We start from the raw sequence: 49,630 nt of genomic DNA, 5'->3' as shown, positions 1-49,630 counted from the left end.
CGCCAAAGTTCTCGCTGAAAGCATGGATATACCTGTGGAATTTGTCTGGTCTGACAAAGCGGCGATTTTTCTCGTTACAGAACATTTATTAAAAAATGAATGCGACGTCGTCATCGGCGTTGATACAGATGACCCACGTGTTGCAACCAGCCAACCTTATTACAAATCTGGCTACGTGTTTGTTTACCGTGCAGATAAAAACCTCGATATCACCGATTGGGACAGCGCGGACATTCAAAAACTAAATCGCTTTGTTGTTGTTCCAGGTAGCCCTTCAGAAGTCATGCTTCGTGAAATCGGTAAATATGAAGGCAACTTCAACTATACAAAATCATTATCTGGATTTAAATCTCCCCGCAATAAATACATCCGTTTGGAACCGTCCAAACTAATTGGTGAGGTCACCTCAGGGAATGGAGATATCGCTCATCTTTGGGCGCCAGAAGTGGCTCGGTATGTTCGTGATTCAAGTACACCATTAGAAATGGTTGTTGCACCTGAATTTGGCAAGCTTAAAAACGGCGAAGGCATCGCACAACATTACGATCAATCCGTTGCCGTACGCGAGGATGACAAAGCTTTACTCAATGCCATTAATAAAGGTCTGGCTGATGCGGCACCTGAGATTAATGCCATCCTCAAAAAAGAAGGGATCCCGCTGCTTTGATGCTTTGTCATGCAGACTCTTTTAATTCAACAGGATAACTCAAACACTATGATTAAAAATGTAAAGACTTTAACAAGTAAAACAGCTTGTCTACTGGGTTTATCGATGCTCACAGCTGTCAGCCTGACGCCTGTGACTGCTGAAGCTCAGGTGCAATTCAGAAATGCGACAACGGGTGTACTGATTGACTTTTCTTTCGGTAAGAAAGGTGAAGAAACTGAAGCTGTAAAACACTTTATGGAAACAGCAGAAAACCTTTATAACCAGGATGAAGAGGCTATCAAAGTCGGTGAAGACCTGTTTATGACCGCATGTTCCGGTTGTCATGGTCATCATGCTGAAGGAAAGCTGGGACCCGCTTTAGGTGATGCTTACTGGACCTACCCGGCAGGTCGCTACGACAAAGGTTTCTTTGAAATCATTTATGACGGTGCCCGCGCCATGATGGGGCCTCAACGTAATAACCTCAGCATTGATGAAATTCTGCATGTTATGGCCTACGTTCGCAGCATTTATTGGGATGAACCGGAAAAAGCATTATGGCTACCCGAAGAGGAACGTAAAGACCTGGTACCTGCAGAAATGCCTGCAGAGTTCAAAGAGGCTTTAGAAAACTTTAATAAAACACATTAATAAAACGTTTGTTTTAGCTGTGTTTAAAGACAGATTTTAAAGATTAGTGATTGATAGCTTGGCCTCAGCCAGCTCAGGGCATCCTGGCTATCAAACATTATGTTGTCAAAACCAAAAGGAGAGAAATATGAAGAAAATTAAAACATTAGCCGTAACTGGCGCGACAGCATTATTGTTAACCTTCGGCATGTCAGCAATGGCTTACGATGGAACAAAATGTGAAGCATCAGGTGACTGCTGGGAAGCAAAACCAGGGTTCCCTGAAAAAATCAAAGGATCTAAATACGATCCCAAACATAGCCAAGCAGAGCTGGATAAGCAAACCAGCGCGATGGAAGCTATGGAAGCACGTAATGCTAAACGTGTAGAAAATTTCAAAAAAACGGGTAAGTGGTCTTACTAAACCCAAGCTGAGGCCAGTCGATAAGACTGGCCTCTTTTTGTTTTCATTACTGACCACGTTCGTCAGTTCAGGCAATAAAAATCATGAGCAATGTCGCTGTAAATTCAGATAATCTTCTTCACGATTGGCATCAAAAAGCAGCCACTCTCCAACAAAATATTAACCAGACCATATTAGGTCAGGAACACATCATTGAATTGATGGTGGTGGCCATTTTTTGTCGTGGTCATATATTGCTGGAAGGTGATGTTGGTGTCGGTAAAACCACACTACTCCGGGCTGCCGCCGAGAGTCTGGGCGGAGATTTTGAACGTATAGAAGGCACCATTGACTTGATGCCTCATGATTTGGTGTATTACACCCATATCGCCAATGATGGTAAACCAGCGGTCAATGAAGGTCCCTTGCTTAAGCATGGTCAGGACTTATCCATATTCTTTTTTAATGAAATTAACCGCGCCAGACCCCAAGTACACTCGTTATTACTCCGCGTTATGGCTGAACGAAGTGTCAGTGCATTTAATAAAACGTTTCATTTTCCTCATTTACAAGTGTTTGCCGATCGTAACCGTATCGAAAAGGATGAAACCTTTGAATTGCCTGCGGCAGCCCGTGATCGCTTTATGATGGAACTTCACATCAAGCAACCCAAAGCCGAAGACCAACTTAAAGAATTGATGTTTAATACTCGCTACTACGATGCCGATAAATTGGTCGACAGTGCGGACAAAGCTGTTTTACCGTTTAATCAATTAAACGAAATTGCCGTAATGATCCAAGATCAAATCCATGTCAGTGAAACAATTCAGAATTATGGCTTTCATTTATGCCAAGCCCTTCGAAGACCGCAAGATTATGATATTAAAATCAGTGATATCGATACTGAAAAGTTAGTTTTAGGTGGCATGGGACCACGAGGCATAAGCTATCTCGCGAGAAGTGCCCGTGCCCATGCATGGTTGAAGCAGCGCCATACGGTCACGCCTGAAGACTTTCACGCTGTCATACGTGCCATCAGTAAGCACCGAATTTTTATTAATCCCGTCTACAACTACAACGGTGAAGCAATTATTGAAGAATTGATCAACGGTGTTTTAAATACCATCCCATCCCCATGATTCAGCAAGACATTCAACATCTGGTTTTTGATTATAAAACGCCATTTTTGCTCAATGCATTACGCGAAAGTGAACATAAAAGTAAACGTCAGGGGCCTGGGAGTGATTTCTACAAAAAATCTGCTTTTTTAGCAGATCCAAACCCTGCCCGTATTGACCTCTCCGCCAGCGTTACCGATCCGTTTGAGTCAATTTATGTGAAAACCTTTCGTCAACGCAGCAAGCTTGATGTGCTGACGTTGGTTGACGGCTCGGACTCAATGGCCATTTCTGGAAAAGCCGATTTAGTCGATCTGACTGAAAAAAGTATTGCGGCCTCAGTTGCAGTAAGAAATGATAATTATCGAAGCTATTTATTGACGTCATCAATACTGTCTGTAACCGATCCGGATTTACTAACGCAGCATTATGCTGCAGCACAACATCCTGACCAATACCACAATACGGCGCAAGCATTTTCCGATATTGAATGCTTATTACCCACTCGCCGTTCATTAATATTTTTACTGTCTGATTTTCATTGGAGTAACGAAAAACTCAATCAGATTTTAAATACCTTATCCGGTCACTACTTGGTTCCAGTTGTCATCTGGCGATCAACCGAATATGAAAACTTTCCTCTGTGGCGATTTGTGCAAATCCGCGATGCAGAAACGGATGAAAATCGTCTGATTTTTGTTACGCCTAAGCAAAAAAGACTTATCGAATCGACTTTTGCTGATCGGAGAATATTTCTGAACAATCACTTTCAACGTCACAATTGCAGAGCATTTTGGATGATTGATCAATTTTCAGCACAACAATTGAGTGAGTTTTTCCATGGTCGTTAATTCACTGTTAAAACACAAAATGCAAAAAATAGGTGGTGGAGTATTGTGGTTACTTGTTCTCATCATCAGTCCGGTTCAAGCAGAGGAAGTACGCAGCGGTATTGTTGAGCAATCGCTGGGTCGGGATTTTGGGATTTTAGTGGGGGATATCATCGAACACTATTATGTGGTGCAAGTGCCCGCAGCTTACAGCTTGACGCCTGCCTCACTTCCGCCCAGTGGAGAAATGGATTATTGGCTACAGCTGCTTAATAGTGAGTATGAGCTGATCGCTGAAAATAATCAGTTTCGGCACTATCGATTACATTTCACCTTTCAAACTTTTTATGCTCCATTAGATGTCAGAGCATTAACCATTCCGGCATTAACCGTACGGTTTATTGCAGATGATAAAGCAGAGCAAATTACCCTCCCTGCCTGGCATTTCACCATGTCACCACTAAAAGAAATTGCGCCTCGTGGGGTGGCCAGTGATTCCAATCAAAATGCTTTTATGAAAGCGGATTTGCGTCCAAAGACTATTCCCATTTCCGGCCTGCAACAGCAAGTCTGGATACTATCACTAACACTGTTGGGGCTGCTATTGATATGGATGAGTCTTAAAGGTTATTTCTTTGCCTTTACCCGTTCACCTTTCCAACAGGCTTTTCATCAAGTTAAACGTCTGCGTAAACATCACTATGAACCATCCGCTTTTTACCAGGCGCTACAAGCCGTACATCTCGCGTTCAATCGCTTAGCCAAGCAAGCATTATTTGCCCATCAGGTAGATACATTTGTTTTACAACACGCCGAATTGAAACCCTACCAACAGAAGATTGATGACTTTTACCAATTATCTACCGAAGTACTCTATTCCGAACAGAAAGCAGGCTCGCTGAATGATTTTGATCAATTACTACAACTTTGCAGGCAATTAGCCGGCGTAGAAAAGCTGGCTTTGAAGAAGTCATGAACATTGCATTTGCCCAACCATGGGCACTTATTTTATTACTGTTGGCAGTGCTGCCTTTTTTTACGGGCATTTTTCGAAAGCGGGTATCCAGCTGGAATCGTCTGCTTCCAGCCTCGGATGCAACCCGATGGATCAACCGGATCATCAAACTTTTGGGTGCTCTGGCATTTACCAGCATGGCATTGGGTCTGGCCGGGATGTATCAAACTGAAAAAACCTTTACTCGTACAGGTACCGGGGCACACATTGTATTTGTGTTGGATAGAAGTGCCAGTATGAATGAAACCTTTGGCGGCAAGGTCCCGGATAAGGACACGCCGGCCAAAAGTCAGGTGGCTCGCCGATTATTAGCAAAATTTGTTGATGAACGTCCACATGATTTATTTGGTGTAGTTGGTTTTAGTACACAGCCTTTCTTTATCAGCCCGTTAACCGAACATAAATCTGCGACACAAGCCGCGATAAACAGTTTGACCAGTCCCGGTCTGGCTTTTACTAATGTTGCCAAAGGGTTAGGTATGGGGCTGAGCTATTTTCAAGACCAGCCACATACGGGATCACGCGTTATCGTCCTGGTTTCCGATGGTGCCGCCACGCTGGACCATCGAGCTCAACGGGTATTAAGAGAATGGTTTGAACGCTACCAGGTAAGTTTATACTGGTTTTTCCTTCGTACTGAAAATGGCCTGGGTATCACCTCTGAGCCAGATTCACCACAGGACGATAATCCCCGCGTGATGCCTGAGCGATATCTTGATCAATTTTTTCGTACATTACCCATCCCCTACCACGCTTATGAAGTGGACACGCCAGAATCGCTCGAAGTCGCTATTAATCAATTAGATGATTTGGAAAGCCTGCCACTGGTCTATAACGAACTGATTCCTCGCAATGATTTGACCTGTATATGTTTTTTGACCGCACTGTTTGCTGTTCTGATTTTAGTCGGCATCAAAGCACTGGAGGCGAAATGATTTATCTGAATCGAAATAAACTTATATATATCGTAAGTTTTCTGACACTGATGGTGATGGGTGGTCTGGTTTATAGTCTTTACACTCTGGCTCAGTATCAGCAAATAAATCAGCAAATTACCAAGCTTAGTCAGGGAGAAATGCTTGATCCGACCGAACTGAATATGCAATCGCCCGAAGTTCGTATTGCCTATGCCCACTTGCAACGTAAACTTAACTTATTTGATGAGGCCGTGGAAACTTATAGCGGGACTGAGCGACTGGCTGATAAATCCCAGTTGGTCCATATTCATTATAATTTGGGCAATCTGTATTTAATTCAAGCCATCGATTTAGCTGAAAATCTGTCTGTAGATCGAGCTGTTGCCATGGCGGATGTGGCAAAAGATTTCTACCGAAATGCATTAAAAAATCAGCCATCATTTTGGGAAGCAAAATACAATTTAGAAGCCGCTCAGCGTTTATCTCGGGATCTGCCTTTGGGTGACGTCACAATCAGCGAAGAGTCCCAGGATGCGAGTACCGAATTATGGTCTGCTATGCCCGGCTTCCCTATCGGTCTACCGTAAGGTGCTGAGCGAATGAAATCTCCTTGGTTAATTATCAGTACCGCATTATTACTGCTATTGTCTGTTTTAATGCCCCATCTGCCATTTCCCAGTAAAAAATATGATTATTTTTTTATGATCGATATCACCCGCAGTATGAATGTGGAAGATTATCAGAACCAGAACGGTGACCCGATAAGTCGGCTGGAAAAGGTAAAAGCTGACGCATTAAGTGCTGTACAAAAATTACCTTGTGGCTCCCGTGTCGGATTGGGCGTGTTTACTGAACGTATGCCGACATTGCTCTTTACCCCTATGGAAGTCTGTGCAGACTATCCTGAAATTCGTGAAAGTATTAAACGGATTGATTGGCGAATGGCCTGGGTAGCAGACAGTAATATCATTCAAGCTTTAGCAAATACGCTTGAGTTAATGCATACAGTGGAGCTGAACGATACGACTTTAGTGTTTTTTACCGATGGTCAAGAAGCTCCACCGATAAATGCCCGCTATGCACCGGATCTGGCTGAATTACAGACTTCTGAGGACAATCAGCCACCACCCATCAAGGGTTTGCTCGTGGGTACCGGGGATCATGCGTTGAGCCGAATCCCCAAATATGATGAAGAAGGTGTTCAAATCGGTTTTTATACTGCCGAGGATGTGCCTCAGGGCACAACATTTGGGCTACCAGAAGATCCGAGCAAAATTGAAGGCTATGTTCCGAGAAATGCCCCATGGGGAAACCAAAGTCGAGCAGGAAATGAACACCTTTCCAATGTGAAAGAGGAATATTTAAAGTCACTGGCTGAGCCAGCAAAGCTTCACTATCATCACCTGCAATCTGCCAGCGAGTTATACAACGCTTTGACGCATGATGACTTTTCCCAACGGCATATTCGGCAAACAGATTTAAGCTTTATCCCTGCAGCGTTAGCAATGTTTTGTTTATTTTTAGCTTACTTGCCAGAAAGCCTGGTTTTACGCAAAAAAGGGGTTGTTAAAAGTAACCCCGTGCAAGCTCCCCATTAATACCATTAAAGAACCTAAGCCACTTATAACCACGTCTAATAAACGATTAATCCGTCGACGAATTAAAAATCTTGTTATTATTTACAAGCAAATTTAAGACGGAACCAATGCACGTCACTCCTCACAGATTTAGTTTATTATTGCTGCTCATGATGCTCGGCAACCTGTTTGCTCAAGTTAATGCGGCTACGGCGGAGTCCGTTACGTTACAGCTTAAATGGCGGCATCAATTTCAATTCGCTGGTTACTATGCCGCCCTCCAACAAGGTTATTATCAACAGGAGGGTCTGCAAGTCACACTGCGTGAGCGTCAGCCCGGCATCAGTGTGATTGATGAGGTTACCAGTGGGCGTGCAGAGTATGGTATTGGCGGAATTGGCTTATTGGCAGAATATGCCGATGGCAGTCCTATACGAGCCTTAGCGGCTATTTTTCAACATGATGCTTTGGTTCTGGTGAGTAAAGCACAGTCAGGCATTGTCAGTCCCTACGAAATGGTCGGCAAACGAATCATGTTTGATGATTCAGCAGGCAACGATGCCTTGTTCCAGGCTTTATTTGCTGATGCTGGTATCTCATCCACCGACTATGAACTCGTCCCTCAAGATCAGCAAATTGATAGTTTGCTAAATGATCGCGTCGATGTCATGTCAATCTATCGTACCGATCAACTTTTCAAATTGAATCAGCTTGGTGTGGCGGTTAACATTATTAACCCACAAAGCTATGGCTTTGATTTTTATGGTGATATTTTATTCACCAGTGATCGAGAACTACGCAATCATTCTGGTCGAGCTGAACGCTTTCGGCGTGCAACCTTAAAGGGTTGGCGCTACGCACTGGATAATCCAGATAAAATCATAGACTTGATCATAAACCAATATGGCAGCCAGGCCAGTCGGGAACAATTGCAACATGAAGCCAGGGAAATCCAAAAGCTGGTATTGCCCGATTTAATCCCATTGGGCCAGCTGGATCCCGCTCGTCTTCGTCGCAGTGCACAGATATATGAAAGGTTCAATATTGCACCAGCCCTCTCAGAATCACAGTTAGAGGGATTTATCTATCAGTCCAATACATCACTGCGACTGACCCCGGATGAACAACTATGGTTAGCAGAAAATCCGATTATCAAATTAGGGATCGACCGCGAGTTTGCCCCTTATGAATGGATTGATAGTGATGGTAATTATCAAGGGCTGGCGGCTGAATATATCCAACTACTGAAATCCCGGCTGGGCGTTGAGTTTGAAATCATCACCGACAAACCCTGGCATGAAATTATGGCTATGGCACAACGGGGTCAGTTGGATATGTTGTCCTGTCTGAATATGAGTCCGGAGCGCTCTGAGTATTTACTCTTCAGCCAACCCTACATTACTAATCCCGTAGTCATCGTTAATGCCAACCGGTATGGTTATATCGGTAGCCTGGATAAGCTTAAAGGCAAAACTGTCGCGGTGGAGAAAAACTATCATATCCAGGAGAGCCTGACCCAGAACTACCCTGAAATAACGCTCCTGCTGACCGACACCACCACAGAAGCATTAAAAAAAGTAGCAACTGATGAAGCCGATGCCTATATCGGTGATGTCGCTTACACCAACTATGCAATTAAACAAGCCAATCTGATCAATCTGCAGTTTTCCGGACAAACCCAGCAATATAATGCCTACAGAATGGGTATCAATCCCGTACATCCTCAGTTGCAATCCATCATTAACAAAGTGCTGAATACCGTTTCGGTCGAAGAACAACGTCGAATTGAACAAACCTGGATGGGGCTGAGTATTGAAAAAGGGATTTCCACAACAACGGTCATCATTATTACCTTGAGCATATTGCTCATTATTCTGATATTTGCTTTCTGGATCTACAGGCTTAAGCAGTCCGGCCAGGCTTTAGCTCGTAACGAATCCAAACTGCGCAGTATTGTGAATGCTTCGCCAATCCCGCATGTTCTATCAGATGGAAAAAGCAAAATATTTTATTTAAATCAGGCTTTTACTGATAATTTTGGTTTGACATTAGCAGACGTTCCCAATCTGTCACTTTGGTTTGAGACGGCCTATCCGGATCCAGACTACCGGCGGCAAATCAAAAAGAAATGGGATGATTTTGTGGTCGAGGCTTTACAGCAGCCACTTCCTTATCGAGGCGAAGCGGTTGAAGTCAAAATTATGACCAACTCACAACAGGCCAAACAAGTATTAATTTCCAGTACGGTAATCAATGATGGTCAATCAAACGTATTTATCACCATTTTTTATGACATCAGTGAACGCAAGCTGGCCGAAGAAAAATCGAAACTATCCGGTCGAGTATTTCATCAGGCACACGAAGGCATTCTGATTACCCATCCAGATGGCCGAATTGTTGATGTCAATCCAGCGTTTTGTGAAATTACCGGCTACAGTCGTGAAGAGGTTATTAATCAACGACCCTCGATTCTGAAATCTGGTAAACATAGCGATGCATTTTATCGAGAGATCTGGCAGCAGCTGGTTGATAATGGCTATTGGCAAGGTGAAATCTGGAACCGTCGTAAAAATGGTGAATTATTTGCTGAGCTGCTGACTATTTCCACATTATCCGATGAGCAAGGCGACACCTTGCATTATTTGGGTTTGTTCTCCGACATTACTGAAATCAAAGAACAACAGCAGGCACTGGAGATGATGGCGCATTACGACATGCTCACCCAGCTACCGAACCGAACTTTATTTGCCGATCGTTTCCAGCAAGCTATTGCACACAGTGTCCGCCAAAATAGTCTGTTGGGGGTCATTTTTCTGGATCTGGATGGCTTCAAGCCGATTAACGACACCTATGGCCATGAAACAGGTGACCAGGTGCTTATCGAAGTCGCTCAGCGGATAAAAGCCTGTATCCGGCCGGATGACACCGCTTCACGACTTGGGGGAGATGAGTTTGCTATTTTGCTTAATGACATCAGCTCCCTAGCACACTGCGAACGGTTGGTCAGTAGACTACTGCGCACTATACAACTGCCTTATCGTATTGATGGTGATACGATTCAATTAGGTGCCAGCATGGGTGTCACGTTATATCCACTGGATCACGCTGATGCCGATACCTTGCTGCGTCATGCAGATCAGGCGATGTATCAGGCGAAACAAACTGGCCGTAATCGTTATGCTATTTTTGATGCCGTTCATGATAAGCAGATTTTGCTCCAGCAAAGTCAGCTAGATACCTTACAACAGGCTTTTACCAATAATCAGTTTTGTCTATTTTATCAGCCAAAAATTAATATGCGTAACGGTCGCCTTTATGGAGCAGAAGCCCTGTTACGCTGGGCTCATCCACAGCAAGGTATCCTGGAACCAGCCGCATTTATGGGTTCTATGGCCGGAAGCGAACTGGAAATCCGCATTGGCAACTGGGTCATCGACCAAACCCTGAAACAATTACAAAAACTGCATTCTCAAGGTAAAAACCTCGAGATCAGCGTAAATATTTCCGCCTATCATTTGCAGTGGTCAGGCTTCTTTGAAAATCTTGATCGACTGTTGTCTAAATATCCTGATTTAGCCGCTGAATATTTGCAGCTCGAAGTGCTTGAGAGCAGTGTGTTAACTGATATTCATAATATTTCTGCCATTATCAGTAATTGTCGTGATGGCCTTGGTGTTCGCATTGCCTTGGATGATTTTGGCACTGGCTATTCTTCTTTGAGTCATCTACGTCATCTCCCCGTTGATGTCATTAAAATTGATCAAAGTTTTGTTCGGGACATCATGGATGATGCAAATGACTTCACCATTGTCGAAGGAGTGATTGGTTTAAGTCATGCATTTCAACATCAAGTCATTGCCGAGGGCGTCGAAAGCGTTGAACATGGCCTGATGCTGATGACGATTGGCTGCGATATGGCACAGGGTTATATTATCGCCCAGCCGATGCCAACCGACGAATTTATACATTGGATGGAGAACTATCAGCCCGAGGCTCGATGGCTCAAACATGCCCGCAATACTCTCACCCCCCAACAACGTCTTTTGGCACTAATGCAAATGCAGGGCAAGCAGTGGTTACAGCGGGTCATTGATAATCTGCACAGCAGTCCTACCCAAATCAGCAGCTGGCCATTGATGAATCCTAAGCGTAGTCATTTCACGCATTGGTTGGAACAAGGCAAACAGGAAGAATTATTTAATTCGCTTTGGCTGGATCGGCTCAAGCTCGCTTACTACGAACTGTTCCACGCGGCGGCGAGTTTGCGTAATCAATTTGAAGAAAATGAAATCGAGCTCGCCCGTAAAGGTATCACCGATCTACAAAAACTATACGCTGAGGTTGAACAACTGCTTGCCGCACCCTTATGACCAACCTATATTCAGAATGTCGTCGCATAGCCACTCTTTCAGAGAATAGCGCCACATTGGGAGCCAAAACAAATAAACAGGCATGCTCTCGGGGTTAGGAAACACAATCCATACGTTTAGCTTGGGCGATTAATTCTGTCACCGAGTTTTGCTGTTCATTCTTGCATCGGCTAAAAAACATTCGTTGTGTTCCTAATAAATAAGTGTTTTCGACAAATCGACATGAATTTGATGAGCTCGCTTTATCCCAACCTGCTAAACGTTGTGGCTGTTGCTCATAATTATCCAGTTGAAATAACACGACCTCTGCAGGCCGTTGTTCGATTTTGCTTAAATGCACTTGATAACCGTCTTCACAGTTCAATTTTTCCAGGGAATACTGCTGATACAGCTGTTGCAGGTTTTGGATAAGGCTGTGGGTTTTCATCCGCTGCAGTGTCGGCTCGACAAAAATCAGAAACAGCGCCAACATCATCACCATCAGCGCCGACCAGATAAACGATATTCGCGCCCATGCAGGCCAATTGAGAAAAACAAAAAGAACACCGGCACAAGATAAACAAAGGCCTGTATAGAAAAATACTGGCACAAGCCATTTTGCGTAGTCCGAAGGACTGCCGATCAGTCCCGCCAGGTAACCGTAAAATAACAAACTGCAAAGCAGCAATGCACCAAGAATACTGATCGAGCCCCGGACCAATAATGAGGTCATGTTAAAAAGACCGGGCGTTAAAAAACACCCGGGTCGGCAGCACTGTTATCATTTTTCTTTGAGCAGATCACGAATCTCCGTTAATAAGATTTCTTCTTTACTGGGTGCTGGAGGAGCAGAGGGAGCAGCTTCTTCTTTAGCTTTCATTGAGTTCATGGCTTTAATCGCCATAAATATCGCAAACGCAATAATCACAAAATCGACAATTGACTGAATAAACTGTCCATAAGCAATAACGACAGCTGGGGCATCGCCGACTGCTTCTTTTAATACAATCACTAAATCTTTGAAATCGGCACCGCCCAGTAATAAACCCAGCGGCGGCATAATCACATCAGAAACAAATGACGAAACGATCTTGCCAAATGCCGCACCAATGATGATACCAACCGCCATATCAACGACATTCCCGCGCATCGCAAACTTCTTGAACTCTTGTACCATGCTCATATTTTCTCTCCTTTTCGGCCTTTATTAACGTCCTGAACAAAACAGTTTTTACGGCTTTTATATCAGCAGTTTAGAATATATGACATAAAAAATATTCTTTGGGAAATTAGCGGACAATACCCGTGAGTATTTTTCTCAAGAAACTTTTTCCCGCTGACCGACAACTCTATAAGGTTTTTTATGGCAACTGGCTTTTTTCAAAAACGCATTGAAGAAATTATCAACAATGTTATGGGCTCTGACGATACCGCCTCGTTATCAGCTGAACAGTTGGACCAGCTTTCTTCACAATTGGCGCTGTACTTCTCAACCGTCTTACTTACCCTGGCGGGAGTCTTACTCGCAGGATTATTTGTTCTCTGGATGGTCAGAAGACGCTCAGCCCCTGCCTCTACCGCAAATAAGGAATTGGAACGTCAACGTTTATTACAGGAGTTTGAAAGTCAATTTCTGGCAATTAACCAACAACCGGCCCTCTGGTTAACCAATCACGCGACATTTGATGCCAAAGTGGTATACGAATTCTCGCTGGCATTGAGCTCAGAAATTCGCTGGACTTCACCTCAAGAGGTTGAGATTTCGTGGCATATGGGTGATCGAATGGTCACCATAACCGATCAGCAAGACATGCTGACAGCCAACCTACTGGATGAAATTCTGTTCTGGTTCCGCCGGCTGGACCGCGCTGTCTCAAGCGAACTTATTAAAGTCGAGGACATCTACAGTTTATGGCGTCAAATCTTGCCATTCGCTATCGATAACCGGTTTAGCTTTATGGCGGCTTACTTTGCTGAAGACAAGCGAGGTGATCTGGAGGATATTGAAGCAATTCGTCAGGTTTTAATCGGAGTAATTCGTTACTGTCAGCAACATAAACATACTCAACCATTGAGTTATATCAATGGTCGGTTGGATTCATTGTTTTTCGATGAACTTCCAAAAGGTATGAAAACCGGGCTCGAAGCAGCAAAACAAAATCCTCTTAGCCGTAAAGAACCTGTGGTGATGGATGAAGTTCCCGTTATTGTTCAGGAGACCAAGCCTGAACGTAAGGAACCGCTAGTTATCAATCCTGAAAAGGTCGTTGAAAAGCCAAAAAACCAGACGCGGAGAGAGCCTACCGTCAGTTTTGATAATATGGATGTAGAGAGGAAAAAACCGGAGTAATATTAATGCCTTGCGAGAGCAGACAACCACCTTGATGATAAAAAGCTGATCTTGGCAGACCAGTTAAGTGGGAGAGAATGTAATGAAATATTATTCAAATATCTTTTACATTTTATTCATGCTTTGCAGCGGATACTCACAACTCAGTCTGGCAGATTCAGCGGCGGAGTTACAGGTTATTGCTGATGGCCGCTTGCCTTTTGCTGAAGTCGACCAGCATCAATGGCTCAACCATCCAGGCATTGTGCAAGCATCCGACGAGGCCAGAGAATACTGGCGTAAGCGTAATACCGTTTATGATGATGCTTTTCGGATTATGGCCAGTGCTGAGGGGGCTTTCACAGCTCCTGACCGTCACCAGGTTGCCGTTTTGTACTTACTCAGCAGATGGCCTCGTTGCTGCAGCAATATGGGTCTTGCCATTCTCGAAGCGGATAAGCTCATCCGTAATATTGTGTTTGCCGGTAGTACGCATCATTTAGTTTCTGTTGCTGATCTGAATGATGACGGGCTGGATGAGTTAGCCCTGGTCAGCAGTTTTGGAATGGGAGGTAGTAATGAAACCAGTGTAGGGATTGTTTCGTTATCTGAACAGTCCACGGTTCTGCTCGGCAGATTTCCTCTCATTCAGGATGACTGTGCCACAGCCAGTGAACACAGTGAGCGTCATTCGTTTCGTATCAGTTATCCTAAAAATGCCGCTAATAGATTTGCTGTAGCACACTATCGAAGCGGCTGTGAGGAAATGGCGAAGAACGAGCTCGTTTCTGTCGACAGTATGATAATGGAGGCGGTTGATGTGAGCGAAGAGTATCTTGATTTGCCGATTAATTAGTTTGCACTACTCTCTGACGTTCGCTCCTTTGCATACATTGGCCAATACCGCGACTGCCAAATCAATTTGGAAAGTCGGTTCTTTATGTTCTTTTAGAAAGTACTGTTGTACCCGGTAGGCTTCCTGCTCTTTTTCAATACGTTGTTCACAACTCATTTCAGTTGGCACTAGTTCACCATTTATATCCTGAAGATAATGCACCATCTCATGAATAATAAAGCCCCTGGCCCCCTGATCCTGTCGAAGATCCATACGTTCATCATAATAAATGATATGTGTGTCAGTATCGTAGTAGGCGACTGCAGTACAGAATTGATCATCACATAACGTCTTTACCAGTTGCTGATGACTCACAGCTTCAACTACCGGCAACTCATCAGGCTTTTCATAGCCTGTCAGTGTTACCGCCCATAAAAACAGACCATTGATCAGTTCATGCATACACTCTCCTAAAAAGATAAAATCGCTTTTAGCTTAATCCGTTAAAGTGATTGAAACAGTTCCTGCATTGCTTGCTCATGGCTTAATTGTTGCTGTCTTAATGTGCTGTAATTTGCACACAATTCCCCGTAAACATACTGTCCACTGACCTGTTTAAAGTAATCGGCAAAACTCTCTAATAGCTGATCTTCGTCTACCTCAATCTGCATTTCCTGCAATTGTCGTGTTGTTTGAACGGTGCGGTTGGCAATAACGCGAGGCTGCTCATGAACATGTGGCTTAATATCGGAAAGCAGCCGTTGATAATACTCTGCTCCACGCGCTGTATCGGCATTGGATTTGGCTAGATAGAGCTTTAACAACCACTGCTCTGGTGGAGTTGGGTCAGCAACTGACAACATTTCAACCGGTTTAGCAGCCGGCATGCCTTGCTGTAATTTTTGTGGAACTGGCTTGATGATGGCATAGGATGATTGTTCATCGAATTCCTGTGATTGTGGCATTTCATCCTCTTCGTAGCCTGCAATGAAAGTAATGAAAAGGCAGACAAAAAATATAGACAGAACATACTTAAGGGTTGAAGTGCCCGATATATCCATTTGTTTGCTCCACTGTTAAATGGTCTTGAAGCCAATGTCATATCCCTTGTCTAAAGCGTATTATTCAATATCTCCATACCGTTCTTTTACGCCAGCTTCACTAATGAATGTTGCCGAGACTAAATCCCAACGCTGCTCTGCATCAAAAACGCGACTGCATCCTAATGCCTGAGAGCTTGATGGTTTGAGCGGGAACATTGATCGCCCACCCTGGCGCACATCATAAAAATACCGGTCCAAATGCAGATCAATAATCTGTTTTTCATGGGTATTTTTTACAAAAATTCGGGTTCCGCCTTTCTTTTCACACTCCTCATCTCCTTCTTCATAAAACGCAATATATTCACTCGCATCGTCACCCTCCGCTTTGATCAGGCTACTGAAGGACAACAATATTCCAGCAACAAAAGTGAACAATAAAAGAGAATGCGGTTTATGAATCATGAAGGCTCCCCTGAAATGCGAAAAGTTGTGTAAATCAGTGCAGACTGGAGGCAAAATTTCAAAGTTTCCTCTGCCCCACAACTCATGCCTTATACCCTACAAAACTCAGGAAAATATCATTGCTTTTAATGTTTTATGCTTAAAAGATTCAACATGAGCTTCTAACAATAAACTGGATTTTTAGCGCTTGAACTTGCTTCCCCTCTAACAACCCATTAAGTTAGAGGTAGCTGCAATTGCGATTTTGAGCTCTCTGATACTAACGAGATGCCTACAAAAATCGGCACGCTATTTCTCAAGTGACGGATATTTTCAGTCTGGTTCTGCCCAGCTTTCAGCCGTTTACACAGTCTTCTATAGCCTTGAGCAATCATTGGCACATCTTTTTACAACCAAGGAGAAACCTATGTTTGACTGGAATTCATTGAGCAATTGGAAAGCCTGGTTATCTGATCCAGCTGTGCTGAATTTTATGTTGGTATTGGGACTCTCTGTCATCAGCTATATTTTGCTTCGTATGATAATGAGTTTTGTCATTACACGAGTCGTCAATTGGTTATCACGCTCCAAAGGTCGTCTAGGTCGTTACGGCGTCGAAGTGTTCCAACATACCAGTCGACTGCTGATAGCTGTTATGGCCTTGCAAATAGGTCTTGCGCTGGTTGAACTGGGACCAGTATGGGATGCACGTGTCAGCCATTTATGGTTTCTGGTCCTGGCCTTACAAGTCGGATTGTGGCTGGACGCTGCCATCGCATTATGGAAAACCGAAACCATCGAAGAAAAGGTAGATCGTGAAAATCAACTGACTGTCACCATCGTTTCATTATTGGTCCGAACCAGTCTCTGGGTCGTGGTATTGCTATCAGTTCTGGCAAACCTGGGCGTTAATATCACTGCCTTAGTAGCCAGCTTAGGTATCGGGGGTATCGCCATTGCGCTGGCATTACAAACATTATTGGGCGACTTATTCGCCTCTGCATCCATTGGGGTGGATAAACCCTTTCGAACTGGTGATTTCGTGGTTTTTAATGACGTGGCCGGAACCATAGAATACATTGGACTCAAAACCACTCGAATCAGAAGTTTAAGCGGTGAACAGATTGTCTGTGGCAACACCAATCTGTTGCAGCAAACCATCCACAACTATAAACGGATGGAACAACGCCGGGTGGTATTTTTTCTTGCTATTTCATTTAGAACGCCAGTTGCCAAGGCGAAACAGCTTCCTGGTTTAATCAAAGAAATTATTGAATCTTTAGATAATACGCGCTTCGATCGCGCGCACCTGTTCCAATTTGATGATTATTCCATGCGATATGAGGTGGTCTATTATGTGATGAGTTCGGATTACAATATCTACATGGATATTCAGCAAAATATTAATTTCACATTACTCGAAGAGCTGGATAAACGAGAAATCAGATTTGCAATGCCGGTACGTTCTATTGAGTTTCTGGATGACATTCCCATTCCAGATCGACGGGAAAGCAAGATGGCAGATGGTGAAAGCGTCAAAGCCTGATTGACTGCGCCGCTGTCGATGACCAAATGGAGAGTTGGCTTTTACAAGCCAGTCAAATTCAGAATGAATTTGATGTAAAAGAGTGGTGGCTACACCTAGATTCGAACTAGGGACCCCATCATTATGAGTGATGTGCTCTAACCAACTGAGCTATGTAGCCACGAAGCCGAGCATTTTACGTTGCTGGGCAATAAATATCAACATTATGGACAGGTTAATCTTCCACAACTCGATGGGGCTGAGAATATGGCTTATAACCAATCGCTGAACTGGATACCAAAACCAATGCTATTGGTACGGTGATCGTAATCAATCAAACTTTCGCCATAACCATTAAACCACTGCACATAACCTCTGAAGTTTTTATACAGAGGAAAGCTCCAACCCAATTGAGTTGCACCTTTATTATCACCACGCAGGTTATTGCGGATCATCAGGTCAAAGCTGTGATCACCGTATTTATAAACCGATGTGAAATCAAAATTCCCCATATATTTTTCAATATCGGGATTATCATCAGAGCTATCCCGCTCAGGAACCCGATACCAAGGACGCAAGGCGAAATAAAAGTCACCTTTCTCAACAACAAATTCAGCAAAAATGCGGTTCCAGCTACGTGATAACTCACCGCTTTGACCGTTTGACTGATGATTAAAGCCCACATTAATCAGTGAGTTTTTAAAACCCAACAATTCGGTATCGTTAGCAAAGGAAAGCCAGGCTTCCGGTTCGTGATTAGAATCACGAAATACCTGTGAGTTATCGTTATTGAACATTTGCCAGAAAGAACGGTTGGTATAGGCAATAAAAGCATCCGCCCGGTCATTAAACAATCCCCTGACTACAGGCAATTTTAAGCTGATCTGGAACTTGCTTTCCCAAGGTTGAAAATTATAGTCATTTCCCTGATCGGACGCTTCAAAGGGTGCTTCATTGTAAGAGGCAGTATTATTACTGAAGATGAAATAATTTGGTCGGTGCGGTAAGAAAGCAAACGGGTTATTCGATTGGCTTTTTTCCAGTACCAAACGACGTGTTAACGCTGAACCATCCGCGGTTTTGATACTAGTGGCATCACCATCATCCAAAGAGACAGTCGGTTGTTCTGCTCGTTTTAACTCGGGCATCGCAACTGGCTCAAACGCTTCCTGTTTTTCTGCATTGATCTCAGCACTACAAATCTGGCGAATATCACCCACTGTCACCGTATCATCTGAGGTAGCCATTTTCGATAATATGCACGAATCCATTGCCGAATCAGCTTGAGCGGCACCCATCAGTATTGGTGTTAATAACACCCCAACAAACCATCTTTTCATGATCATTCCTTTACTTCAGAGCGCCTTGCGAGATCCTGAGATCATAAGGCAAATTTTAGATTAGACGTTGAACCTGAAATGCATGACATCGCCATCTTTAATGACATATTCTTTACCTTCAAGACGCCATTTTCCGGCATCTTTTGCACCTTGTTCGCCATTAAACTGAACGAAATCTTCATAACCGATAACTTCAGCGCGAATAAAGCCTTTTTGAAAATCGGTATGAATAACACCAGCACCTTCTGGTGCGGTGGCACCGACCTCAACCGTCCAGGCGCGGACTTCCTTCACGCCGGCAGTAAAATATGTTTGTAGGCCCAACAATTGATAGCCGCTGCGAATAACGCGATTGAGACCCGGCTCATCCTGCCCAAGTTCCTCTAGAAACTCGGCTTTGTCTTCATCGGCCAAGTCGGCAATTTCAGACTCAATAGCAGCACAAATAGGCACGACAATCGCATTTTCTTTTTCGGCCAGAGCCATAACGGCAGCTAAAGCAGGATTATTATCAAAGCCATCTTCTGCCACATTCGCAATATACATCGTCGGTTTGATGGTTAACAAATGCAAGCCGGTCAATAATGCCAGTTGATCATCATCGAGTTTCATTGCTCTAACAGGCAAACCTTGATCCAAATGCTCACGAATCTGCGTCAACAAATCCAAACGTGCTTTGGCTGTTTTATCGCCACCTTTGGCATCTTTTGTGGTTTTGGTGATCGCTTTTTCCACGGATTCCAGATCCGCCAATGCAAGCTCGGTATTGATAACTTCAATATCATCCACTGGCGAGACTTTACCTGCCACATGCACTACATTTTCATCTTCAAAACAACGAACCACATGGGCAATAGCATCTGTTTCCCGGATATTGGCCAGAAATTTATTGCCCAGACCTTCGCCTTTGGAAGCACCGGCTACTAAACCGGCTATATCAACAAATTCCATGGTAGTGGGCAAAACACGTTGTGGATTAACGATTGCGGCCAACTTATCCATACGTGGATCTGGCACTGGAACAATGCCGACATTCGGCTCAATGGTGCAGAACGGATAGTTTTGTGCTTCAATTCCTGCCTGCGTTAACGCATTAAATAAAGTGGATTTGCCTACATTAGGTAAACCGACAATACCGCATTTAAATCCCATGAGAAATCCTTAGGGGTTATTGAATAGAATGATCAAATATAGCGAACATCGCTAAACAAGTTTTACTGTGAATGCAGCCAATTCATGGCTTTTTCGAGGTTTCCAGCAAGTACATCAGGTAAGACACGACGGCTGTTATCAATACTTGCCATAATATTTTCCCGATCGACGGCTGAAGGTTTACTCAACACGTAATCTGCAACTTGTTTACTGTTCCCAGGATGGTCGATACCAATCCGGCAACGTAAGAATTCTTTACTGCCTAGCTGACTGATGATGTCACGTAAACCATTGTGACCACCATGACCACCACCACGCTTCAAACGCGCTACACCAGCGGGTAAATCCAGTTCATCATGGATAACAAGAATATTTTCCGGAGGGACTTTATAAAAGTTGGCCAGCGCCGAAACAGACTGTCCGCTGCGATTCATAAACGTGAGTGGTTTAACTAACCAGATTTTATGTTCTGGAGTTGTGAATTGAATCAGCTGGCCGTTAAATCGGGACTCAGTTTTAAAACTCTGTCCTAATTCACTTGCCAACTGATCCAACCACCAATACCCGACATTATGTCGGGTATGTTCATACTGAGAACCGGGATTGCCCAGACCGGCGATAATCCAGTTTGACATAGCAGTTCCCGACGACTGAATTACTCTTCAGTCGCATCCTCGTCTTCTTCGGTATCTTCTTCAAGATCCACTTTCGCAACACGTGGTTCATGAATACTGACCACCGCTTGATCGTAAGAAGAACGTTCACCTTCTTCCAAATGCTCATCCTGAGTATGCGTCAAGGCAACCAAAGTCACGCCTTTTGGCAATTTCAGTTCTGATAAGTGAATCGCTTCATCTTTTTCCAGTTTAGCAATATCAACTTCAATGAATTCTGGCAGATCTTTAGGCAGACAGGTGATTTCAACCTCTGTCATCAGATGTGAAACCATACCACCGGCTTTGACACCAACGGCTTTTTCTTCATTGATAAAATGCAATGGAATTGTCATTGTCATTGCATGTTTGGCATCAACGCGCAAAAAGTCGGCGTGGATGATTTTGTTATCGTTTGATGGATGACGTTGCAGGTCTTTTAAGACAACCTGGTTTTTCTTACCATCAATAACCAATGTCAGAATGTGAGCGTAAAACGCCTCTTCTGCCAAATGGCGAATAAACTGGTTATGGTTAACTGAAATTGAAACTGGTTCTTTATCAGCACCATAGACTACTGCTGGTACTTTGCCCGAATGACGTAGGCGGCGGCTCGCACCTTTCCCCTGGTCAGTACGCGCTTCAGCATGTACTTCAAATAAATTTTCCATCTTCTTCTCCAAGACTAAAAAACGGACACGAGGCCCGTTAAATATGCCGTTTTACGGCTTTTCGCCTCCCCCGCGACCAGGTTCAGCACATACAATCAAAAGACGAACTTTTGATTAATCCATATATAAAGAGCTTACAGACTCTTCATTACTAATTCTGTACATCGCTTCTGCGAGCATTTCGGCAATGCTCAGCACACGAATTTTGTCACAAGCAGCGGCATCAGGCTGCAATGGAATGGTATCTGTCACCACTAATTCGTTGAGCAATGATTTACTAATATTCTCAATGGCTGCACCGGATAAAACCGGATGGGTACAATACGCAACCACATTGGTCGCGCCATGTTCTTTTAATGCTGCTGCCGCGGCGCACAATGTGCCGGCAGTATCGACCATATCATCGACCATCACACAGGTACGGCCGTCGATATCACCGATGATATTCATGACTTTTGCCACATTAGCGCGTGGACGACGCTTATCAATGATTGCCAGTTCAACATCCAGATGTTTGGCCAGCGCACGGGCACGAACCACACCACCGACATCCGGCGACACCACAACCAAATCTTCGTATTTATGCTTCCAGATATCACCAAGCAACACTGGCGAAGCGTAAACATTGTCTACGGGACAATCAAAAAATCCCTGGATCTGATCGGCATGTAAATCAACAGTTAATACTCTATCTGCGCCCACACCGGTCAGCATATTAGCAACCACTTTTGCCGTAATGGCAACACGGGCTGAACGAGGACGACGGTCCTGACGGGAATAACCAAAATAAGGAACCACTAAGGTAATACGCTTGGCAGAAGCTCGACGGATAGCGTCGGTCATCACCATTAATTCCATCAGGTTGTCATTAGTAGGCATGCAGGTAGGCTGGACGATAAACACGTCTTTGCCACGAACATTATCTAGGATTTCAACCATGATCTCGCCATCGCTGAATTTTTCAACTGTGGCTTTACCCAAGCTGATATTCAGGAAGTTAGCGATATTTTCTGACAGTTTACGATTAGCATTACCGGTGAAGACCATCATGTTGTCGTCCGCGGAACGCTGTTGTAACTGGAGGAGTCGGTTTTGAGTCACTATAGAGATGCCGAGTTCGTTCATAAACAAAAAGAGTGGCTGGGGTACCAGGATTCGAACCTGGGAATGACGGGATCAAAACCCGTTGCCTTACCGCTTGGCGATACCCCAACTGTTTTTACTCAACTCTATCACTTTGCAGTTACATTCAGACTTCTCTCGAAGTCTTTTGCAAAAACATGCAACGGTGATTCGTTGCAGCCTTTGGCAGTAAAAGCATGCCAATCTTCCGGCACATTTTCTAAAACATTTTCAGCCTGTTGGGCCGAGTCAAAGCGGGCAAATACACAAGAACCCGTTCCGGTCATACGTGGAATGGTTGCATATTGTGCCAACCAATCCAGTGCTTGTGCAACTGGCGGATACAAATTTTTCACCACCGGTTCGCAAATGTTACTGCCTTCCCCCGCAAGGAAGCCCGCTATTGTGATGGGTTCACAATCGCGTGTCAATTGTGCTGCAGAAAATATTTCTGCTGTGGCGACGTTGCAATTGGGAAAGATAACTAAATACCAAGGCTCTGCTGGAGTGATCCGGGTAAAAATTTCTCCTACACCCTCTGCCCAAGCGGCATGACCGCGGACAAAAACCGGAACATCTGCGCCTAACTGCAAACCCAGCGATGCTAACTGATCCTCTTTTAAGCCACACTGCCAAAGCCTATTTAGCGCAACAAGCGTGGTCGCTGCGTCTGAACTTCCGCCCCCCAAACCACCGCCCATCGGCAGATTTTTTTCCAGCTGGATAATCGCGCCTGACTGACAATGTGAAGTCGACTGTAAAAGTTTAGCCGCCCGGACAATCAGATTGTCTTCTGCCGGGACATTTGCCAGATCTGCATTTAGAACAATGTTTGAATCGTCTGTGACAGTGAATTTCAGTTTGTCACCATAGTCAACAAACTGAAATGCCGTCTGCAAATCGTGATAGCCATCCGGCCGGCGGCCGGTAATGTGCAGGAATAGGTTTAGTTTTGCCGGTGCAGGCCACCATTCATTCATTGACCCACTTTCCACCCGTTCATGACCAAACGAATACTTAATTGTGGATGTTCAATAAAGATTTTAGCCGGTACATCATTGCCCTCAAGCGGCACGTAATTAACAAACTCAATTTGCCAGCCAGCTTGAGACAGCGTAGTCAAACGGCCTTTTTCATCCAACGTTTTTTTATCGATTTCGACAGCCTCATACGGTAGACCTCTAACCCAGTCTCGCAATGCACTCACGGGTAACAACCAGCCCATAACTTCAGCAAGTAATTGTTCCGGTGTCTCTGCTGAATAGGTTTCACCATTGGAAAACGTCATGGTGACTTGTTGGTCATCTCCGGCTAATTCCACCGCCCCCTGAGAGAAAGGACCAAACAAACGGATGTTGAACGCTTGTTGTTGCTGCTGCCAGGTCACGCCAACATTCCAGCCTTCTTTATCCTGACGAATAACGGTACGTCCCCGAAAAGACCAGATATCCATTTGTTTTAGGGCAGTTTGCCGACTTTCCCACATCAGTTCTGCTGGAGCTAACGGCTTGGTCTGCCAGAAAGGCGTACAGGCTGTTACCAACATCAGTGAGAGTAAAACGAAAAGCTGTTTCATTTAGTCAACCGTTGCAAGGTCTCCTGAAGCACTTTGTTGCTTGGATCCAGCTTCAAAGCCTGATCCCAATATTTTTTCGCTTCACTTTTTTTATTCTGCACCCAAAGCACTTCACCCAAATGGGCTACAAATTCGACATCCGCCTGAATCGCAACCGCTTCACGCAGATAGTATTCCGCTTTTTCCAAATCACCCATGCGGTAATACACCCAGCCCAGACTATCCAGGTAATACGGATCATTAGGACGAATTTCCAACGCCTTATTAATCAGCTCTAAAGCTTCTTCATGCCGATCAGTCCGATCAGTCAGGGTATAACCCAAAGCATTCATTGCCTGCGCATTTTCGGGATCAATTTTTAAAATGGTGCGTAAATCGTTTTCCAGCATATCCAGATTACCCAGCGATTCCGCGACCATCGCACGGCTGTATAACAAATCCAGATGACCGGGATGATTGCCTAACGCCTCAGTTAAAATATTCAGCGCTTCTTCTGGCATACCCTGCTCGCGCAGGAAACCGGCTTCAAACAGATAAAAATCCACGGCCTGTTGCGGGCGTTCCTGACGCAACAGTTGTAAATGTTTCCGCGCTTTATCAATATCGCCTTGTGAAGCCAATAAATTGATATAACGGGTTTGCGCCATTTCAAAACGCGGACTCTCTGGCGGTACTGAAGCGAACCACACTAACGCTGAATCCACGCTACCATTCATCTCTTCGGCAAGGCCCATAAAGTAACTCGCCTGACCACCGGCATCGCCCATCTGTAATAACTGACTGAAAAACGATTTGGCCGTTTGACCGTCTTCACGTTCCAATGCCAGCAAGCCCAGCGCAAACAACACATCGGGATTCTCAGGGTTTTCCAGATGCAACTCTTCAAAAACGCGTTTGGCCTTTTCAGACTGGCCGAGCTCACCCAATAACTTGCCATAGGTAAAACGCAAAGATTCACTGGCGCCTTCTTGCTCCGCAGCTTTGGCAATCAGCTTTAATGCTTCTTCATTTTTATCAAACGTTTGCAGTAAATCCGCTTTCAAAGCGAGATAAGCTTCATTGCGGGGAAACTCTTCAAGCAATTCATCCACCGCGATTTCAGCAACCTCAAACCGCTGGAAAAATGCTGCTAGACGAGCATAGGTAAACCGTGCAGCCGGATCATCATTTTTATAAAGATCTAATTCAAGCAGAGTCTGTAAACCTCTTTCGGCATCACCCTTTTCACTAAGGTTGGCTGCCAGGCTTTCCAGATATTTTTCTTTATTCTCTGGCTCCAGAGCCAATGCTTTATTCATGGTTGTGACCACTTCAGGAAAATTATCTTCCATCAGCAGAAACGGCACACGCATCACGTAGACTTCGGCTTCTTCTGGCGAAACCTCCTGCCAGCGGGTTAGCGCCCGATCAATTCGTTTGGGATCACGGGAAAATGTCGAAATGCGCGCGGAACGTCCAGCGAGGTTCGGTGAGTCGGTTAACTCGGCTGCCTGATTATATAAATCCACAGCGATATCAAGTTGCCCGCGCTGACCAGCAATTTCAGCCGCAAGAACGTAATAAACCAGCTCCGGAGTCAGCGGCAAATCCATTTCGGATTGCGCAGTTTCCTCTACCTCGGGTTCAGTAACTTCAACCGGTTGCAGAGTAGTGTTCTCGTCTGATTGCTTAGCAGTAGCAGCGCATCCAAACAGTAAAATAGGTATCATCAACCAAGTTGCCGATGAGGCAAACTGTTTGGAATGACAGCGTAACTGTTGCAATAAATCCATAATTCAACGACCTGACTGATTGAGTTTGATAGAATGGCGAATTAGTCTTGTCCAGACCGACATATCAGACAACCTAGCTGAAGGCTGTAAAGTTTAACAGCATACAACACGACTCCTTAATTATGCATCTTGTCACTTACGGCATTAATCACACAACCGCTCCGGTTGATGTGCGCGAGAAGCTTAGCTTTGATGCTGATAAATTACCTTTGGCTTTAGCGTCACTGATGTTAAATGACAGTGTGATTGAGGCAGTGATTGTTTCTACCTGCAATCGCACCGAAATATACTGTCACCTAGACGAAGATTATGACAATAGCGTCCTGCTATGGTTGCACAACTTCCAACAACAAGAAGCCAGCACCTTACAGCCTTATCTTTATCGTTATGAAGGCGCTGATGCTGTCAGGCATTTATTTCGCGTCGCCTGTGGTCTCGACTCATTAGTACTGGGTGAACCGCAAATTCTCGGTCAGTTAAAAACCGCTTACACCCAGGCATTAAATGCGCAGGCTTTAGGCAAATCATTGGGTCGTCTGTTTCAACATGCCTTTGCGGTAGCCAAACAGGTGCGTACTGATACAGCAATTGGCAACAGCCCGGTTTCGGTCGCCTTTGCTGCCGTCAGTCTGGCAAAACAAATCTTCAGCAATCTTGCCGATTCGACTGCCCTTTTAATTGGTGCCGGTGAAACCATTGAACTGGTGGCCCGTCATTTATTTGATAACGGCACTAAACGACTGATTATTGCTAACCGTACAGTGGAAAGAGCCCATCTGCTGGCCACGTCCGTCAATGGATATGCCATCAGTTTAAGTGAAATTCCTGCGCATCTCGCCGAGGCCGATATCGTTATCAGCTCAACTGCCAGTCAATTACCGATTTTAGGCAAGGGCACTGTCGAAAGTGCATTGAAACAACGTAAGCGCCGACCTATCTTTATGGTGGATATTGCCGTGCCACGTGATATTGAAGCGGAGGTCGGCCAACTGGAAGACATTTATCTCTACAGTGTGGATGATCTGCAGGACATTATTGAAGAAAATTTGCAGTCGCGTCGCGATGCCGCCAAACAGGCTGAAGAAATTATTGATACGCAAGCCGATCACTTTGCCGGTTGGATGCGTAGTCAGGATGCCGTGCCCGTGATTAGAGCGATTCGTGATCAGGGACAAATGCTCAGCACTCAAGCCGTAGATAAAGCATTACGCCAGCTCGAACAGGGTATGAGTGCAGAAATGGTCATGACCGAACTGGCGCGCACACTCACCAACAAACTATTACACGAACCCAGTAGACAACTGCGGCAATCAGCGTTTGAATCAGATGAAAATAACCCCATGATTGATGCTGCTCGTCGTTTATTTAATATTAAGGATTGATCTGTGAAAGATTCCATCAGGCATAAACTTGAAGCGTTAGTTGATCGCCATGAAGAGATCAGTGGCTTGCTTTCTGATCCGGAAACCATGGCCAATCAGAATAAATTTCGCACCTTATCGCAGGAATATGCGCAGCTAGAGCCCGTGGTAAAACACTTTGCTATGTATCTGCAGACGTTGAGCGATCTGAAAGATGCTCAGGCAATGATGCAGGAAAAAGATCCTGAGCTACGTGAAATGGCCAAAGAAGAGCTGGCTATCGCCGAAGAAAAACAGGAACAGCTCGCTATTGATTTGCAGAAACTGTTGCTGCCTAAAGACCCCAATGATCAACGCAATATCTTTCTCGAAGTCCGCGCCGGTACCGGTGGCGATGAAGCCGCGATTTTCTCTGGTGATTTATTCCGTATGTACAGTCGCTATGCAGAATCCCGTCGCTGGCAGGTGGAAGTGCTCAATGCGCAGGAAGGCGAACATGGCGGCTACAAAGAAATCATCGCCCGCATTGTTGGTGATGGCGCTTACTCGCGGCTGAAGTTTGAATCCGGCGCACACCGGGTTCAACGTGTTCCTGAAACCGAATCACAAGGCCGTATCCATACCTCAGCCTGTACTGTTGCGATTTTGCCGGAAGCCGATGAAATCGATCAGATTGAAATCAACCCGGCAGATATCAAAATGGATACGTTCCGCTCATCCGGCGCCGGTGGCCAGCACGTTAATACGACCGATTCCGCCGTGCGTATTACCCACATTCCAACCGGCATTATTGTTGAGTGTCAGGAAGAACGCTCGCAACATAAAAACCGCGCCAAGGCGATGTCGGTTCTGCAATCACGCATTATGGCGGCCAAGCAGGAAAAACAAGCATCAGAACAAGCGGAAACCCGCAGGCTGTTGGTGGGCAGTGGTGATCGCAGCGAACGCATCCGTACCTATAACTATCCGCAAGGCCGTATTACTGATCATCGGATCAATTTGACCTTATATAAACTGGATGAAGTGATGTCGGGCCAACTGGATCAGGTGATTGATCCATTAATCAGCGAATATCAGGCGGATCAGCTGGCGTTACTCTCCAAAGAGTCCTAGGCCTGTTTAGCTTTTACCGCCAGCCAATCCTGCGGCTGCAAATAGTGATCATACAGCCGGGCTTCAGCAGAGCCCGGCTCGGGTTGCCAGTTATAACGCCACTTCACTAAGGGTGGTAACGACATTAAAATCGACTCGGTACGACCGCCCGATTGCAAACCAAACAAGGTGCCGCGGTCATACACCAGATTAAATTCCACATAACGACCACGACGATACAACTGAAAATCTCGCTGCTGTTCGGTGTAACTCAAATGTTTACGGCGCTCAACAATCGGCAGATAAGCTGACGTGTAACTGCTGCCCACACTGCGTAATAAGCCAAAACAGTGCTCAAAATCCGGCACATTCAAATCATCAAAAAACAGTCCGCCGACACCACGTGGTTCATTGCGATGTTTGAGAAAGAAATACTCATCACACCACTTTTTGTAATCGTCATAAACCTTATCACCAAACGGATCACAAGCCTCTTTCGCTGTTTTGTGCCAATGGATAACATCCTCATCAAACGTGTAATAAGGCGTCAGATCATAGCCTCCACCAAACCACCAAATTGGTTCTTCGCCTGCTTTCTCAGCAATAAAGAACCGTACATTGGCATGAGAGGTTGGTACGTATGGGTTATGCGGATGAATCACCAGCGAAACGCCCATGGCCTGAAAACTTCGCCCGGTCAGTTCTGGCCGACTAGCCGTTGCTGAAGGCGGTAAATTATCACCACTGACTTCAGAAAAATTGACTCCGGCCTGTTCAAACACCGCGCCATTGTTTAAAACGCGCGTACGTCCACCGCCACCAGCCGGGCGCTCCCAGTTATCAACTGCAAAAGTTTCTTTACCATCCGCAGCTTCAACTTCTTTGCAGATACTATCTTGTAATGAGAGTAAATACTCACGTACAGCATTAATATCCGGCGCACTCATCGCAAAACCTCACCGGTCACGGCATCACGAATAGTCGATGGCTTACTGGCTCCGCCCAAAGCACCGGGAAGCACGTAGTCCAGTTCCGGTAATTGCCAACGCACTTGATGCACATTTTTAGCAGGTTTCAGTCCGGTGATATTGGCACTGCTGGAAACCAGCGGACCACCAAATTGACGTGACAATTCTGCGGCTAGCGGATGCGCCGTCACTCTGACCGCCAAGGTATCCCGGCCACCAGTTAACAATGGCGAAACAGATTCCCGAACAGGCAATAACCAGGTGTTTGGACCTGGCCAGCTTTTTGTCACTTTGGCCAGAATGTCTGCCGATAATGGCTGAATAAAATCCTGCAATTGATTAAAGTCAGCCGCGATCAGAATCAAGCCTTTTTCCAATGGTCGCCGCTTCATTGCCAGTAATTTGATAATAGCGGTTTCACTTGATGGATCGCAGCCCACCCCAAATACCGCTTCAGTCGGATAGGCAATAACGCCCTCTTCCTGCAGTGCAAGACACGCCTGACGCAATTGCCATGTTGAGAAATTCATTTTCGACACTTATCGCTACTTTTAAACACTTAATTAACTCATTTGACGCTTTTTCTGCATCATTTCTTCAACAATCGGCGTCAAAATGACCTCGATTGCCAAGCCCATTTTTACTCCCGGCACCACGATATTGTTGGGTCGTGACATAAACGAATCTTTCAACATCGACAGGTAATACGGAAAATCCGCCATTTTTGGATCTTTAAAACGGATAACACACAAACTTTCATCTGCTGTGGGAATTTCACGCATCGCAAACGGATTGGATGTATCAATCAACGGCACCCGTTGAAAGTTGATATGGGTACGGGAAAACTGCGGTGTAATGTGATGTATGTAATCGGGCATCCGTCTCAGGATAATATCGACCACGGCTTCCTGTGAATAACCACGATTGGAGCAATCACGTTTAATCTTCTGGATCCATTCGATATTAATGACCGGAACGATGCCAATTAACATATCGGTATATTGGGCAATATTCACTTCATCGGTGACCATGCCGCCATGTAATCCCTCATAAAACAGCAAGTCGGTATCCGTCTCCAGCGGTTCCCACTCGGTAAACGTACCAGGCGGTTGATTGAACTTAACCGCCTCAGCTTCGTTGTGAATGTAATGGCGTTGTTCACCATGGCCGGTTTCGGAATAGGTCTGGAATAATTTTTCCAATCGATCCAGACAATTGGCTTCCGGGCCAAAATGGGTCAGTGCACGACCTTCGGCTTCCGCCTTCGCCACAGCAGCACGCATCTCTTCACGGTTATAGCGGTGAAAACTGTCACCTTCAATAACCACCGGATTCACATTGGTACGGCGAAAAATATCATCAAACGCCTGTTTCACGGAGGACGTTCCCGCACCGGATGATCCCGTGACCGCAATGATCGGATGCGACACTGACATTCAGGCTACTCCCTTTAAAAGTCGTAATGTATCAGTTTTGCTGTTGTTCGCGGGCAACGGCGCGGTAGGCAATATCCGTTCGGTAATAAGCATCTTGCCAATGAATTTTTGCCACACCGGCATAAGCTTGTTGCTGAGCAGCAGCGACGCCATCACCAAGTGCTGTCACACATAAAACACGGCCACCGGCGGTGACGACGTTATTGTTGTCAAACGCTGTTCCAGCATGAAAGACCCGCATATCAGCTGAATCCACATCATCCAGGCCTGAAATCACATCGCCTTTTTTGTAACTGTCAGGATATCCACCGGCAGCCATCACCACACCAACTGCCGCACGTGAATCCCATTCAGCAGTCACTTCATCAAGACGTTTATCCAACGCCGCTTCACATAATTCGACTAAATCAGACAGCAGACGCATCAGAATAGGTTGGGTTTCCGGATCACCAAAACGGCAGTTATATTCCACTACGCGGGGCGCACCGGTTTCATCAATCATCAAACCCGCATATAAAAAGCCGGTGTAGGCACGGCCATCTGCGGCCATACCTTTCACGGTAGGCTCAATGACTTCACGCATGACCCGATCAAATACGGTATCGGTCACCACAGGAGCAGGAGAATAAGCACCCATCCCCCCAGTATTCGGGCCTTTATCGCCGTTATCACGGGCTTTGTGATCCTGTGACGTTGCCAATGGCAGAATATTTTTGCCATCCACCATCACAATAAAACTGGCCTCTTCGCCGGTCATAAACTCTTCGATAACCACTCGATGACCAGCTTCGCCGAAGGCATTGCCCGATAACATGTCTTCTACTGCAGCAATCGCTTCTTCAACAGTTTGCGCGACAATGACGCCTTTGCCCGCCGCTAATCCGTCGGCTTTAACGACAATAGGCGCGCCACATTTCAAAATGTATTCGATAGCATTGGAGATATTGGTAAAGACTTGATAAGCAGCAGTAGGGATTTGATGACGAGCGAGAAAGTCTTTGGTGAAGGATTTGGAAGCTTCCAGCTGCGCCGCTTCCTTACTGGGGCCGAAACAGCGTAAACCGGCTTTTTCGAAAGCATCAACCACGCCTTTCACCAACGGAATTTCAGGGCCAACAACAGTCAAGCCGATATCATTCTGCTGCGCAAAGCTGACCAGCGCATCAATATCATCAACGGCGATATCAACATTACTGACGCCTTCCTCGTTTGCGGTTCCCGGGTTGCCCGGAGCGACAAAAACTTCACTGCAACGCGGTGATTGTTTAAGTTTCCAAGCCAGCGCATGCTCACGACCGCCACTACCAATGACCAGAACTTTCATTATATTGCTGCCATACCTACTGAAATAAAGCGTTAATGATACCGGAGATGACTGTATAACCAAATATTAATAGACGGCCTGCATACGCCCACAATGAACCGCATAAGCCATAGATTGTAACTATGGCGGCTTTTGATTATTGTGATATCCAGCCTCTTTGTCAGGAAATAACAGTGGAAGATTTAAAAACATCGGAAGCTTGGCGGGTTTTCCGTATTCAATCCGAATTAATTGATGGTATCGAAACGCTCAATGGACTGGGACCCGCCGTATCCATATTTGGCAGTGCCTGTCTCAGCGAAGATTCACCTTATTATCAGGCTGCTCAACAAGTGGCTCAATCCCTTTCCCAGGCAAAATTTTCTGTGATTACCGGTGGTGGCCCCGGCATTATGCATGCCGCCAACGCCGGTGCATTCAAACAAGGCTCACATTCTGTAGGCCTCAACATTGAACTGCCGATGGAGCAAAAACCGAATCCAAATCAGGATATCAGTCTGAGTTTTCGTTACTTTTTTGTACGCAAACTGATGTTTGTAAAATCCTCAATGGGATATGTAGTTTTCCCCGGTGGTTTCGGTACGCTGGATGAGTTCTTTGAAGCATTAACCCTTATTCAAAGTCGAAAAATCCGTCACTTCCCGGTTATCTTGTATGGATCAACCTATTGGAAAGGCCTGATCGATTGGCTGCGCTCTGAAGTCTTGCGAATGGGGTGTATTCAAGAGGAGGATCTGACGATTTTCCATCTGGTCGACCGCTCTGAAGAGGTTTTGCCAATCATCCAGCAACATTTTGCTGCACTGGGAGCTCACCCGGAAGAGGATCAACGTTTTCCTGTCTGATCTGGATCAAATAAGCGGCCATTAACTGTTTGCCACAAAAACCTGCTGTTTATAATCATCGTCACACTGTTTAACAGGACTTTGCGATGCAAAATCAAATGATTATGAACCGCCAGCTGATCCAGAAATACGATACCGCCGGCCCCCGATATACCTCTTATCCGACGGCATTGGAATTCCAAGAAAATTTTCAATCTCAGGACTTTATCCATCATGCCGAGCTATCCAATCAATCGGGTGGACCACTGTCTTTATATTTTCATATACCGTTTTGCGATACCGTCTGTTTTTACTGTGCCTGCAACAAAATCGTTACCAAAAATCGCGACCATGCCGTACCGTATCTGGAAAACCTCTACAAAGAACTGGCCCTTAAATCCACATTGATTGATAGCAGCAGAACAGTAACCCAGTTACATTGGGGTGGCGGAACGCCAACGTTTATCAGTGAGCAGCAGATGCACGAGCTCATGCAGCAAACCCGTCGTTACTTTCACATTGCCGATGATGCAGATATATCAATTGAAATTGATCCCCGTGAAGCTAATGCAAACACCATAAAACTTTTAAAAAGCATTGGGTTTAACCGCATCAGTCTAGGTGTTCAGGATTTTGATCCATTAGTGCAAAAAGCCGTTAATCGCATTCAATCTGAAGCTGAAACATTAGCTGTAATTGACGCCGCCCGGCAGCATCAATTTCGCTCAATTAGTGTCGATTTGATTTACGGCCTGCCACGACAAACGCTAGCTGGTTTTAATACCACTCTGGATAAAATCATCGCCGCCGATCCGGATCGCATCTCCTTATTTAACTATGCACATATGCCCAGTCTGTTTAAAACACAGCGTCAGATTAAAAGTGAAGACTTACCTTCAGCCGAGCAAAAGCTGAGCCTCTTGCAGCTCTCGATTAACAAATTAACTCAGGCCGGTTATCGTTATATTGGAATGGACCACTTTGCCAAACCCGATGATGAATTAAGCCTGGCTCAACAACAAAATCGACTGCACCGCAATTTTCAAGGTTATGCCACTCATGCCGAATGTGACCTGATTGGCTTTGGCATTACCGCTATCGGACATATTGGCGATGCATACGCTCAAAATGTGAAAACACTGACCGAATATGACGCATTGCTTAAACAAAATCAGCTGCCATTGATGCGAGGTCTGAGTCTCTCTGAAGATGACAAACTGCGTCGCAATATCATCACTCGGCTTATCTGTGATTTTGAATTAAATCTGGCAGATATCGAACACGATTATGCGATTCAGTTTAAAGATTATTTTGCAGATGCCTATCCACAGCTCGAACAATTTGCCGAAGATGGACTGTTGCAGTATAACTGGAAATCCATTGTGGTTTTACCCGCTGGACGCCTGTTAATACGTAATATCTGCATGGTGTTCGATAAATACAGTCAACAGGCAAAACAGCGATTTTCCAAAGTTATATAGGGCTGATGCTGGAAAAAATCCGACAGTACTTCATATTTGGTAGATTGGGCGTCAAGCTTTATGTGCTGGCCGTTATCACCGGGCTATTGGCAAGCCTTGCCATTATTCTGCTGCGGCTCACCATTGAACAAGGGCAAATGCTGTTATTGCCATCCGGCGAAGTCGAGGGTTTTGCCAGCCTGCCCTGGTGGGGCCTGTTAGGTCTGCCGATTCTTGGCGGCCTGCTCATTGGATTATTGTTTTACGGATTAAATCAAGAACAACGCACCACCGGCATTCTTCACGTTATCGAACGACTGTCAGCCTATGAAGGTCGTCTTCCCTGGCAAAATGCCGTTCGCCAATTCCTCGGTACCAGTATCGCCATCATTACCGGCCACTCGGTGGGCCGTGAAGGACCCGGCGTGCATCTGGGTGCCGCCAGTGGCAGTTTATTAGCCAATGGACTGGAACTGCCCAATAACAGTGTCCGGGTACTGGTCGCCTCCGGCGCAGCCGCCGCCATTGCAGCTTCGTTTAATACCCCTATCGCCGGGGTGATTTTCGCGATGGAAGTCATCATGATGGAATATTACATCGCCAGTTTTATTCCGGTGATTCTGGCTTCTGTCACCGGTGCAGTAGTCTGCCGATTGACCTTTGGTGACGATACCGTATTTATTAACCTCAGTGCCCAGATGCAATCACTATGGGAGCTGCCCTATATCATTTTCCTGGGGCTCGTCATTGGCGGCTTGGCAACCATCGCATTAAAAACCCTGACACTGTTCACCAACCTCTATACCAATCATCCCTCCTGGTTAAGGCCAGTATATGCCGGCATCTTAATGGGTCTGTGCGGCATGATGGTGCCGGAGGTAATGGGCATGGGCTACGGCATTATTGGCAGTATTTCTGCCAATGATATTGCCATCGGCACGCTAGTAATCATCATGATCCTCAAGCTGCTTTTATCTTCTGCCACGGTTGGCCTGGGCATTCCAGCGGGGGTCATTGGTCCGACCATGGTGGTGGGCGCCTGTGCTGGCGCGATTCTGGGCTACTTCGGTCAATTGATATTGCCCGACTATGCGTCGTCGATGACTTTCTATGCTGTATTGGGTATGTGCGCGATGATGTCGGCCACATTAAAAGCACCGCTTGCTGCATTAATGGCCATGCTGGAGCTCACCGGCAATCCGGAAATCATTTTGCCCGGCATGCTCGCAATCGTCTTTTCCAGCCTGGTAACGCACGATTATTTCAAACTGGAACCGCTGTTCGTCAACATGATGCGGGTTAAGGGTCTGGATTTTCGTAATGATCCCATCTCGCAAACACTTCGCAAAATCAGTGTGGGCGCCGCGATGCAGCGCAATATCGCCGTATTAAATCAGCAAATCAATCGCGACCTGGCGATGCATACACTCGAAAACAACCCCGAGTGGATCTTAATCACCAAAGAACGCAACCCGATTTCACTCATGCCCGCCAGCGATCTCGCCAGAGCAATGAGCATCAAAGAAAACGAAGATGAAACAGAAATGGATCTTATGCAAATCCCGGCCACACGCAGAAATGTACATAAAATTTCACTGCACACCAGCCTGCATGAAGCCTACCAAGCCCTGAATGCCCATGAGGTTGAAGCGCTTTACGTAAGTCGGCAAAGCACCCCAATGATCGACCGTATTTACGGAATTTTGACCCGGGAAATGATCGAAAGTCATTATCATTTGCCCACTTCCAACAAAAAATAACGCAAATGGGTATGAACAATTGTTCAATCTTGTTTATAATGTGCCGCTTGCTGCCCGGGTGGTGAAATTGGTAGACACAAGGGACTTAAAATCCCTCGGCTTTGCGGCTGTGCCGGTTCGACTCCGGCCCCGGGCACCATAAAATCAGGCACTCATTTATGAGTGCTTTTTTTATGCTTGAAATTTGAGATTAGGAATAAGTTATAAAGATTGGATGGAGTGAAGGCTCATAATCACCGCCACAAAAAAGCCCCCTTTCGGGGGCTTCTTGTTTTGCGTTGTTTCAAATCTTAACGATTACAAATATACATCGTTACTTCAAAACCGAAACGCATGTCTGAATATTCTGGTTTAGTCCACATGGTAATCACCTCCTAGTTGTTTCGTTAACTTACGATTCAAATATTACGCTGGCAATCAAAAATGCCATAAGGTGATTTGCTTGTCCGGACTCAGGATTTTGCTTTATATCTTCGCAATGTAAAACGGGGTGAATACAATTATTTTTGAGTTTTAGCGTAATACCGAACGGACAAAGTTTGTCACTGTCATAAGTTATAAGAAGATTTTTTATCAGGAGAGTACAAGATGTTTAAAGCAACTTTGACGTTTACACAGACGAAAAGAATTACCCTTGCACTGACTATGACGTTCGCGGCTGCCACTCTGTTTACGGCCTGTGGTAGCGATGACAATTCGGAAAATACACAACCCCCAGAAACTGAGATGAGCTCCGAAAATCAGAGCAACATAGAAGCGATTGAGGACACCCCACCGAGCGAACCGGAAGCTGAAGTGGTTGTTGAAGATGAACCAGTCGCTGAGCTTGATCAGACTGATAACACCATGGCATCTGAAGAAGACGTCAGTGGGACATCAGCTGACACAGCCGCTCAAGCCGATGAACCAAAAAGCGAAGGAGCACAAAATCACGTCGTGACTGCAGAAGGGCTAGTATATAATCCGCTGGTCGTCAAAATTAATCCTGGTGACTCTGTGTCCTGGCGCAACATGAGCACACATAACTCTGAATCAATTGATGGCTTGATTCCTGAAGGTGCCGAGAAATGGAACTCACCGATGAGTGAAAATTACCAACGCACCTTCACCCAGGAAGGTATTTACGTCTACAAATGCACACCACATATTGGTGCGGGTATGGGCGGCGTGATCATCGTAGGTGAACCAGTGAACCTCGAACAGATTAAAAATGCCGATGTGACTGGCGGTGCTGGACGGTTGGTCAGAAAGGCAATATCTGCAGCAGAAAGTATGTAAATTCGCATTCAGATGACTTGGCACCATATAAAAAGGCACTTGAAATAAGTGCCTTTTTTTCTGCCTGAAACTTTTTTCCATAAAAGCGACATCAATATCTATCATCCATGAGCTAGCTTCTCTGCAAAAACCTTAAAAGACGATGTGCTGGTCAGTGATATGCTAGAAAACTTCTCTGATGAAATTACTCGTTATCCGAGCCTAAAAAAAGAATGTAAATCATACGTTTAAGCGAGGGCCAGCATTGAAAGACACTGATAACACTCCACAACTGACAAAATCAGCAAGACTAAACCAACAATGTGCCTGCGTAACACTCGATAGGTCAGCGCTGGTTGATGGTCTCACCAGCCAGTTAAGTGATGAATCTGGCGAGATTCTGTCGAGCTTGACCAGGCAACACTTCTTCTCAAATGTTGCGGTCTTTGTTCCCAGTTCAGATCTGGAACAAATGCTGGCCATTGTAAAAGCAATTGAAGCATCCGCTTCGCTTCCAGATTATCAACGACAGGTCATGTCTTGGGCACCTGAGACTGCACAACATAACCCTGGACCTGTCGGTGCTTTCATGGGCTACGATTTCCACCTCGGTGAGGAAGGGCCGCGTCTTATCGAAATCAACACCAATGCCGGCGGCGCTTTTCTAAATGCCATACTGACTCGAGCCCAGCTACAATGTTGTGGCAGCTCTACTCAGGCATCCTGGGCTGAAGATTTCGATGAAGCAGTAATTGCTCAGTTCATAAGTGAATGGCTTGCCCAGCGGGGTAGCGGACAACCGAAGAGAATTGCCATCATCGACAACGCGCCTGCAGAACAACATCTCTATCCTGAATTCAAACTGGCACAGCAGTTGTTAATTAAACATGGCATTGATGCCGTCATTCTCTCACCCAATGATCTCACCTATGAATCAGGGATTTTGTATGGTGGCAATCAGCCAATCGATCTGGTTTATAACCGCCTGGTTGACTTTGGGCTAGAGGATTCTGAACATGCCGCCCTGCGTTCAGCCTGGTTAGAAGGTGGAGCAGTAATCACCCCGAATCCTCATACACATGCTTTGTTTGCAGATAAACGTAACTTGGCCGTGCTGTCAGATCAGGCGAACCTCATTAAATGGGGACTAAGCCCTGAATTTGCTGAAATTCTGAATATCGGTATTCCTCATTCCATTCTTGTCACCGCGAGTGATAAGGAATTGCTCTGGAAACAACGCCGACAGTGGTTTTTTAAACCCGTGGCTGGCCATGGCAGTAAAGGCGTCTACCGAGGTAGCAAACTGACCAAAAGCACGTTTGCCAGTATTCTTGAAAGTGACTATGTCGCTCAGGCTTATGTATCACCATCAGAGCGCGTAGTTCTGGTGGATGGCGAGCGCGAAATGCTGAAGGTTGACGTACGCTTGTATACTTATCGTGGCTCTCTGTTACTCGCTGCAGCAAGGCTCTACAGAGGTCAGACCACCAATTTACGGACACCTGGTGGTGGATTTGCACCATTACTTTTGCAGCGTGATTAATCCTGCACAACAGCCAAAAATCATCCACAAAAAAGCCCCCTTTCGGGGGCTTATTGTTTTGCGTTATTTCAAATCTTAACGATTGCAGATATACATCGTTACTTCGAAACCGAAACGCATGTCTGAATATTCTGGTTTAGTCCACATGATAATCACCTCTTGGTTGTTTATGTGTCTTACGATTTATATGGTACGCCGACTGGCAAAAATGCCATAAGGGGATTTGCTTGTCTGAAATCAGGATTTTGCTTAATTGAAATTAATTCAGTACCTAGAGGGGGATTAACTAGTCAAACGCTATAATAAAACAGGCTCTTATTGATGAGGGCTTTTTTACGGCTGAAACTTAAATAATGGTTTCATTTGCAAGCCAAAAGACAACTCTAAAAAAACCTCTGTTGTGGTTTTATAGTGAGCTAGCGTGACGATTTTAGGACAAGATACTATTGGGTATGCTAAACAAGAAAAAGATGGGTCGATTCGTACCATTCGTAGAACTATTTCCGGCACATTCGACCCATCTCTCACATCGGCCTTAATCTTTAACTGGACCGAGCTGACTCACGGACCTCGTCATACTTCTCTTCCGCTTTCGACTTGACTGCATCAAGGCTGCGGTCACTCGCTTTACCGAGTTTTTCGTCCTCGAATTGAGTTGATGGAATCAACGCTGCCAGTGCCGCGCCGATAGCAACTCCAAGGCTTCCTGCCAGCAGAGGTTGCTCTTGGTAGAAATCGGAAATACATTCCCGGGCACTTTGTGCAGACGCTTTCATATCTGCTGAAGCGTTATGTGCCGATCCTTTTATATGGGAGGTTGCATTGTGAACGCGTTCGCTGACCGCTTCAGCCTTGTCATGAGACTTGGCAGCGGCACCGCTAAAGGCCTCCTTGATTTTGTCGACCTTATCGGAGCCTGTGTTATGTGTGTCATAGCGGTGTGCCGGAGGATTTTTGCCCGACATCATCATCCACGAGATACCAACACTGGTCAGCAACAATGGCATCGGGTTGTTTTTGATCTGAGTCCCCAGATTACGGCCGAAGTCTCCGCCATGTTCACGAGTCATACTAAGCATCTGGTCAATAAGCTCTCCGGGCGAAAGCCGATCAGAAAGTTCACTAGCCGTCCTGTCAAGACGCGCACGCGCCTGGTCGACTTCACGCTCTAACTGTTCTGGTTTTTTGTTTGCATCATTGTCGTTATGAATATCGTTAGCATTGCTCATCGTACAGCCCTCTCTAAAGTTTCTTTATCTTTCTTCGCCGAGTCCATTGTGCGATCAGGCACCATTGTTCGCGCGCTCATTTTTTTCTTGGCTGAATTGACCATCAGGAAGCCGATCAACAGCGCTAATGCACCAACGATCAATGCTGCAAGCCAGGGTTCAACAACATTGCTAAGTCCGTAAACTCCGCTCATCAGCAGGACAACCACGCCGGCCATGGCCAGAACAGCACCAGTTGCTATTGCCCCGACTGCTTTGTTCATATCTGAAACGGATTCACGCACTTCAGCTTTTGCCAGCGCAACCTCTTTACTTAGTAACGTGGACAAGTCCCTGGCGAGATCACGGATGAGATCGGCAATTGATTCGGAACCATTGTTATGACTCGACTCCGCTGCAACCGATGTGGGTTTCTGTTGTTCTTTTTTCATACCGTTTTCCTCCCTTCATTTTTATTTAAGTCAGTTGTTGTCATACCTAAATCTTCTTCACGCTCCTGCCCCGGCGCACCTGTGGAAACATCATTATTTTGTTGGGTGTCGTAGCGATGGGAAGCATCACTATCGTCGTCGTGCTGATGTTCTGCGCTCGCCTTGAAAAAACGCGACAAGCCAAAGCCGACCGCAACACTGCCGAGCATAAACATAGTGGGATTGTTTCGTGCCAGGCGTTTGGCATCGTGCGCCAACTCTTCAATACTTCGGTCTTCGATCTGACTGGCCGCCTTCGTAAGAAGACCGCTCATCTCGCGTGCATAACTCGCAAGCCCGTGGCGGTCGTTATCATCAAGATTCGCGGCGGCTGCATCAATGGCTTCAGAAAGCGTGTTTGCCTCTTCCGCAGCATGTTGTTGGCCGGCTTCGGCCTTTTTCCGTGCCTCTTCACCTACTTCCTGCTTTGCGTAACGGGCATCTTCCTCAAGTTTTTGTTTGGTGGTGCCATTATCAAAATTTTCAGACACATGACTGGGAATGTTCTGATTGGAATCTCGGTTAGATCTAGTCATTAAGTACTCCTTTGGCATTAAGTCTATTGCTTGTTGCTAATGGATTTAGATTGGGAGAAACCCAATCAGATGGAAATAAAGCACGCTGGGGGTTAGATATTTTGCTTTCGCAAGGGAGTTTTACAGGTATTCGACATCTTGTGATGTCATATTTGCAAGTCAAACGAAGTAGAAAAACTAACTCGCGATTGCTAATTGAGATTGTATTATCAGCACTGCTATACAACGCGCTTTCGATTTGAGTGTCTCACTGTATCCGACCAGTGTCAATATGGAGACTTTCTCCAATAAGCATGCTGTTTTGAGAGGCTTTCTTATACCTAACAGACTGATAATTCGGTAGTTTTTTAACAACTAAGTTAGCTTTTGATAACGTCAACCAGCTCGATTGAATCAACAAATTAACAGTCCCGCATGTGAATTAATGTGGGTGAGCGCTAGTTTCAAGCCATAAAAAAGCCCCCTTTCGGGGGCTTCTTATTTTGCGTTGTTTCAAATCTTAACGATTGCAGATGTACATCGTTACTTCAAAACCGAAACGCATGTCTGAATATTCTGGTTTAGTCCACATGATCATCACCTCTTGATTGTTTCGTTGGCTTACGATTCATATGTTACGCCGACAGATAAAATTTCCATAAAGGGATTTGTTTGCCATAGCTCAGGATTTTGCTGGATCAGATCTCAATAGCGACTTTTAAAACCCCATCTCTTTGATGAGAGAATAAATCATAGGCTTCTGTAATGTTTTCCAGTTTGAACCGATGGGTCACCATCGCACTTAAATCCAGCCTGCCGTGGGCAATAATATCCATTAAACGGCGCATACGTTCCTTACCGCCCGGACATAATGAGGTGATGATTTTGTGATCTCCTAAGCCTGCGGCAAACGCATCCAGTGGAATTGTCAGATCAGATGAATACACTCCGAGACTTGATAATGTGCCGCCGGGTTTCAGGACACGCAGCGCTGCTTCAAAAGTGCTTTGTTGACCAAGGGCTTCAATTGCTACGTCGACTCCGCGTCCACCGGTCAATTTCAGTATTTCGGCGACCACGTCATCTTTTCGATAATCCAGTGTGACATCTGCGCCCATTTGTTTTGAGATTGCCAGCCGTTCATCCACCCCATCCACCGCAATAATAAAACTGGCCCCTTTTAATCTGGCCCCGGCTGTGGCACATAAGCCAATCGGGCCTTGGGCAAATACCGCCACAATATCACCTATTTGAATATTTCCCGATTCAGCCCCGGCAAAACCTGTGGACATAATATCGGGGCACATCAAAACCTGTTCGTCAGTTAAATTATCTGGAACGGGTGACAAATTCGCCTGGGCATCCGGCACGAGAAGATATTCCGCCTGTGCGCCATCAATGGTATTGCCAAACCGCCACCCGCCCATAGGTTTGTAACCATGAGAATGTGATCCACCATCCTGTGCTGAATAACCATCCTGACAGGCATAGGAAGTAAAACCGGGACAGATTGCGCCGGCTATAACCCGTTGCCCTTCATGATAGCCCCGAATATTTTTGCCCAGTTTTTCGATCACTCCGACAGGTTCATGCCCAATCGTCAAACCTTTTTCAACGGGATATTCACCTTTGAGGATATGAATATCCGTCCCGCAAATGGTTGTGGTAGTAATTTTAATTAGCGCATCATTATCGCCAATTTCTGGTATAGGTTTATCGTCAATTTCGATGCGACCTGGCCCAATAAAAATAGCTGCTTTCATCATAGTTGCCATAGATCTACTCCTCATAATAAATACTTATGGCGCTCTCATAATATTGAATAAGAGAGCGATAAGATCAGCCTAGACCTTTTAAGGCTGTGAGTCATTGACCCAGATCATTCCAGATAAAACTGATTACTGAGAAGCAGGACTGGCAGCGAGATTTTATGCAGGCAGATAAAAAAATGTCAGACCGAAGCCTGACATAAAGAACGAGAGAGAACACATTCACGACCAGAAAACTATTCTGTGAGATCACTTATCCGCCTGTAGCATTAAAAAAACCGTGAATTAATTCTGATATTTAAAAGATCTTGTTTCTGTCCTTTGATAAAGCGCTTTTTCTTTTTACTGCATCACACTTAATTTTCTTCCTCAAAGTTTCATAGCCAATCGCCGCGGAAACAACATCGGGACGACAACTTGACAGGTGCTTTTAATGCTCTAATTTGGTGCGTTGCGCACCTTGTTCGCTCACGGCTGGCAGCACTTCAGCTCCCAGCTGATGCCCTATAAACGCTGCATCCTCCGGCTGAACTTGTTTTGCTGAATCTGACATTTTCTATGATAATTGGACTGCTTATTGCTTATGACTGTGGTTGGACAAAAGAACTTAATGGTCGTGTTCTGTTTCGTCGCTCTACTCATGATCAATCTTTACGAAATTAAGCTTCTTAAAAGTGTGTTGAAAATAAAACACGAATTAAACAATCACGCAGAAAGGGTAACGAAATGAGTGGAAACGAGTCGCGCTTGTCAGCAATTTCACAAATCACCAACCGCGAAAAAATCGCCGTAAAAAAGCCTGAAACTTTAGATAAGATCTGGGCAACGGATGTATTTAATCTGGCAACAATGGAACATGCGCTGAATAAATCGGCTTTTAAAGCGGTTAAACAAACCGTGCAAACCGGTGCTCCGCTTGCTCCAGCCGTCGCGGATGTGGTGGCTGCAGCGATGAAGAGCTGGGCGTTATCCAAAGGCGTTAAATTCTTTTCACATATTTTCTATCCGATGACCAATATCACCGCCGAAAAACATGACGGTTTTATTGTGACCAATTCTGAAGGTAATGCGATTACCGAATTTTCAGGCAGTTTATTGATTAAAGGCGAACCAGACGGTTCATCATTCCCGAACGGCAGCCTGCGCATGACCAATGCTGCGCGGGGTTACACGGCTTGGGATCCGACCAGCCCGGCATTCATTATGCACACCGAAAATGGTTCGACATTGATGATCCCAAGCGTATTCATGTCTTGGACAGGCGAAGCGCTGGATAAAAAAATCCCGTTATTACGCTCCAATGCCGCGATGGATAAAGCTGCACGCAAAGTGCTGACGTTAATGGGTGAAGAAGAGATTGCGACACTGAATTCAAGCTGTGGTGCCGAGCAGGAATACTTCCTGGTCGATATCAATTTTGCCAATGCCCGCCCCGATTTATTGTTAGCCGGTCGCACTCTGTTTGGCGCATCACCCGCCAAAGGTCAGCAGTTTGATGATCATTACTTTGGTGCGATTCCAGAGCGTGTACAAATCTTCATGCAGGATTTCGAAGATCAGCTTTATCGTCTGGGTATTCCTGCCAAAACACACCACAATGAAGTCGCGCCAGGCCAGTTTGAAATCGCACCATATTTTGAATCAGCCAACATCGCTGCCGACCACCAGCAGTTGATGATGACTTTGATGAAAAGCACTGCCAAAAAACATGGCTTTATGTGCCTGTTACATGAAAAACCGTTCGCTGGCGTCAATGGTTCGGGCAAACACGTTAACTGGTCGGTTGGTAATGCGACCCAAGGCAACCTGTTAGATCCAGGCAGCACTCCACACGATAACCTTAACTTCTTATTATTCTGTGGCGCGGTCATCCGCGGTGTTCATAAATATGGTCCGTTATTGCGTGCCGTTATTGCCTCAGCATCAAATGACCACCGTTTAGGTGCCAATGAAGCGCCTCCTGCTATTTTGTCTGTTTATCTCGGCGACCAATTGGAGAAAGTTTTCCAGGACATCAAAGATGGCAAAATCGCCACTTCAACCAAAGGTGGCGAAATGGATCTGGGCCTGTCTCAAATCCTCAAGTTCGAACGCGATCCGGGTGACCGTAACCGTACTTCTCCGTTTGCTTTTACCGGCAACCGATTTGAATTCCGTGCCGTTGGTTCATCTCAATCGGTATCTGGACCATTAGTTGCGATGAACACCATTTTGGCTGACTCGCTGGAATGGGTTGCTGAAAAACTGGAAGCTGAACTGGCAAAAACTGACTCAAGAACCACCGCTGTTTTAGCTGTACTGAAAACGCTGATGGAAGAACATGGCAATGTCATCTTTGGTGGCGATGGTTATTCTGCTGAATGGCACAGAATGGCGGTGGAAGAACGTGGTTTGAAAAACCTGCCGACTTCTGCTGATGCACTGCCATACCTGCGCGATGAATCAATCCGTGGACTGTTTTCACGTACCGGTGTGTTTTCACCAGTCGAGCTGGAAAGTCGATTTGAAGTCTATGCCGAGCAATATATTTTATCGATTGAAGTTGAAGCCAAACTGGTTATCGAAATGGCTAAAACCATGATTTACCCAGCTGCCACACAATATCTGGCGGAATTATCCATGGCTAATAATGGCATGGCCGAGCTGGGTATTGAAATGGATAACGCCATTGCCCTTTCAATTGCCAATGAAACCAACGCCATGATTGCCGCCGTCGCTGAACTTTCTACAGCGATTAAGCAACATGATTTTGATTCTATCGAAGCGCACATGAATTTCTGCGCCCACGATATCCGTGGCTTAATGTTGAAAGTACGTGCTCACGTTGATGCCCTGGAAGCCGAAGTTGCCGATGACTTGTGGCCATTGCCTAAATACCGTGAGATGTTGTTTATCAAATAAACCAACCTTCAATTTACATGGGATAAAAAAGGGCCAGAGAATTTTCTCTGGCCCTTTTGTTTGTAATGCCCCTCGTTTAAACCGCTTTCCTTTTCACTGCATTCTTACTTAGCTGAAATGGCACAAATTCTGCTGTTTGATAAGCCACAACACTCGATATAACGCGGGCTGGCGCTATTGTGTTAACCATTGCCAATCGCCCGCACCGATAGAGTGCTGCCTTCATCTTCGGAGACTGATAATGCCTGAAATGAGTGCACTGGATACATTGTGGTTGTTAATCGCAGCCATGCTGGTTTTGATTATGCAGGGCGGATTCCTTTGTTTGGAATCTGGTCTTACCCGAAGTAAAAATGCGATTAACGTCGCGCTTAAAAACGCCTTTGATTTGATTGTTGCCGCCATGCTCTTCTGGCTGTTTGGTTTTGGCATCATGTTTGGTGCCCATGACGGCCTGAAATTCGATACTCACTGGTTTATTGCTGATTTTTCCAGAGACGAATTCTGGCACGCCAGTTTCTTCTTTTTCCAGTTAACTTTTTGTGCCACCGCCGCCACGATTGTTTCCGGTGCCATTGCAGAACGAAGCAGGTTTGTGATCTACATCATCATTACGGCAGTCATCAGCCTGTTTCTCTATCCGGTATTTGGTCACTGGGTCTGGAGCAGCGCAGTCAATGAATCTCCTGGCTGGCTGGAAGCCATGGGGTTTACCGATTTTGCTGGCAGTACCGTGGTACATAGTGTCGGTGGCTGGGTAGCATTAGCTGCAGTAATTGTTATCGGCCCACGTACCGGGCGTTTCATTTACGGGCAGGTACAAAACATTCCAGGCAGCAACCTACCGCTGGCGATCCTGGGTATGCTGTTTTTTATGATCGGTTGGATTGGCTTTAATGGTGGCAGTACATTGGCCTTTACCACCGCCATTGCCGGCATTATCGTCAACACCATCATCGCAGCTGCTGCCGGAGGAATCATTGCGATTCTGCTATCCAAAACGCAACAGGATAATAGTCAAACTACCTCACTCACAATTAATGGCACTTTGGCTGGATTAGTCGCCATTACCGCTGGCTGTCATGTTGTTTCAACACCGCAAGCGGCTTTAATTGGTGGCTTGGGCGCGTTAGTGATGTTTCTGGCTGAAAAATTGATGCATCGAATACAGCTGGATGATGCCATTTCCGCTGTGCCGGTTCATTTAGCCGCCGGTATTTGGGGCACATTGGCCGTCGCACTTTTTGGTGATTTGCAATTGCTTGATACTGGTTTAAGCCGCGCTGGTCAATTACAGGTACAACTGCTTGGCATATTCGCCTGCGCTTTGTTTATTTTCCCGCTATCCCTCACTTTTCTCATTCTACTGAATCGCTTCATACCATTACGCGTCAGTTTTGAAGCCGAACAACAAGGACTTAATGTTGCGGAACATGGTGCAAGAACAGAACTTACTGATCTGCTTTCAGCCATGCAAACGCAAGAGCGCAGTGGTGATCTGAAGCAGCGGGTTCCGGTTGAGCCATTTACAGAAGTCGGCCAGATTGCCTCTCAGTACAATCGGGTTATCGCTAATTTGAATCGCATGGTGACCCGCACCCGGTTGATTGTGCGAGATATGCGTGATGGGGTAATCACCTTCTCCAGCCAGGGCATTGTAACCAGTGCAAATCCAGGAGCAGAGATTCTATTCGGCCTGCCAGCACACCAGTTGGTAGGGCAACCCACTGAAGTGTTGCTCCATGCACAGAATAAACAAACCTTTTCGGCCATTCTGCCCGAGAAATTATTTGTCACTCTGGCCAGCAGCCAACAGCCGGGCCCTTATGAAATCATTGCCAAAAACAGTAAAAGCGAACCTTTCACACTGGAAGTCACCACCACCGCCAGTCCGACCGAAGAAGGCGTGCAATACAGCGCTATGCTCAGGGATATCAGTGAAAGAAAAAAGATGGAAGATCGTCTGCATCGTCATTCTGAGCTGGCCCAAGTCACACTGGAAGCGATCACCGAAGCTGTGGTGACCTGTGATTCCGCCTACAACATCGTCTACCTTAACCCGATGGCGAGTGAACTGCTTGGTCACACATCCGAACAAGCATTCGGTAAAGCAATTGACGAAATTATTCTGATTGAGGACAGTGAATCGGTTTCCATTCAAATCACGGCATTATGTCAGCAATACTCAGATAAATCGCCGAATTCCAGCCAAAAGCGTCTATTTGTGCTGAAAAACAAAAAAGGCGAAGAATTTGAAGTCCAGCTCAACTGTGCCCCTTTGCTGGATACTAACCGCCAAAATATAGGTTGGGTGGTGGCGCTTCAGGACATAACTCAAAACAGTCGTTTACAGAAGATGCTGACTTTCCAGGCGGTGCACGACACGCTCACTGGGCTCATCAACCGCCGTGAATTCGAAAAACGTTTGGAATCGCTGATCCATGAAGCTCACCATGACAAAGCCGAGCATCTGCTGTGCTATCTGGATTTAGATCAGTTCAAATTAGTCAATGACACTTGTGGACATAGAGCCGGGGATGTTCTGTTAAAGCAGCTCTCAAATCTATTAAAACCGGTACTGCGTCAGAGCGATACCCTGGCACGACTGGGTGGTGACGAATTCGGGGTATTGCTTAGCCATTGCCCTATTGAAAAGGGTTTAAACATTGCCGAGACACTGCGAAAAACCGTCACCGCTTTTCGGTTTTCCTGGGAAGGCCAGGTGTTTTCAGTAGGCGTCAGTATCGGTTTGGTCAGTATTACCGAAGCCAGTGGCAGCCTGGATGAAGTTTTGAGCCATGCCGATGCCGCTTGCTACGCTGCCAAGGATCTCGGGCGTAACCGAGTTCATCTGTTTCAGCCCGATGACATTCAGGCCCAAGAGCGTCAAGGTCAGATCCAATGGGCCAGCCGACTGCAAGAAGCGCTCGATAAAGATCTTTTCCGTCTCTATTTTCAGACGATTGTTCCGCTGGAAAACAGCGATAACACCATGCCGCATTATGAAATTCTGGCTCGCATGATCAGCCCACAAGGTGAAATCATTCCACCAGGCGCTTTCATTCCAGCGGCAGAACGTTTTGGTTTAATGCCCAAGATCGACCAATGGGTGATTCGCAACACACTGGCCTGGATGGGCGATCAACTTCGTCAGAACCAGCAGCCCGTGTTTTGCTCGATAAACTTGTCTGGAGCGTCGATTGGTCGCGAAGACTGTCTGCAGTTAATTCAGGAACAACTGGAGAAACGCCAAGTACCGGCAAATAATATTTGCTTTGAAATCACCGAAACAGCTGCCATCGCTGATCCAGCCAATGCCGGTCGCTTCATTACCGAACTCAAACGCTTAGGCTGCCAGTTTGCTCTGGATGACTTTGGCAGTGGCCTGTCTTCCTTCGGCTATCTCAAACAACTACCAGTCGATTATCTGAAAATAGATGGTATTTTCATTCAGGAACTCGCCAATAACCGGATTGATCAAGCGATGGTGGCTTCGATAAATAACATCGGCCATATCATGGGATTAAAAACCATTGCCGAATTTGTTGAAGACGCGGCAACCCTTAATATCCTGCGTCAGATTGGCGTGGATTATGTTCAGGGCTATTACCTGTCAAGACCGGAACCCTTGGAATCACTCACTAGTGTTCGGGTTATGCCGCGTTAAATGAAGGATATTAGGATCCGGGTCCAGATTAAAGGGTCAGCAACTGATTTAGTTTTTTTATACTTTATCAAGCTGGCTGACCCCTTGATTTCTTTCTTGTTTTTTTT

General features: G+C 45.6%; 47 protein-coding genes and 3 tRNA genes. 23 read left to right on the top strand and 27 right to left on the bottom strand.

Going from position 1 to position 49,630, the window contains the following annotated elements:
• The 10 genes from moxJ to LGT40_RS07455 all read left to right on the top strand — a co-directional run.
• Window positions 1–667, top strand: a 667-nt coding sequence (gene moxJ / locus LGT40_RS07500; RefSeq protein WP_226343184.1) for a methanol oxidation system protein MoxJ, incomplete at its 5' end; no start/stop codon positions are given.
• Window positions 668–715: 48 nt separating this feature from the next.
• Entirely contained in the window at window positions 716–1,300 is a 585-nt protein-coding gene (moxG, locus tag LGT40_RS07495) for a cytochrome c(L), periplasmic (RefSeq protein WP_226343183.1), read from the top strand.
• 127 nt (window positions 1,301–1,427) lie between these two features.
• A complete protein-coding gene (locus LGT40_RS07490; RefSeq protein ID WP_226076582.1) occupies window positions 1,428–1,703 on the top strand; it encodes a methanol dehydrogenase [cytochrome c] subunit in 276 nt (91 codons plus the stop codon).
• A gap of 83 nt (window positions 1,704–1,786) precedes the next feature.
• Entirely contained in the window at window positions 1,787–2,821 is a 1,035-nt protein-coding gene (locus LGT40_RS07485) for an AAA family ATPase (protein WP_226076580.1), read from the top strand.
• Window positions 2,818–3,651, top strand: a complete 834-nt coding sequence (locus LGT40_RS07480; protein ID WP_226076578.1) for a DUF58 domain-containing protein — start codon at window positions 2,818–2,820, stop codon at window positions 3,649–3,651. Before LGT40_RS07485 ends, LGT40_RS07480 begins: the two co-directional genes overlap by 4 nt.
• Window positions 3,641–4,606 carry a hypothetical protein gene (locus tag LGT40_RS07475; protein ID WP_226076576.1) on the top strand — a complete coding sequence of 322 codons (966 nt, stop codon included), beginning with the start codon at window positions 3,641–3,643 and terminating at the stop codon, window positions 4,604–4,606. The genes LGT40_RS07480 and LGT40_RS07475 overlap by 11 nt, the downstream gene beginning before the upstream one ends.
• Window positions 4,603–5,580 (top strand): vWA domain-containing protein, encoded by a 978-nt coding sequence (locus LGT40_RS07470; RefSeq protein ID WP_226076573.1) that lies wholly within the window; start codon window positions 4,603–4,605, stop codon window positions 5,578–5,580. The genes LGT40_RS07475 and LGT40_RS07470 overlap by 4 nt, the downstream gene beginning before the upstream one ends.
• Complete coding sequence (locus tag LGT40_RS07465) at window positions 5,577–6,149, top strand: MxaK protein (RefSeq protein ID WP_226076570.1); 573 nt, start codon at window positions 5,577–5,579, stop codon at window positions 6,147–6,149. The genes LGT40_RS07470 and LGT40_RS07465 overlap by 4 nt, the downstream gene beginning before the upstream one ends.
• Window positions 6,150–6,161: 12 nt before the next feature.
• The gene (locus LGT40_RS07460; protein WP_226076567.1) at window positions 6,162–7,160 is read left to right on the top strand and encodes a vWA domain-containing protein; all 999 of its coding nucleotides are present in this window, start codon (window positions 6,162–6,164) and stop codon (window positions 7,158–7,160) included.
• A gap of 107 nt (window positions 7,161–7,267) precedes the next feature.
• Complete coding sequence (locus LGT40_RS07455; RefSeq protein ID WP_226076558.1) at window positions 7,268–11,509, top strand: EAL domain-containing protein; 4,242 nt, start codon at window positions 7,268–7,270, stop codon at window positions 11,507–11,509.
• Between the two features lie 94 nt (window positions 11,510–11,603).
• Here the strand turns inward: LGT40_RS07455 and LGT40_RS07450 are convergent, their stop codons facing one another.
• Both LGT40_RS07450 and mscL read right to left on the bottom strand, forming a co-directional pair.
• A complete protein-coding gene (locus LGT40_RS07450; RefSeq protein WP_226076555.1) occupies window positions 11,604–12,221 on the bottom strand; it encodes a hypothetical protein in 618 nt (205 codons plus the stop codon).
• Window positions 12,222–12,269: 48 nt separating this feature from the next.
• Complete coding sequence (gene mscL / locus LGT40_RS07445) at window positions 12,270–12,671, bottom strand: large-conductance mechanosensitive channel protein MscL (RefSeq protein ID WP_226076551.1); 402 nt, start codon at window positions 12,669–12,671, stop codon at window positions 12,270–12,272.
• Window positions 12,672–12,851: 180 nt separating this feature from the next.
• On the opposite strand from mscL, the gene LGT40_RS07440 reads away from it, so the two are divergent.
• Window positions 12,852–13,838: a hypothetical protein gene (locus tag LGT40_RS07440; RefSeq protein WP_226076548.1), complete on the top strand. Its 987-nt coding sequence runs from the start codon at window positions 12,852–12,854 to the stop codon at window positions 13,836–13,838.
• An 82-nt stretch (window positions 13,839–13,920) separates the two neighbouring features.
• On the top strand, window positions 13,921–14,673 hold the full coding sequence (locus LGT40_RS07435; RefSeq protein WP_226076545.1) for a hypothetical protein: 753 nt from the start codon (window positions 13,921–13,923) through the stop codon (window positions 14,671–14,673).
• A gap of 6 nt (window positions 14,674–14,679) precedes the next feature.
• Here LGT40_RS07435 and LGT40_RS07430 read toward each other — a convergent pair whose 3' ends face one another.
• From LGT40_RS07430 to LGT40_RS07420, 3 genes are read right to left on the bottom strand one after another with little or no spacing between them, the layout of a single operon-like run.
• Complete coding sequence (locus LGT40_RS07430; RefSeq protein ID WP_226076531.1) at window positions 14,680–15,114, bottom strand: DUF6647 family protein; 435 nt, start codon at window positions 15,112–15,114, stop codon at window positions 14,680–14,682.
• A gap of 41 nt (window positions 15,115–15,155) precedes the next feature.
• Complete coding sequence (locus tag LGT40_RS07425) at window positions 15,156–15,713, bottom strand: hypothetical protein (RefSeq protein ID WP_226076528.1); 558 nt, start codon at window positions 15,711–15,713, stop codon at window positions 15,156–15,158.
• Between the two features lie 60 nt (window positions 15,714–15,773).
• Window positions 15,774–16,157 carry a hypothetical protein gene (locus LGT40_RS07420; RefSeq protein WP_226076525.1) on the bottom strand — a complete coding sequence of 128 codons (384 nt, stop codon included), beginning with the start codon at window positions 16,155–16,157 and terminating at the stop codon, window positions 15,774–15,776.
• 406 nt (window positions 16,158–16,563) lie between these two features.
• Between LGT40_RS07420 and LGT40_RS07415 the strand changes: the two genes are divergently transcribed.
• Window positions 16,564–17,682 (top strand): mechanosensitive ion channel family protein, encoded by a 1,119-nt coding sequence (locus tag LGT40_RS07415; protein WP_226076522.1) that lies wholly within the window; start codon window positions 16,564–16,566, stop codon window positions 17,680–17,682.
• An 83-nt stretch (window positions 17,683–17,765) separates the two neighbouring features.
• On the opposite strand, the gene LGT40_RS07410 is transcribed toward LGT40_RS07415, so the two are convergent.
• The 10 genes from LGT40_RS07410 to LGT40_RS07365 all read right to left on the bottom strand — a co-directional run bounded on the left by LGT40_RS07410 (window position 17,766) and on the right by LGT40_RS07365 (window position 25,947).
• A tRNA-Met gene (locus LGT40_RS07410) sits at window positions 17,766–17,842 on the bottom strand.
• 91 nt (window positions 17,843–17,933) lie between these two features.
• Complete coding sequence (locus LGT40_RS07405) at window positions 17,934–19,001, bottom strand: phospholipase A (RefSeq protein WP_226076519.1); 1,068 nt, start codon at window positions 18,999–19,001, stop codon at window positions 17,934–17,936.
• Window positions 19,002–19,061: 60 nt separating this feature from the next.
• Window positions 19,062–20,153, bottom strand: coding sequence for a redox-regulated ATPase YchF (gene ychF / locus LGT40_RS07400; protein WP_226076516.1), 1,092 nt, complete (start codon window positions 20,151–20,153; stop codon window positions 19,062–19,064).
• A 62-nt stretch (window positions 20,154–20,215) separates the two neighbouring features.
• Complete coding sequence (gene pth / locus LGT40_RS07395) at window positions 20,216–20,788, bottom strand: aminoacyl-tRNA hydrolase (RefSeq protein WP_226076512.1); 573 nt, start codon at window positions 20,786–20,788, stop codon at window positions 20,216–20,218.
• Between the two features lie 20 nt (window positions 20,789–20,808).
• Window positions 20,809–21,477, bottom strand: coding sequence for a 50S ribosomal protein L25/general stress protein Ctc (locus LGT40_RS07390; protein WP_226076494.1), 669 nt, complete (start codon window positions 21,475–21,477; stop codon window positions 20,809–20,811).
• Window positions 21,478–21,591: 114 nt separating this feature from the next.
• On the bottom strand, window positions 21,592–22,527 hold the full coding sequence (locus tag LGT40_RS07385) for a ribose-phosphate diphosphokinase (protein ID WP_226076490.1): 936 nt from the start codon (window positions 22,525–22,527) through the stop codon (window positions 21,592–21,594).
• An 87-nt stretch (window positions 22,528–22,614) separates the two neighbouring features.
• Window positions 22,615–22,689 (bottom strand) — tRNA-Gln (locus tag LGT40_RS07380).
• Between the two features lie 20 nt (window positions 22,690–22,709).
• Complete coding sequence (gene ispE, locus LGT40_RS07375) at window positions 22,710–23,579, bottom strand: 4-(cytidine 5'-diphospho)-2-C-methyl-D-erythritol kinase (RefSeq protein ID WP_226076487.1); 870 nt, start codon at window positions 23,577–23,579, stop codon at window positions 22,710–22,712.
• On the bottom strand, window positions 23,576–24,175 hold the full coding sequence (gene lolB, locus LGT40_RS07370) for a lipoprotein insertase outer membrane protein LolB (protein WP_226076469.1): 600 nt from the start codon (window positions 24,173–24,175) through the stop codon (window positions 23,576–23,578). The genes ispE and lolB overlap by 4 nt, the downstream gene beginning before the upstream one ends.
• Window positions 24,172–25,947 carry a tetratricopeptide repeat protein gene (locus tag LGT40_RS07365; protein WP_226076466.1) on the bottom strand — a complete coding sequence of 592 codons (1,776 nt, stop codon included), beginning with the start codon at window positions 25,945–25,947 and terminating at the stop codon, window positions 24,172–24,174. Before LGT40_RS07365 ends, lolB begins: the two co-directional genes overlap by 4 nt.
• 122 nt (window positions 25,948–26,069) lie before the next feature.
• Between LGT40_RS07365 and hemA the strand changes: the two genes are divergently transcribed.
• Window positions 26,070–27,329, top strand: a complete 1,260-nt coding sequence (gene hemA / locus LGT40_RS07360) for a glutamyl-tRNA reductase (protein ID WP_226076463.1) — start codon at window positions 26,070–26,072, stop codon at window positions 27,327–27,329.
• A gap of 3 nt (window positions 27,330–27,332) precedes the next feature.
• Window positions 27,333–28,421, top strand: a complete 1,089-nt coding sequence (gene prfA / locus LGT40_RS07355) for a peptide chain release factor 1 (RefSeq protein WP_226076460.1) — start codon at window positions 27,333–27,335, stop codon at window positions 28,419–28,421.
• Here the strand turns inward: prfA and hemF are convergent.
• Genes hemF through purD form a run of 4 tightly spaced genes read right to left on the bottom strand, consistent with a single transcriptional unit; the run spans window position 28,418 to window position 32,128 of the window.
• Window positions 28,418–29,347 (bottom strand): oxygen-dependent coproporphyrinogen oxidase, encoded by a 930-nt coding sequence (gene hemF / locus LGT40_RS07350; protein ID WP_226076454.1) that lies wholly within the window; start codon window positions 29,345–29,347, stop codon window positions 28,418–28,420. The two genes, prfA and hemF, sit on opposite strands and share 4 nt — an antisense overlap.
• A complete protein-coding gene (gene tsaC / locus LGT40_RS07345; RefSeq protein WP_226076452.1) occupies window positions 29,344–29,898 on the bottom strand; it encodes an L-threonylcarbamoyladenylate synthase type 1 TsaC in 555 nt (184 codons plus the stop codon). The genes hemF and tsaC overlap by 4 nt, the downstream gene beginning before the upstream one ends.
• Window positions 29,899–29,931: 33 nt before the next feature.
• Window positions 29,932–30,804 (bottom strand): phosphoribulokinase, encoded by an 873-nt coding sequence (locus LGT40_RS07340; protein WP_226076450.1) that lies wholly within the window; start codon window positions 30,802–30,804, stop codon window positions 29,932–29,934.
• A gap of 31 nt (window positions 30,805–30,835) precedes the next feature.
• On the bottom strand, window positions 30,836–32,128 hold the full coding sequence (gene purD, locus LGT40_RS07335; protein WP_226076448.1) for a phosphoribosylamine--glycine ligase: 1,293 nt from the start codon (window positions 32,126–32,128) through the stop codon (window positions 30,836–30,838).
• Window positions 32,129–32,301: 173 nt separating this feature from the next.
• On the opposite strand from purD, the gene LGT40_RS07330 reads away from it, so the two are divergent.
• The 4 genes from LGT40_RS07330 (at window position 32,302) to LGT40_RS07315 (ending at window position 36,311) form a co-directional block, all read left to right on the top strand.
• Complete coding sequence (locus LGT40_RS07330; RefSeq protein WP_226076446.1) at window positions 32,302–32,973, top strand: LOG family protein; 672 nt, start codon at window positions 32,302–32,304, stop codon at window positions 32,971–32,973.
• Between the two features lie 86 nt (window positions 32,974–33,059).
• A complete protein-coding gene (hemN, locus tag LGT40_RS07325) occupies window positions 33,060–34,433 on the top strand; it encodes an oxygen-independent coproporphyrinogen III oxidase (RefSeq protein ID WP_226076443.1) in 1,374 nt (457 codons plus the stop codon).
• A gap of 5 nt (window positions 34,434–34,438) precedes the next feature.
• The gene (locus tag LGT40_RS07320; RefSeq protein ID WP_226076437.1) at window positions 34,439–36,172 is read left to right on the top strand and encodes a chloride channel protein; all 1,734 of its coding nucleotides are present in this window, start codon (window positions 34,439–34,441) and stop codon (window positions 36,170–36,172) included.
• Window positions 36,173–36,224: 52 nt separating this feature from the next.
• Window positions 36,225–36,311 (top strand) — tRNA-Leu (locus LGT40_RS07315).
• Between the two features lie 151 nt (window positions 36,312–36,462).
• Here the strand turns inward: LGT40_RS07315 and pqqA (LGT40_RS07310) are convergent.
• Window positions 36,463–36,534 (bottom strand): pyrroloquinoline quinone precursor peptide PqqA, encoded by a 72-nt coding sequence (gene pqqA / locus LGT40_RS07310; protein ID WP_081443609.1) that lies wholly within the window; start codon window positions 36,532–36,534, stop codon window positions 36,463–36,465.
• A 226-nt stretch (window positions 36,535–36,760) separates the two neighbouring features.
• Between pqqA (LGT40_RS07310) and LGT40_RS07305 the strand changes: the two genes are divergently transcribed.
• On the top strand, window positions 36,761–37,450 hold the full coding sequence (locus tag LGT40_RS07305) for a plastocyanin/azurin family copper-binding protein (RefSeq protein ID WP_226076435.1): 690 nt from the start codon (window positions 36,761–36,763) through the stop codon (window positions 37,448–37,450).
• Window positions 37,451–37,694: 244 nt separating this feature from the next.
• Entirely contained in the window at window positions 37,695–38,972 is a 1,278-nt protein-coding gene (locus LGT40_RS07300; RefSeq protein WP_226076433.1) for an ATP-grasp domain-containing protein, read from the top strand.
• 75 nt (window positions 38,973–39,047) lie between these two features.
• Here the strand turns inward: LGT40_RS07300 and pqqA (LGT40_RS07295) are convergent, their stop codons facing one another.
• The 7 genes from pqqA (LGT40_RS07295) to LGT40_RS16195 all read right to left on the bottom strand — a co-directional run bounded on the left by pqqA (LGT40_RS07295) (window position 39,048) and on the right by LGT40_RS16195 (window position 43,508).
• Complete coding sequence (gene pqqA, locus LGT40_RS07295; RefSeq protein ID WP_081443609.1) at window positions 39,048–39,119, bottom strand: pyrroloquinoline quinone precursor peptide PqqA; 72 nt, start codon at window positions 39,117–39,119, stop codon at window positions 39,048–39,050.
• A gap of 395 nt (window positions 39,120–39,514) precedes the next feature.
• Window positions 39,515–40,201: a DUF3618 domain-containing protein gene (locus LGT40_RS07290; RefSeq protein ID WP_226076420.1), complete on the bottom strand. Its 687-nt coding sequence runs from the start codon at window positions 40,199–40,201 to the stop codon at window positions 39,515–39,517.
• Complete coding sequence (locus LGT40_RS07285; RefSeq protein ID WP_226076417.1) at window positions 40,198–40,632, bottom strand: phage holin family protein; 435 nt, start codon at window positions 40,630–40,632, stop codon at window positions 40,198–40,200. Before LGT40_RS07285 ends, LGT40_RS07290 begins: the two co-directional genes overlap by 4 nt.
• Window positions 40,629–41,207 carry a hypothetical protein gene (locus LGT40_RS07280; RefSeq protein WP_226076414.1) on the bottom strand — a complete coding sequence of 193 codons (579 nt, stop codon included), beginning with the start codon at window positions 41,205–41,207 and terminating at the stop codon, window positions 40,629–40,631. Before LGT40_RS07280 ends, LGT40_RS07285 begins: the two co-directional genes overlap by 4 nt.
• A 499-nt stretch (window positions 41,208–41,706) precedes the next feature.
• Window positions 41,707–41,778 (bottom strand): pyrroloquinoline quinone precursor peptide PqqA, encoded by a 72-nt coding sequence (gene pqqA, locus LGT40_RS07275; protein ID WP_081443609.1) that lies wholly within the window; start codon window positions 41,776–41,778, stop codon window positions 41,707–41,709.
• 106 nt (window positions 41,779–41,884) lie between these two features.
• Window positions 41,885–42,961 carry an NAD(P)-dependent alcohol dehydrogenase gene (locus tag LGT40_RS07270; RefSeq protein WP_226076412.1) on the bottom strand — a complete coding sequence of 359 codons (1,077 nt, stop codon included), beginning with the start codon at window positions 42,959–42,961 and terminating at the stop codon, window positions 41,885–41,887.
• Window positions 42,962–43,385: 424 nt separating this feature from the next.
• The gene (locus LGT40_RS16195) at window positions 43,386–43,508 is read right to left on the bottom strand and encodes a hypothetical protein (protein ID WP_264177845.1); all 123 of its coding nucleotides are present in this window, start codon (window positions 43,506–43,508) and stop codon (window positions 43,386–43,388) included.
• Window positions 43,509–43,681: 173 nt separating this feature from the next.
• Here LGT40_RS16195 and LGT40_RS07265 point away from each other — a divergent pair, with 173 nt between their 5' ends.
• Together LGT40_RS07265 and amt are read left to right on the top strand one after the other, a co-directional pair.
• Window positions 43,682–45,856, top strand: coding sequence for a glutamine synthetase III family protein (locus LGT40_RS07265; RefSeq protein ID WP_226076409.1), 2,175 nt, complete (start codon window positions 43,682–43,684; stop codon window positions 45,854–45,856).
• 241 nt (window positions 45,857–46,097) lie between these two features.
• The gene (gene amt, locus LGT40_RS07260; protein WP_226076406.1) at window positions 46,098–49,523 is read left to right on the top strand and encodes an ammonium transporter; all 3,426 of its coding nucleotides are present in this window, start codon (window positions 46,098–46,100) and stop codon (window positions 49,521–49,523) included.
• Window positions 49,524–49,630: the final 107 nt, after the last annotated feature.

The sequence above is a fragment of the Methylophaga pinxianii genome (genome assembly GCF_020447225.1).
GTDB classification, from domain to species: Bacteria; Pseudomonadota; Gammaproteobacteria; order Nitrosococcales; family Methylophagaceae; genus Methylophaga; species Methylophaga pinxianii.
The sequence above is the reverse complement of the archived record's forward strand: the minus strand, read 5'-3'. Positions and strand labels throughout refer to the sequence as shown.

Bases quoted from the DNA above. Each gene is read 5' to 3' on its own strand.
- purD (WP_226076448.1), bottom strand. From the start codon at position 32,128: ATGAAAGTTCTGGTCATTGGTAGTGGCGGTCGTGAGCATGCGCTGGCT.
- LGT40_RS07420 (WP_226076525.1), bottom strand. From the start codon at position 16,157: ATGATTCATAAACCGCATTCTCTTTTATTGTTCACTTTTGTTGCTGGA.
- LGT40_RS07440 (WP_226076548.1), top strand. From the start codon at position 12,852: ATGGCAACTGGCTTTTTTCAAAAACGCATTGAAGAAATTATCAACAAT.
- ychF (WP_226076516.1), bottom strand. From the start codon at position 20,153: ATGGGATTTAAATGCGGTATTGTCGGTTTACCTAATGTAGGCAAATCC.
- hemN (WP_226076443.1), top strand. From the start codon at position 33,060: ATGCAAAATCAAATGATTATGAACCGCCAGCTGATCCAGAAATACGAT.
- LGT40_RS07290 (WP_226076420.1), bottom strand. From the start codon at position 40,201: ATGAGCAATGCTAACGATATTCATAACGACAATGATGCAAACAAAAAA.
- LGT40_RS07465 (WP_226076570.1), top strand. From the start codon at position 5,577: ATGATTTATCTGAATCGAAATAAACTTATATATATCGTAAGTTTTCTG.
- LGT40_RS07405 (WP_226076519.1), bottom strand. From the start codon at position 19,001: ATGAAAAGATGGTTTGTTGGGGTGTTATTAACACCAATACTGATGGGT.
- pth (WP_226076512.1), bottom strand. From the start codon at position 20,788: ATGTCAAACTGGATTATCGCCGGTCTGGGCAATCCCGGTTCTCAGTAT.
- LGT40_RS07385 (WP_226076490.1), bottom strand. From the start codon at position 22,527: ATGATGGTCTTCACCGGTAATGCTAATCGTAAACTGTCAGAAAATATC.
- LGT40_RS07450 (WP_226076555.1), bottom strand. From the start codon at position 12,221: ATGACCTCATTATTGGTCCGGGGCTCGATCAGTATTCTTGGTGCATTG.
- LGT40_RS07460 (WP_226076567.1), top strand. From the start codon at position 6,162: ATGAAATCTCCTTGGTTAATTATCAGTACCGCATTATTACTGCTATTG.
- tsaC (WP_226076452.1), bottom strand. From the start codon at position 29,898: ATGAATTTCTCAACATGGCAATTGCGTCAGGCGTGTCTTGCACTGCAG.
- LGT40_RS07425 (WP_226076528.1), bottom strand. From the start codon at position 15,713: ATGGATATATCGGGCACTTCAACCCTTAAGTATGTTCTGTCTATATTT.
- ispE (WP_226076487.1), bottom strand. From the start codon at position 23,579: ATGAATGAATGGTGGCCTGCACCGGCAAAACTAAACCTATTCCTGCAC.
- LGT40_RS07340 (WP_226076450.1), bottom strand. From the start codon at position 30,804: ATGTCAGTGTCGCATCCGATCATTGCGGTCACGGGATCATCCGGTGCG.
- amt (WP_226076406.1), top strand. From the start codon at position 46,098: ATGCCTGAAATGAGTGCACTGGATACATTGTGGTTGTTAATCGCAGCC.
- moxG (WP_226343183.1), top strand. From the start codon at position 716: ATGATTAAAAATGTAAAGACTTTAACAAGTAAAACAGCTTGTCTACTG.
- LGT40_RS16195 (WP_264177845.1), bottom strand. From the start codon at position 43,508: ATGTCAGATTCAGCAAAACAAGTTCAGCCGGAGGATGCAGCGTTTATA.
- mscL (WP_226076551.1), bottom strand. From the start codon at position 12,671: ATGAGCATGGTACAAGAGTTCAAGAAGTTTGCGATGCGCGGGAATGTC.
- LGT40_RS07320 (WP_226076437.1), top strand. From the start codon at position 34,439: ATGCTGGAAAAAATCCGACAGTACTTCATATTTGGTAGATTGGGCGTC.
- LGT40_RS07265 (WP_226076409.1), top strand. From the start codon at position 43,682: ATGAGTGGAAACGAGTCGCGCTTGTCAGCAATTTCACAAATCACCAAC.
- LGT40_RS07430 (WP_226076531.1), bottom strand. From the start codon at position 15,114: ATGCATGAACTGATCAATGGTCTGTTTTTATGGGCGGTAACACTGACA.
- LGT40_RS07435 (WP_226076545.1), top strand. From the start codon at position 13,921: ATGAAATATTATTCAAATATCTTTTACATTTTATTCATGCTTTGCAGC.
- LGT40_RS07485 (WP_226076580.1), top strand. From the start codon at position 1,787: ATGAGCAATGTCGCTGTAAATTCAGATAATCTTCTTCACGATTGGCAT.
- LGT40_RS07415 (WP_226076522.1), top strand. From the start codon at position 16,564: ATGTTTGACTGGAATTCATTGAGCAATTGGAAAGCCTGGTTATCTGAT.
- LGT40_RS07475 (WP_226076576.1), top strand. From the start codon at position 3,641: ATGGTCGTTAATTCACTGTTAAAACACAAAATGCAAAAAATAGGTGGT.
- LGT40_RS07470 (WP_226076573.1), top strand. From the start codon at position 4,603: ATGAACATTGCATTTGCCCAACCATGGGCACTTATTTTATTACTGTTG.
- hemF (WP_226076454.1), bottom strand. From the start codon at position 29,347: ATGAGTGCGCCGGATATTAATGCTGTACGTGAGTATTTACTCTCATTA.
- LGT40_RS07490 (WP_226076582.1), top strand. From the start codon at position 1,428: ATGAAGAAAATTAAAACATTAGCCGTAACTGGCGCGACAGCATTATTG.
- lolB (WP_226076469.1), bottom strand. From the start codon at position 24,175: ATGAAACAGCTTTTCGTTTTACTCTCACTGATGTTGGTAACAGCCTGT.
- LGT40_RS07365 (WP_226076466.1), bottom strand. From the start codon at position 25,947: ATGGATTTATTGCAACAGTTACGCTGTCATTCCAAACAGTTTGCCTCA.
- LGT40_RS07270 (WP_226076412.1), bottom strand. From the start codon at position 42,961: ATGGCAACTATGATGAAAGCAGCTATTTTTATTGGGCCAGGTCGCATC.
- LGT40_RS07455 (WP_226076558.1), top strand. From the start codon at position 7,268: ATGCACGTCACTCCTCACAGATTTAGTTTATTATTGCTGCTCATGATG.
- hemA (WP_226076463.1), top strand. From the start codon at position 26,070: ATGCATCTTGTCACTTACGGCATTAATCACACAACCGCTCCGGTTGAT.
- LGT40_RS07305 (WP_226076435.1), top strand. From the start codon at position 36,761: ATGTTTAAAGCAACTTTGACGTTTACACAGACGAAAAGAATTACCCTT.
- LGT40_RS07280 (WP_226076414.1), bottom strand. From the start codon at position 41,207: ATGACTAGATCTAACCGAGATTCCAATCAGAACATTCCCAGTCATGTG.
- LGT40_RS07285 (WP_226076417.1), bottom strand. From the start codon at position 40,632: ATGAAAAAAGAACAACAGAAACCCACATCGGTTGCAGCGGAGTCGAGT.
- LGT40_RS07390 (WP_226076494.1), bottom strand. From the start codon at position 21,477: ATGGAAAATTTATTTGAAGTACATGCTGAAGCGCGTACTGACCAGGGG.
- LGT40_RS07480 (WP_226076578.1), top strand. From the start codon at position 2,818: ATGATTCAGCAAGACATTCAACATCTGGTTTTTGATTATAAAACGCCA.